Origin of the sequence: Serratia sp. OS31 (assembly GCF_014164835.1) — a bacterium.
GTDB lineage: Bacteria > Pseudomonadota > Gammaproteobacteria > Enterobacterales > Enterobacteriaceae > Serratia > Serratia liquefaciens_A.
The window spans coordinates 115344-171682 of record NZ_JACJFQ010000007.1 but is presented as its reverse complement, the minus strand read 5'-3'; the positions used below and the strand labels follow the sequence as shown (position 1 = coordinate 171682).

At 53.8% G+C, this 56339-nt stretch carries 56 protein-coding genes, 3 tRNA genes and 1 pseudogene (2 of these 60 cut by a window edge); 27 read left to right on the top strand and 33 right to left on the bottom strand.

What is annotated here, in order from left to right:
• Positions 1 to 1947, top strand: partial view of an FAD-binding and (Fe-S)-binding domain-containing protein gene (locus H5P17_RS08950; protein WP_182822433.1) — the 3' portion only. It extends 1110 nt beyond the left edge of the window; the window shows 1947 of its 3057 coding nt (coding positions 1111-3057); its start codon lies beyond the left edge, outside the window; it ends in the stop codon at positions 1945 to 1947.
• Complete coding sequence (gene menI / locus H5P17_RS08945; protein WP_081835844.1) at positions 1944 to 2360, top strand: 1,4-dihydroxy-2-naphthoyl-CoA hydrolase; 417 nt, start codon at positions 1944 to 1946, stop codon at positions 2358 to 2360. Before H5P17_RS08950 ends, menI begins: the two co-directional genes overlap by 4 nt.
• A 53-nt stretch (positions 2361 to 2413) precedes the next feature.
• Here the strand turns inward: menI and H5P17_RS08940 are convergent, their stop codons facing one another.
• Positions 2414 to 2818, bottom strand: a complete 405-nt coding sequence (locus tag H5P17_RS08940; RefSeq protein WP_004943694.1) for a hypothetical protein — start codon at positions 2816 to 2818, stop codon at positions 2414 to 2416.
• 555 nt (positions 2819 to 3373) lie between these two features.
• Here H5P17_RS08940 and sufA point away from each other — a divergent pair.
• The 7 genes from sufA to H5P17_RS08905 all read left to right on the top strand — a co-directional run bounded on the left by sufA (position 3374) and on the right by H5P17_RS08905 (position 10342).
• A complete protein-coding gene (sufA, locus tag H5P17_RS08935) occupies positions 3374 to 3745 on the top strand; it encodes a Fe-S cluster assembly scaffold SufA (protein WP_020826654.1) in 372 nt (123 codons plus the stop codon).
• Between the two features lie 14 nt (positions 3746 to 3759).
• Positions 3760 to 5256 carry a Fe-S cluster assembly protein SufB gene (gene sufB / locus H5P17_RS08930; protein ID WP_182822432.1) on the top strand — a complete coding sequence of 499 codons (1497 nt, stop codon included), beginning with the start codon at positions 3760 to 3762 and terminating at the stop codon, positions 5254 to 5256.
• Between the two features lie 42 nt (positions 5257 to 5298).
• Positions 5299 to 6045 carry a Fe-S cluster assembly ATPase SufC gene (gene sufC / locus H5P17_RS08925; RefSeq protein ID WP_044550535.1) on the top strand — a complete coding sequence of 249 codons (747 nt, stop codon included), beginning with the start codon at positions 5299 to 5301 and terminating at the stop codon, positions 6043 to 6045.
• Positions 6020 to 7312 carry a Fe-S cluster assembly protein SufD gene (gene sufD, locus H5P17_RS08920; RefSeq protein WP_044550538.1) on the top strand — a complete coding sequence of 431 codons (1293 nt, stop codon included), beginning with the start codon at positions 6020 to 6022 and terminating at the stop codon, positions 7310 to 7312. Before sufC ends, sufD begins: the two co-directional genes overlap by 26 nt.
• On the top strand, positions 7309 to 8529 hold the full coding sequence (gene sufS / locus H5P17_RS08915) for a cysteine desulfurase SufS (RefSeq protein ID WP_044550541.1): 1221 nt from the start codon (positions 7309 to 7311) through the stop codon (positions 8527 to 8529). Before sufD ends, sufS begins: the two co-directional genes overlap by 4 nt.
• A 93-nt stretch (positions 8530 to 8622) precedes the next feature.
• Positions 8623 to 9036: a cysteine desulfuration protein SufE gene (gene sufE / locus H5P17_RS08910; RefSeq protein ID WP_182822430.1), complete on the top strand. Its 414-nt coding sequence runs from the start codon at positions 8623 to 8625 to the stop codon at positions 9034 to 9036.
• A 292-nt stretch (positions 9037 to 9328) separates the two neighbouring features.
• Positions 9329 to 10342, top strand: a complete 1014-nt coding sequence (locus H5P17_RS08905; protein WP_182822428.1) for a L,D-transpeptidase family protein — start codon at positions 9329 to 9331, stop codon at positions 10340 to 10342.
• Positions 10343 to 10483: 141 nt separating this feature from the next.
• Here the strand turns inward: H5P17_RS08905 and H5P17_RS08900 are convergent, their stop codons facing one another.
• The 7 genes from H5P17_RS08900 to H5P17_RS08870 all read right to left on the bottom strand — a co-directional run bounded on the left by H5P17_RS08900 (position 10484) and on the right by H5P17_RS08870 (position 15112).
• On the bottom strand, positions 10484 to 10720 hold the full coding sequence (locus tag H5P17_RS08900; RefSeq protein WP_005165631.1) for a major outer membrane lipoprotein: 237 nt from the start codon (positions 10718 to 10720) through the stop codon (positions 10484 to 10486).
• A 308-nt stretch (positions 10721 to 11028) separates the two neighbouring features.
• The gene (pykF, locus tag H5P17_RS08895; protein WP_182822426.1) at positions 11029 to 12441 is read right to left on the bottom strand and encodes a pyruvate kinase PykF; all 1413 of its coding nucleotides are present in this window, start codon (positions 12439 to 12441) and stop codon (positions 11029 to 11031) included.
• Positions 12442 to 12845: 404 nt separating this feature from the next.
• A complete protein-coding gene (locus tag H5P17_RS08890; RefSeq protein ID WP_182822424.1) occupies positions 12846 to 13151 on the bottom strand; it encodes a cupin in 306 nt (101 codons plus the stop codon).
• A gap of 124 nt (positions 13152 to 13275) precedes the next feature.
• Positions 13276 to 13352 (bottom strand) — tRNA-Val (locus H5P17_RS08885).
• Between the two features lie 20 nt (positions 13353 to 13372).
• Positions 13373 to 13449: transfer RNA gene (locus tag H5P17_RS08880), tRNA-Val, on the bottom strand.
• 20 nt (positions 13450 to 13469) lie between these two features.
• Positions 13470 to 13546 (bottom strand) — tRNA-Val (locus H5P17_RS08875).
• A gap of 189 nt (positions 13547 to 13735) precedes the next feature.
• Positions 13736 to 15112, bottom strand: a complete 1377-nt coding sequence (locus tag H5P17_RS08870) for an MATE family efflux transporter (protein WP_044550583.1) — start codon at positions 15110 to 15112, stop codon at positions 13736 to 13738.
• Positions 15113 to 15355: 243 nt separating this feature from the next.
• Between H5P17_RS08870 and H5P17_RS08865 the strand changes: the two genes are divergently transcribed.
• Positions 15356 to 16006: a riboflavin synthase gene (locus H5P17_RS08865; RefSeq protein ID WP_044550585.1), complete on the top strand. Its 651-nt coding sequence runs from the start codon at positions 15356 to 15358 to the stop codon at positions 16004 to 16006.
• 29 nt (positions 16007 to 16035) lie between these two features.
• Entirely contained in the window at positions 16036 to 16332 is a 297-nt protein-coding gene (locus H5P17_RS08860) for an I78 family peptidase inhibitor (protein ID WP_182822422.1), read from the top strand.
• A gap of 65 nt (positions 16333 to 16397) precedes the next feature.
• Here the strand turns inward: H5P17_RS08860 and cfa are convergent, their stop codons facing one another.
• Together cfa and punC are read right to left on the bottom strand one after the other, a co-directional pair.
• A complete protein-coding gene (cfa, locus tag H5P17_RS08855) occupies positions 16398 to 17549 on the bottom strand; it encodes a cyclopropane fatty acyl phospholipid synthase (protein ID WP_182822420.1) in 1152 nt (383 codons plus the stop codon).
• 342 nt (positions 17550 to 17891) lie between these two features.
• On the bottom strand, positions 17892 to 19103 hold the full coding sequence (gene punC, locus H5P17_RS08850) for a purine nucleoside transporter PunC (protein ID WP_182822418.1): 1212 nt from the start codon (positions 19101 to 19103) through the stop codon (positions 17892 to 17894).
• A gap of 123 nt (positions 19104 to 19226) precedes the next feature.
• Between punC and punR the strand changes: the two genes are divergently transcribed.
• On the top strand, positions 19227 to 20135 hold the full coding sequence (gene punR / locus H5P17_RS08845; RefSeq protein ID WP_182822417.1) for a DNA-binding transcriptional activator PunR: 909 nt from the start codon (positions 19227 to 19229) through the stop codon (positions 20133 to 20135).
• 34 nt (positions 20136 to 20169) lie between these two features.
• On the opposite strand, the gene purR is transcribed toward punR, so the two are convergent.
• Positions 20170 to 21195 carry an HTH-type transcriptional repressor PurR gene (gene purR, locus H5P17_RS08840; RefSeq protein ID WP_020826669.1) on the bottom strand — a complete coding sequence of 342 codons (1026 nt, stop codon included), beginning with the start codon at positions 21193 to 21195 and terminating at the stop codon, positions 20170 to 20172.
• Positions 21196 to 21518: 323 nt separating this feature from the next.
• Here purR and H5P17_RS08835 point away from each other — a divergent pair, with 323 nt between their 5' ends.
• Positions 21519 to 21608, top strand: coding sequence for a YnhF family membrane protein (locus tag H5P17_RS08835; protein WP_020826670.1), 90 nt, complete (start codon positions 21519 to 21521; stop codon positions 21606 to 21608).
• A 53-nt stretch (positions 21609 to 21661) separates the two neighbouring features.
• On the opposite strand, the gene sodB is transcribed toward H5P17_RS08835, so the two are convergent.
• Both sodB and H5P17_RS08825 read right to left on the bottom strand, forming a co-directional pair.
• Complete coding sequence (gene sodB, locus H5P17_RS08830) at positions 21662 to 22240, bottom strand: superoxide dismutase [Fe] (RefSeq protein WP_182822415.1); 579 nt, start codon at positions 22238 to 22240, stop codon at positions 21662 to 21664.
• Between the two features lie 193 nt (positions 22241 to 22433).
• Complete coding sequence (locus tag H5P17_RS08825; RefSeq protein ID WP_182822413.1) at positions 22434 to 23252, bottom strand: C40 family peptidase; 819 nt, start codon at positions 23250 to 23252, stop codon at positions 22434 to 22436.
• Between the two features lie 415 nt (positions 23253 to 23667).
• Here H5P17_RS08825 and H5P17_RS08820 point away from each other — a divergent pair, with 415 nt between their 5' ends.
• Complete coding sequence (locus H5P17_RS08820) at positions 23668 to 24015, top strand: Grx4 family monothiol glutaredoxin (protein ID WP_182822411.1); 348 nt, start codon at positions 23668 to 23670, stop codon at positions 24013 to 24015.
• A 70-nt stretch (positions 24016 to 24085) separates the two neighbouring features.
• Here the strand turns inward: H5P17_RS08820 and rnt are convergent, their stop codons facing one another.
• On the bottom strand, positions 24086 to 24766 hold the full coding sequence (rnt, locus tag H5P17_RS08815; protein ID WP_044550607.1) for a ribonuclease T: 681 nt from the start codon (positions 24764 to 24766) through the stop codon (positions 24086 to 24088).
• 79 nt (positions 24767 to 24845) lie between these two features.
• Positions 24846 to 25253, bottom strand: a complete 408-nt coding sequence (gene gloA / locus H5P17_RS08810; RefSeq protein WP_041414525.1) for a lactoylglutathione lyase — start codon at positions 25251 to 25253, stop codon at positions 24846 to 24848.
• 326 nt (positions 25254 to 25579) lie between these two features.
• On the opposite strand from gloA, the gene idi reads away from it, so the two are divergent.
• Entirely contained in the window at positions 25580 to 26119 is a 540-nt protein-coding gene (gene idi, locus H5P17_RS08805; protein WP_044550614.1) for an isopentenyl-diphosphate Delta-isomerase, read from the top strand.
• Between the two features lie 80 nt (positions 26120 to 26199).
• Here the strand turns inward: idi and H5P17_RS08800 are convergent, their stop codons facing one another.
• The 4 genes from H5P17_RS08800 to H5P17_RS08785 all read right to left on the bottom strand — a co-directional run bounded on the left by H5P17_RS08800 (position 26200) and on the right by H5P17_RS08785 (position 30537).
• A complete protein-coding gene (locus H5P17_RS08800; protein WP_044550617.1) occupies positions 26200 to 27297 on the bottom strand; it encodes an alkene reductase in 1098 nt (365 codons plus the stop codon).
• Between the two features lie 88 nt (positions 27298 to 27385).
• A complete protein-coding gene (locus tag H5P17_RS08795) occupies positions 27386 to 28006 on the bottom strand; it encodes a TetR/AcrR family transcriptional regulator (protein ID WP_044550621.1) in 621 nt (206 codons plus the stop codon).
• 102 nt (positions 28007 to 28108) lie between these two features.
• Complete coding sequence (eptA, locus tag H5P17_RS08790) at positions 28109 to 29746, bottom strand: phosphoethanolamine transferase EptA (RefSeq protein ID WP_182822409.1); 1638 nt, start codon at positions 29744 to 29746, stop codon at positions 28109 to 28111.
• Between the two features lie 149 nt (positions 29747 to 29895).
• A complete protein-coding gene (locus H5P17_RS08785) occupies positions 29896 to 30537 on the bottom strand; it encodes an NAD(P)-dependent oxidoreductase (protein WP_182822406.1) in 642 nt (213 codons plus the stop codon).
• A 141-nt stretch (positions 30538 to 30678) separates the two neighbouring features.
• On the opposite strand from H5P17_RS08785, the gene H5P17_RS08780 reads away from it, so the two are divergent.
• The 3 genes from H5P17_RS08780 (at position 30679) to H5P17_RS08770 (ending at position 32865) form a co-directional block, all read left to right on the top strand.
• Positions 30679 to 31608, top strand: coding sequence for a LysR substrate-binding domain-containing protein (locus H5P17_RS08780; protein WP_044550627.1), 930 nt, complete (start codon positions 30679 to 30681; stop codon positions 31606 to 31608).
• Positions 31609 to 31629: 21 nt separating this feature from the next.
• Positions 31630 to 31869, top strand: coding sequence for a DUF1289 domain-containing protein (locus tag H5P17_RS08775; protein WP_182822404.1), 240 nt, complete (start codon positions 31630 to 31632; stop codon positions 31867 to 31869).
• A 99-nt stretch (positions 31870 to 31968) separates the two neighbouring features.
• Complete coding sequence (locus H5P17_RS08770) at positions 31969 to 32865, top strand: aldo/keto reductase family oxidoreductase (RefSeq protein WP_044550631.1); 897 nt, start codon at positions 31969 to 31971, stop codon at positions 32863 to 32865.
• A gap of 58 nt (positions 32866 to 32923) precedes the next feature.
• On the opposite strand, the gene H5P17_RS08765 is transcribed toward H5P17_RS08770, so the two are convergent.
• Complete coding sequence (locus H5P17_RS08765) at positions 32924 to 34771, bottom strand: polyurethanase (protein ID WP_182822402.1); 1848 nt, start codon at positions 34769 to 34771, stop codon at positions 32924 to 32926.
• Positions 34772 to 35012: 241 nt separating this feature from the next.
• Here H5P17_RS08765 and sodC point away from each other — a divergent pair, with 241 nt between their 5' ends.
• Positions 35013 to 35537 carry a superoxide dismutase family protein gene (gene sodC / locus H5P17_RS08760; RefSeq protein ID WP_044550636.1) on the top strand — a complete coding sequence of 175 codons (525 nt, stop codon included), beginning with the start codon at positions 35013 to 35015 and terminating at the stop codon, positions 35535 to 35537.
• 6 nt (positions 35538 to 35543) lie between these two features.
• On the opposite strand, the gene H5P17_RS08755 is transcribed toward sodC, so the two are convergent.
• From H5P17_RS08755 to H5P17_RS08745, 3 genes are read right to left on the bottom strand one after another with little or no spacing between them, the layout of a single operon-like run.
• A complete protein-coding gene (locus H5P17_RS08755) occupies positions 35544 to 37577 on the bottom strand; it encodes an FUSC family protein (protein ID WP_182822400.1) in 2034 nt (677 codons plus the stop codon).
• Between the two features lie 9 nt (positions 37578 to 37586).
• Entirely contained in the window at positions 37587 to 38444 is an 858-nt protein-coding gene (locus tag H5P17_RS08750; RefSeq protein WP_044550641.1) for an HlyD family secretion protein, read from the bottom strand.
• Positions 38445 to 38447: 3 nt separating this feature from the next.
• Positions 38448 to 38684 carry a DUF1656 domain-containing protein gene (locus tag H5P17_RS08745; protein ID WP_104410897.1) on the bottom strand — a complete coding sequence of 79 codons (237 nt, stop codon included), beginning with the start codon at positions 38682 to 38684 and terminating at the stop codon, positions 38448 to 38450.
• Positions 38685 to 38864: 180 nt separating this feature from the next.
• Here H5P17_RS08745 and slyA point away from each other — a divergent pair, with 180 nt between their 5' ends.
• Positions 38865 to 39299: a transcriptional regulator SlyA gene (gene slyA / locus H5P17_RS08740; protein ID WP_012144945.1), complete on the top strand. Its 435-nt coding sequence runs from the start codon at positions 38865 to 38867 to the stop codon at positions 39297 to 39299.
• Positions 39300 to 39385: 86 nt separating this feature from the next.
• Here the strand turns inward: slyA and H5P17_RS08735 are convergent, their stop codons facing one another.
• Complete coding sequence (locus H5P17_RS08735; protein WP_044552917.1) at positions 39386 to 39850, bottom strand: glycine zipper 2TM domain-containing protein; 465 nt, start codon at positions 39848 to 39850, stop codon at positions 39386 to 39388.
• Positions 39851 to 40219: 369 nt separating this feature from the next.
• Here H5P17_RS08735 and anmK point away from each other — a divergent pair, with 369 nt between their 5' ends.
• The 4 genes from anmK (at position 40220) to tyrS (ending at position 43843) form a co-directional block, all read left to right on the top strand.
• Positions 40220 to 41341, top strand: coding sequence for an anhydro-N-acetylmuramic acid kinase (anmK, locus tag H5P17_RS08730; RefSeq protein ID WP_182822398.1), 1122 nt, complete (start codon positions 40220 to 40222; stop codon positions 41339 to 41341).
• A 45-nt stretch (positions 41342 to 41386) separates the two neighbouring features.
• Positions 41387 to 41689 (top strand): MliC family protein, encoded by a 303-nt coding sequence (locus H5P17_RS08725; RefSeq protein WP_044550652.1) that lies wholly within the window; start codon positions 41387 to 41389, stop codon positions 41687 to 41689.
• A gap of 86 nt (positions 41690 to 41775) precedes the next feature.
• Positions 41776 to 42429: a pyridoxamine 5'-phosphate oxidase gene (pdxH, locus tag H5P17_RS08720; protein ID WP_182822396.1), complete on the top strand. Its 654-nt coding sequence runs from the start codon at positions 41776 to 41778 to the stop codon at positions 42427 to 42429.
• A gap of 139 nt (positions 42430 to 42568) precedes the next feature.
• Complete coding sequence (gene tyrS, locus H5P17_RS08715) at positions 42569 to 43843, top strand: tyrosine--tRNA ligase (RefSeq protein WP_044550655.1); 1275 nt, start codon at positions 42569 to 42571, stop codon at positions 43841 to 43843.
• Positions 43844 to 43940: 97 nt separating this feature from the next.
• On the opposite strand, the gene H5P17_RS08710 is transcribed toward tyrS, so the two are convergent.
• From H5P17_RS08710 to H5P17_RS26625, 3 genes and pseudogenes are all read right to left on the bottom strand, one after another.
• Positions 43941 to 47027, bottom strand: a complete 3087-nt coding sequence (locus tag H5P17_RS08710; protein ID WP_182822394.1) for a DUF4214 domain-containing protein — start codon at positions 47025 to 47027, stop codon at positions 43941 to 43943.
• 140 nt (positions 47028 to 47167) lie between these two features.
• Complete coding sequence (locus tag H5P17_RS08705; RefSeq protein ID WP_255477876.1) at positions 47168 to 50272, bottom strand: DUF4214 domain-containing protein; 3105 nt, start codon at positions 50270 to 50272, stop codon at positions 47168 to 47170.
• Between the two features lie 204 nt (positions 50273 to 50476).
• Positions 50477 to 50669 (bottom strand): annotated as a pseudogene (locus H5P17_RS26625) (IS3 family transposase); the annotation flags it as partial.
• A gap of 239 nt (positions 50670 to 50908) precedes the next feature.
• Between H5P17_RS26625 and pdxY the strand changes: the two are divergent.
• Entirely contained in the window at positions 50909 to 51772 is an 864-nt protein-coding gene (gene pdxY / locus H5P17_RS08700; RefSeq protein WP_182822390.1) for a pyridoxal kinase PdxY, read from the top strand.
• 44 nt (positions 51773 to 51816) lie between these two features.
• On the opposite strand, the gene gstA is transcribed toward pdxY, so the two are convergent.
• The 4 genes from gstA to H5P17_RS08680 all read right to left on the bottom strand — a co-directional run bounded on the left by gstA (position 51817) and on the right by H5P17_RS08680 (position 54799).
• Complete coding sequence (gstA, locus tag H5P17_RS08695; protein WP_044550666.1) at positions 51817 to 52422, bottom strand: glutathione transferase GstA; 606 nt, start codon at positions 52420 to 52422, stop codon at positions 51817 to 51819.
• A 92-nt stretch (positions 52423 to 52514) separates the two neighbouring features.
• On the bottom strand, positions 52515 to 53399 hold the full coding sequence (dapA, locus tag H5P17_RS08690) for a 4-hydroxy-tetrahydrodipicolinate synthase (RefSeq protein ID WP_182822388.1): 885 nt from the start codon (positions 53397 to 53399) through the stop codon (positions 52515 to 52517).
• 364 nt (positions 53400 to 53763) lie between these two features.
• A complete protein-coding gene (locus tag H5P17_RS08685; RefSeq protein WP_020826699.1) occupies positions 53764 to 54030 on the bottom strand; it encodes a DUF3811 domain-containing protein in 267 nt (88 codons plus the stop codon).
• Between the two features lie 103 nt (positions 54031 to 54133).
• Positions 54134 to 54799: an HD domain-containing protein gene (locus tag H5P17_RS08680; protein WP_128865410.1), complete on the bottom strand. Its 666-nt coding sequence runs from the start codon at positions 54797 to 54799 to the stop codon at positions 54134 to 54136.
• Between the two features lie 234 nt (positions 54800 to 55033).
• Here H5P17_RS08680 and H5P17_RS08675 point away from each other — a divergent pair, with 234 nt between their 5' ends.
• The gene (locus H5P17_RS08675) at positions 55034 to 55429 is read left to right on the top strand and encodes a nuclear transport factor 2 family protein (RefSeq protein WP_044550677.1); all 396 of its coding nucleotides are present in this window, start codon (positions 55034 to 55036) and stop codon (positions 55427 to 55429) included.
• Here the strand turns inward: H5P17_RS08675 and H5P17_RS08670 are convergent.
• Both H5P17_RS08670 and H5P17_RS08665 read right to left on the bottom strand, forming a co-directional pair.
• The gene (locus tag H5P17_RS08670) at positions 55426 to 55695 is read right to left on the bottom strand and encodes a hypothetical protein (RefSeq protein ID WP_044550680.1); all 270 of its coding nucleotides are present in this window, start codon (positions 55693 to 55695) and stop codon (positions 55426 to 55428) included. The genes H5P17_RS08675 and H5P17_RS08670 overlap by 4 nt on opposite strands.
• 99 nt (positions 55696 to 55794) lie before the next feature.
• The gene (locus tag H5P17_RS08665) at positions 55795 to 56172 is read right to left on the bottom strand and encodes a RidA family protein (protein WP_182822387.1); all 378 of its coding nucleotides are present in this window, start codon (positions 56170 to 56172) and stop codon (positions 55795 to 55797) included.
• Between the two features lie 143 nt (positions 56173 to 56315).
• On the opposite strand from H5P17_RS08665, the gene H5P17_RS08660 reads away from it, so the two are divergent.
• Positions 56316 to 56339, top strand: partial view of an aminoglycoside phosphotransferase family protein gene (locus H5P17_RS08660; protein ID WP_044550686.1) — the 5' end (the start) only. It continues 831 nt past the right edge of the window; only the first 24 of its 855 coding nucleotides appear in the window; it begins with the start codon at positions 56316 to 56318; the stop codon falls past the right edge of the window.

Genomic DNA, 56339 nt, shown 5'->3' with positions numbered 1-56339 from the left:
CGGTTGGACGAACTGATCTCCGGAAAGCAGGGCGGCGTGATTGGCTATCAGATCTGTGGCGATCTGGTGGGCATCGAGCGCATTTATAACATGCGCAAAAAGGCGGTCGGATTATTGGGTAACGCCAAGGGGCGGGCCAAACCGATCCCCTTTGCCGAAGACACCTGCGTGCCGCCTCAGCATCTGGCCGATTACATCGTCGAATTCCGTCAGTTGCTGGACAGCCACAACCTCAGCTACGGCATGTTCGGTCACGTCGATGCCGGCGTGCTGCATGTACGCCCCGCGCTCGACATGTGCGATCCCCAGCAGGAAGTGCTGATGAAGCAGCTCTCCGATCGGGTGGTGGCACTGACCGCCAAATACGGCGGCTTGCTGTGGGGCGAACATGGCAAAGGCTTCCGCGCCGAATACAGCCCGGAGTTTTTCGGCGAGCAGCTGTATCTGGAACTGCGTCGCATCAAAGCCGCATTCGATCCGAACAACCGCCTCAACCCCGGCAAAATTTGTTCGCCGCTGGGCGTCGATGCGCCAATGATGAAAGTGGACGCCGTCAAGCGCGGTACCCTCGATCGCCGCATTCCTGTCGAAGTACGTACTTCGTTCCGGGGGGCGATGGAGTGTAACGGCAACGGCCTGTGCTTCAATTTTGACGTGCGTAGTCCGATGTGCCCGTCGATGAAAATCACCGGCAACCGTATTCATTCGCCAAAAGGCCGGGCCGCGCTGGTGCGTGAATGGCTGCGTCTGTTGTCCGAGCAGGGTGTCGATCCCGTGGCGTTGGAAAAACAGCTGCCGCAGCAGCGGCTCAGTTTCCGAGCGCTGATCGAGAAAACCCGTAACAGCTGGTACGCCGGCAAAGGCGAATATGATTTCTCGCACGAGGTGAAAGAGGCGATGTCCGGCTGTCTGGCCTGCAAAGCCTGTTCCACCCAATGCCCGATCAAGATTGACGTGCCGGGCTTCCGTTCGCGTTTCCTGCAGCTTTACCACACCCGTTATCTGCGGCCGGCGCGTGACTATATGGTCGCCGGGGTAGAAAGCTATACGCCGCTGATGGCGAAAGCGCCCAAGGTGTTCAACTTCTTCTTCCGTCAGCCCTGGGTGCGTGAGCTCAGCCGCAATACTGTCGGCATGGTTGATTTACCGATGCTCTCCAGCCCGACGCTGCGTCAGCAACTTTCCGGCCATGGCGCCATGACCATGACGCTGGAGCAGCTTGAAGCGCTAAATGCTGAACAACGCGAGCAGCACGTTTTGATCGTGCAGGATCCCTTCACCAGCTATTACGATGCCAAAGTGGTGGCAGACTTTGTGCGGCTGGTGGAAAAGCTCGGCTATCGGCCGGTGCTGCTGCCGTTCTCACCGAATGGCAAGGCGCAGCACATTAAAGGTTTCCTGGCGCGTTTTGCCCGTACCGCGCGCAAAACCGCCGATTTCCTCAATCGGGTGGCAAAACTCGGTATGCCGCTGGTGGGGGTCGATCCGGCGCTGGTGCTGTGTTATCGCGATGAATATAACGAGATCCTGGGGGAAACCCGCGGGGATTTCCAGGTGCAGCTGGTGCACGAATGGTTGCAGCAACTGCTGGCCGAGCGTGCTGAACAGCCTGCCACCGGTGAGGCCTGGTATCTGTTTGGTCACTGTACTGAAACCACCGCCTTGCCGGCCAGCGGCCAGCATTGGACGTCGATCTTTGCTCGTTTCGGCGCCAGGCTGGAAAATGTCAGCGTGGGCTGCTGTGGTATGGCGGGCACTTACGGGCACGAAGTGAAGAACCTGCAGAATTCGCTCGGCATTTATGAGCTATCATGGCACCAGGCATTGCAGCGTCTGCCTCGGCAACGTTGTCTGGCGACCGGTTATTCCTGTCGCAGCCAGGTCAAACGCATTGAGGGTAACGGTGTACGGCACCCATTACAGGCACTTCTGGAGATGATTGAGTGAAACTGTGGAAACGAGAAACGACGCTGGAACAATTAAACCAGGCCGGCGAAGGATGTATGGTCAGCCATGTGGGGATCCACTTTACCCGAATGGAAGAGGATTACCTTGAGGCGACCATGCCGGTAGATCAGCGTACGCGGCAGCCGTTTGGCCTGTTGCACGGTGGCGCCTCGGTGGTGCTGGCGGAGTCGATGGGATCGATGGCCGGTTATCTGTGCAGCGAAGGCGATCAGAAAGTGGTAGGGCTGGAAATCAATGCCAACCACCTGCGGGCGGTGTTTGAAGGGCAGGTGCGCGGGGTTTGTCGTGCGCTGCACGTTGGCCGTCGGCACCAGGTCTGGCAGATCGAGATTTTCGATTCACGCGATCGCCTTTGCTGCACTTCGCGTTTAACCACCGCAGTGATCGATTAAGTTTCCTTCCCCGCAGGCATTCCGACCTGCGGGTTTCTTGTCAGTCGGCGGGGTTACAGCTGAAATGGCACCCGCTTGACGAAGTCCTTCTGGAAGGCGTTGGCCTTCTCCCAGGTTCCTTCCATCGCGTATTTCTGGCAGATCAGGGTCAGAGTATGGCGGGCAAAATGGTAGCTCTGAACCCGAAACAGCTGGCAGCGCTGCGGGTTGTTAATCTCCACGATCAGCCGGTTATGCAGTTTGCTCAACGCGTGCAGATAGCTTTCATCATCGCCGTTTTCCAGGCACAGATTGGCCATGTTGAGGCTGACGTTGTTGTAGCGCTTCAGGTGGTTGATATTGCATTCCGGCCGCCTGAGCGACGCCTCCGCCATATAGAAATCTACCGTGGCGTCACGCACGCTGAACTTATAGTCATCAATTTTGCCCAGCAGCCACGCATTCATCGAGATATTCATTTGCCCGCGCTCAATTTGTAATTGAATGATAATCATTATCATATTTACTGGCGCGTTTACGATCAATCATTCTGTTGAAATTTTTATCGCGACAGGGGGATGCATTGAGCGGGCGGCGACCCAATATGGTCAGTAACGACTAAACTTTAGTCATAGAGCCTGCGAATTGTCTGCCTGCACTGAAGCGCGAAACGGGGAGAAAAGTCCCTAATTGTCGATAAACGCATTTTTAAGACAGACAAAATTCAGAAATAGGTATTTTCTATGAATGTTTAAAGCGAAATAAAAATCCGGATCTGTAAAGCGTTCGAGCCAATAGGCAAGCGCGAAGGTAGTACAGGATGTGCTGTAAATTCATAGGGATAAATTGATCCCCTTGCCGACCTGCAGCGATTGTCTCGCTGACTGTCCCGCGCGCTTGCCGCATACCGAAACGTAAATCCGGGTTTTTGGCGGATACCCCCGCAAAACAAACGGTTGAAGTGATAATTGTTATCACTAACATAGTAGCAACCCAGATTGGCTGTGGAAAAACACGAGTGTGAGGTAGGCCATATGCAAACGGAAAATGTCGGCACCTTTTCTCTGGACGAAAATGTCTGGCAAGGCATTTTGCTCAGTGATAATGCCGTACAACAAATTACTAAATTAATGCAGCAGGATCCGCAGGTGAAGGGGCTGCAGCTCGGGGTGAAGCAGTCAGGCTGCGCCGGGTTTGCCTATGTGCTGGATCTCACCCGTGAACCCGCTGACGACGACCTGCTGTTTGAGCGCGATGGCGCCAAACTGTATGTGCCGTTAAAAGCCATGCCGTTTATCGATGGCACCACGGTGGATTTTGTCCGTGAAGGGCTGAATCAGATATTCAAATTTAATAACCCTAAAGCTCAGCATGCCTGCGGGTGCGGCGAGAGTTTTGGCGTTTGAGCGATGCAATCAACATGACACGAAGCAATGTAGAAATGCCTAATGAAGTGCAGGCTTGGGTCAGCGAAGGTCGCTATAAAGAAGGCTTTTTTACCCAACTGGCCACCGACGAGTTAGCGAAAGGCATCAACGAAGACGTGGTGCGCGCCATCTCGGCCAAGCGTAACGAACCTGAGTGGATGCTGGAGTTCCGCCTGGAGGCTTATCGCGCCTGGCTGCAAATGGAAGAGCCGCACTGGTTGAAAGCCAACTACGACCGGCTGAATTACCAGGACTACAGCTATTATTCGGCGCCCTCCTGCGGCAGCTGTGATGATGCCTGCGGTTCGCAGCCCGGCGCAGAACAGCAACCCGGGGCGATCACGGACAACAATTACCTGACCAGCGAGGTTGAACTGGCGTTTAACCAGCTCGGCGTGCCGGTGCGTGAAGGCAGTGAAGTGGCGGTGGACGCGATCTTTGACTCCGTCTCGGTCTCCACCACCTATCGCGAGAAGTTGGCCGAGAGCGGAGTGATTTTCTGTTCGTTCGGTGAAGCGATCCACGAATACCCGGATCTGGTGCGCAAATACCTTGGCCGCGTCGTGCCCTCAAACGACAACTTTTTCGCCGCGCTGAACGCCGCGGTCGCCTCCGACGGGACCTTTGTCTATGTGCCGAAGGGCGTGCGCTGCCCCATGGAGCTGTCGACCTATTTCCGTATTAACGCCGCCAAAACCGGTCAGTTCGAACGCACCATCCTGATCGCCGACGAAGGCAGCTATGTCAGCTACATCGAAGGCTGCTCGGCCCCGGTTCGCGACAGCTATCAGCTGCATGCGGCGGTGGTAGAAGTGATCCTGCACAAAGACGCCGAAGTGAAATACTCGACCGTACAGAACTGGTTCTCCGGCGGTGACAGCAAGGGCGGGATCCTGAACTTTGTGACCAAGCGCGCACTGTGCGAAGGCGCCGGGTCGAAAATGTCCTGGACCCAGTCGGAAACCGGCTCGGCCATCACCTGGAAATACCCGAGCGTGATCCTGCAGGGCGACAACTCTATCGGTGAGTTCTTCTCTGTGGCGCTGACCAGCGGCCATCAGCAGGCCGACACCGGTACCAAGATGATCCACATCGGCAAGAACACCCGTTCGACCATTATCGCCAAGGGTATTTCTGCCGGGCACAGCGAGAACACCTATCGCGGCCTGGTGAAGATCCTGCCGGGGGCGGAAAACGCGCGTAACTTTACCCAGTGCGACTCGATGCTGATCGGACCGGACAGTGGCGCCCATACGTTCCCCTATGTTGAGGCTCGCAACAACAGCGCGCAGCTGGAGCATGAAGCCACTACCTCAAAAATTGGCGATGACCAACTGTTCTACTGCCTGCAACGCGGCATCAGTGAAGACAATGCCATTTCGATGATCGTCAACGGATTCTGTAAGGACGTGTTCTCTGAGCTGCCGCTGGAGTTCGCCGTCGAGGCGCAGAAGTTATTGGCCATCAGCCTGGAACACAGCGTGGGCTAACCGCCGGATTTACAGCGCGAAAGCGCGACCTAAGGACACTGCATGTTAAGTATCAAGAATTTAAAAGTCAGCGCGGAAGGCAACGAGATCCTCAAGGGTCTGGATTTGGAGATCAAACCCGGTGAAGTGCATGCCATCATGGGGCCGAACGGCTCGGGCAAAAGCACGCTTTCGGCGACTCTCGCAGGGCGCGAAGAGTATGAAGTCACTGCGGGCGAGGTGACCTTTAAAGGTAAGGACCTGCTCGAGTTGGATCCGGAAGATCGTGCCGGTGAAGGCGTGTTTCTGGCGTTCCAGTATCCGGTGGAAATTCCCGGCGTCAGCAACCACTTCTTCCTGCAGACTTCGGTGAATGCGGTGCGAAAATACCGCCAGCAGGAGGCGCTCGATCGCTTCGACTTCGCTGATTTTATCGAAGAGAAGATTGAACTGCTGAACATGCCGCCCGATCTGTTGACCCGTTCGGTCAACGTCGGTTTCTCCGGTGGGGAGAAAAAGCGTAATGATATTCTGCAGATGGCGGCGTTGGAGCCGGATCTGTGCATTCTGGATGAAACCGACTCCGGTTTGGATATCGATGCGCTGAAGATCGTCGCCAACGGCGTAAACTCGCTGCGCGACGGCAAGCGCTCGTTCATTATCGTCACGCACTACCAGCGTATTCTGGATTACATCAAACCGGATTACGTCCATGTTCTTTCTCAGGGGCGCATCGTCAAATCCGGCGATTTCTCCCTGGTGAAACAGTTGGAGGAGCAGGGCTATGGCTGGCTTACCGACGAACAATAATTCACGCGCGCTGCAGCAGCTTTATAGCCTGTTCGAAGAGCGCGGTGGCGAGCATTCCGCTCATGCGCTGGCGCACTGGCAGCAGGCTTTGCGCCTGGGCTGGCCGACCCGCAAGCATGAGAACTGGAAATACACGCCGCTGGAAGGCCTGCTGGAGCAGCAGTTCCTGGAACCGCCTGTAGAGCAGATCAGCGCCGCTCAGGTCGATGCGTTGGCGTTGGCCCTCGATGCTTATCGCTTGGTGTTTATCGACGGCCGCTACAGTGCGGCGCTGAGTGACACTGAACTGGGTGATTACCAGTTTGATGTGGCCTCCTACGGCACGCCGCAGGCACTGCCTGAGCCGGTTCAGCCCGAGATATTTCTGCACCTGACCGAAAGTCTGGCGCAGGAAACCAGCATTATCCGCGTGGCGGCCGGCAAAAGCGTGGCGCGCCCCTTATACCTGTTGCATATCAGCAGCGGACGCGGTGCTGCGGGCGAAGTGAATACCGTGCATCATCGTCATCACCTTGAGATTGGGCGCAGCGCACAGGCCGAAGTGATTGAGCATTACGTCAGTTTGAACGATGCCGCGCATTTTACCGGCGCACGCCTGACCGCCAACGTGGCTGACAATGCCCAGCTGCATCACTGCAAACTGGCGTTTGAAAGCCAGCCAAGTTACCACTTTGCCCATAACGATTTGGTGATTGGCCGCGACGCGCAGGTGAAAAGTGACAGCTTCCTGCTAGGCGCGGGCCTGACGCGCCACAACACCAGCGCGCAGCTGAACGGCGAAGGATCTAATTTGGTGATCAACAGCCTGGTGCTGCCGGTCGGCAAAGAAGTATGCGATACCCGAACTTATCTGGAGCACAACAAGGGTTACTGCGAAAGCCGCCAACTGCACAAAGTGGTGGTTAGCGACCGCGCCAAGGCCGTGTTCAATGGCATGATCAAAGTGGCCAAGCACGCGATTAAAACCGATGGGCAGATGACCAACCACAATCTGCTGTTGGGCAAGGTGGCGGAGGTCGATACCAAACCGCAGCTGGAAATCTATGCCGATGACGTGAAGTGCAGCCATGGTGCCACCGTCGGGCGTATCGATGAAGAGCAGCTGTTCTATCTGCAATCGCGGGGCATCGACAAGCACGCGGCGCAGCAGATGATTATTTTTGCCTTTGCCGCTGAGCTTACTGAGGGGATCGGCAACGAAACCATCCGTGAATCGGTGTTGGCGCGCATTGCACGGCGCTTGCCGGAGCCGGGGGAGGCCGCATGAGTTTTCCCATCGAACGTGTACGCGGCGATTTCCCGATCCTGTCGCGTGAGGTCAACGGCCAGCCTCTGGCTTACCTCGACAGCGCGGCCAGTGCACAAAAGCCGCAGGCAGTAATCGATCGCGAGTTGGATTTTTATCGTCACGGTTATGCGGCGGTGCATCGCGGCATCCACACCATGAGCGCCGAGGCGACTCAGGAAATGGAAGCGGTGCGTGAAAAGGTGGCGGCGTTTATCAATGCCGGCTCGGCGGAAGAGATCGTATTCGTTAAAGGCACCACCGAAGGCATCAATCTGGTGGCCAACAGCTTTGGCCGCCACTTCCTGCAGCCCGGTGACAGCATCATCATCACCGAGATGGAGCACCATGCCAACATCGTGCCCTGGCAGATGCTGGCGCAAGAGCGTGGGCTGAACCTGCGCGTCTGGCCGCTACAGCAAGATGGCACGCTGGATTTGGCACAGCTGCCTGGATTGATCGACGCCTCTACCAAACTGCTGGCGCTGACCCAGGTTTCCAACGTGCTGGGCACGGTCAACCCGGTGCAGGAAATTACGGCGCAGGCTAAAGCTGCCGGTCTGAAGGTGCTGATTGACGGTGCGCAGGCGGTCATGCATCAACGGGTTGATGTGCAGGCGCTGGATTGTGATTTCTACGTGTTTTCCGGCCACAAGCTGTATGGGCCTTCCGGTATCGGTGTTCTCTACGGTCGTCAGGCGCTGTTGCAGCAGATGCCACCGTGGGAAGGGGGCGGCTCGATGATTCAGCAGGTGAGCCTGACCCTCGGCACCACCTATGCCGAGCCACCGTGGCGTTTTGAAGCCGGTTCCCCCAATACTGCGGGCATGATGGGACTGGGGGCGGCGATTGACTATGTGAACGCGCTGGGGCTGGAGGCGATTGCTGACTATGAGCATTCGCTGATGCATTATGCGCTGGAAGCGCTGCAGCAGGTGCCGACGCTGAAGATCTATGGTCCGGCGGATCGCGCTGGAGTGATCGCCTTTAATCTGGGCGAACACCATGCCTATGACGTCGGCAGCTTCCTCGATCAGTACGGCATCGCCATTCGCACCGGACACCATTGCGCGATGCCGCTGATGGCGTTCTATAATGTGCCGAGCATGTGCCGCGCCTCGTTGGCGTTGTATAACACCCGCGAAGAAGTTGACCGGCTGGTGGCCGGGCTGCAGCGAATTCAAAAACTGCTGGGATAGGGTAGACTGTCGGGCATGGCGCTATTGGCTGAACGCCGGTGGCCAGTGACATGGGGTCGGCATGCCGGCCCCTGAATTATTGAAAGGAACCTCATGGCGAACTTGCCGGATAAAGAAAAGTTGGCGCGTAATTTTTCCCGTTGCCTGAACTGGGAAGACAAGTACCTGTATGTCATCGAACTGGGTGCGAAGCTGCTGGCGCTTGACGATAGCGAACGTCAGGCGAGCAATCTGATTTCCGGTTGTCAGAGCCAGGTGTGGATTGTGATGCGGCTAGATGAACAAGGCCAGGTCGAGTTTCACGGGGATAGCGACGCCGCTATCGTCAAAGGGCTGCTGGCGGTGGTGTTTATTCTTTATCATCAAATGACGCCACAGCAGATTGTCGAGCTGGATGTGCGGCCGTTTTTCGCCGAACTGGCATTGAGTCAGCACCTGACGCCTTCGCGTTCTCAGGGGCTGGAAGCGATGATCCGCGCTATCCGCAGTCAGGCCGCCAAACTCTGATATTCCCGAGGCTCATTGATACGGCACCCGTATTTGCTATGTCAATGAGTCTTTACAAAACCCGCCCAGCCCTGTCATTCACCCCGCAAATCAGTGACATATCAGCAGCTTATCCCTTGACGTTATACTGACAAATGGAGAAAGCGATTACGTTATAACATGTTGATTTTTAGAGGACTTATTGCCTTTGACGTCAGCATTGCTAGTATTAATCAGGTCTTGTCTGATTTACCGGTCGCCAAGTGCCAGATAGCCTTGTGGCCGAACCGTAATAAGCATAATAGGGATGATAATGAAACGTGCGTTGAGTTTAATGGGCATGCTATTTGCCACCGTACTGACTGGCACGCAAGCCGCCAGTGCGAGCGAATACCCGCTGCCGCCGCCGGACAGCCGTCTGATTGGCGAGAACACCACCTATACCGTACCGAACGATGGGCGTCCGCTGGAGGCCATTGCTGCCGACTATAAAATTGGTCTGCTGGGCATGCTTGAGGCCAACCCGGGTACCGATCCCTTCTTACCGAAGCCGGGTTCGGTGTTGACCATCCCGACCCAAATGCTGTTGCCGGACACCAAGCGCGAGGGGATTGTAGTCAACCTGGCTGAACTGCGTCTGTACTACTATCCGAAAGGTGAGAACAAGGTTATCGTTTATCCTATTGGCATCGGCCAGACCGGGATGCACACCCCGCTGCAGGTGACCTCCGTTAGCCAAAAGATCCCGAATCCGACATGGACGCCTACGGCCAATATCCGCAAGCGCTATCTGGAGAAAGGCGTGAAGCTGCCAGGGGTGGTGCCGGCAGGTCCGGATAACCCTATGGGCCTGTTCGCCATGCGCCTGGCTATGGGGCACGGTGAGTATCTGATCCACGGCACCAACGCCAACTTCGGTATCGGCATGCGCGTCAGCTCCGGCTGTATCCGCCTGCGTCCAACGGATATCGAGGCGTTGTTCAACATGGTACCGCGCGGTACCCGCGTTCAGGTCATTAACGACCCGGTGAAAATCTCCGTTGAGCCAGACGGTAAACGTTACGTAGAAGTGCATCAACCGCTGTCGAGAGTGGAAAGCGACGATCCGCAGACCATGCCGATTACGTTGTCCAAAGCCGAGAAGGCTTTTGTTGGTGATGCACAGACCGACAAGGCCGTGTTCGATAGCGCGGTTGTACGCCGCTCTGGCATGCCGGTGCTGGTTAACGTGGGGCAGAACCCCTCTGACGTCAGTTTGGCGCCTGTAGCCTCACAGGAAGCGAATAAGGGCCCATTCAAGGGTGCACCTATCAGTTCGGTGAATTAAAACGGGTCGTAATGGATGATCCTGAGGGGGTTCAGCGTGCTGAGCCCTTTTTTTTCGCCTGGTGGCAGGGGGTAATCTGGGGGATTTGCAGACAAAAAAAACGGCGCACATTGTGCGCCGTTTTCAATAACCGAAGCTAACTTACTTTTTGTAAGCGTGTGCTTGGTTGTCCAGGCGCTGGTTAGCACGTGCTGCGTCGTCTTTAGCTGCTTGAACGTCAGAACGGATTGCGTTCACGTCGTTGCTCAGCTGGTCAACTTTAGCGTTCAGAGTCTGAACGTCAGAAGACAGTTGATCGATTTTAGCATTGCTTGAACAGCCAGCCAGCATAGTGGAAGCCAGGATTACCGCGCCCAGTACCAGTTTAGTACGATTCATTATAACACCCTCTAGATTGAGTTAATCTCCATGTAGCGTTACAAGTATTACACAAACTTTTTTCGAAAGAGAATAATTTTTTTGGATTGGAGTGCTTTATTTTGATCGTTCGCTCAAACTTACACCTTCTTTTGAAAAATAGTTAAAAAATGTAGGGAAAACAGCTGGATTCCATGGGACAACTCCGATTTATAATTAGCTAAATAATGAGCAATCCACGGTTGCGTTTTTGAGAAAACAGTTTACCAGTGCTAAAAAAAACGCCGCTAAGCGGCGTTTTTGTCAAAATAATTATGTCACGTTTTATATTAAAGCACGTGAACCGAGGCAGTATTGGTAGTGCCGCTTGGAACCAGTGCACCGGAAACCATCACCACAACGTCGCCTTTTTGTGCCAGACCGCTGGCCAGCGCCGCTTCTTTACCGATGCGATAGAAGTCGTCGGTAGAGGCAATTTCCTTGACCATCTGTGGGATCACGCCCTTGGTCAGAATCAGCTGATGCGCGGTGGTTTCGTTGGTGGTCAGCGCCAGGATCACGGCGTTAGGGAAGTATTTACGCACGGATTTGGCAGATTTGCCGCCGCTGGTGGCAACCACGATCAGTGGCGCATCCAGTTTCTCTGCGGTTTCAACGGCGCCACGGCATACGGCTTCGGTGATGCGCAGCTTGCGGTTGTCGTTCAGGCTGTCGATACGGCTTGGCATCACGCGATCTGTGCGCTCACAGATGGTCGCCATGATGGTAACGGCTTCAAGCGGGTACTTACCCTTGGCGCTTTCGCCTGACAGCATCACCGCGTCGGTACCGTCCAGAATGGCGTTAGCCACGTCGCCGGCTTCTGCACGGGTAGGGCGCGGGTTCTTGATCATGGAATCGAGCATCTGGGTGGCGGTGATCACCACTTTACGTGCGCGGTTACATTTTTCGATCATCATCTTCTGAGCGAAGATCACTTCTTCTACCGGGATTTCTACGCCCAGATCGCCACGAGCTACCATGATGCCGTCAGAAGCTTCGAGGATTTCATCGAAGTTGTTCAGGCCTTCCTGGTTTTCGATTTTGGAGATGATCTGGATTTGCTCGCCGCCGTGGGCTTTCAGGTGCTCACGGATTTCCAGCACGTCTGAACGCTTGCGGATAAAGGAAGCGGCAACAAAGTCCACACCCTGTTCGCAGCCGAAGATCAGATCGCGCTTGTCTTTTTCAGCCAATGCCGGCAGCTGGATGGAAACGCCCGGCAGGTTAACGCCTTTGTTTTCGCCCAGGTCGCCGCTGTTGAGCACCTTACAGACCACTTCATTTTCGGTCACGTTGGTGACTTCCATGCCGATCAGGCCGTCGTCTACCAGCACGGTGTTGCCGATTTTCAGGTCAGCACTAAAACCGGCGTAGGTGACCGCAACGCGTTCGCTGTTGCCGATAACGCTCTGATCGGTGGTGAAAGTAAAGGTCTGGCCGGCAACCAGAGAGGCATCTTTGCCGCCTTCCAGTTTCATGGTGCGGATTTCCGGGCCTTTGGTATCCAACAGGATACCGGCGTTCTGACCGGTTTTCGCCATCACGGCGCGCATGTTCTTGATGCGGTTGCCGTGCTCTTCATAATCGCCGTGGGAGAAGTTAAGGCGCATTACGTTCATGCCGGCGTTCAGCAGGTTGGTCAGCATTTCTTCCGATTCGGTTTTTGGACCGATGGTACAAACAATTTTGGTCTTTTTCATGACGGAGTTTTCTACAAGTTGTGATGGATAATAAAACGAATAAAACCAGCGGTCAGGCCACTGATAAGGGATTTGAGTCGTGCCTGGTGGTGCAAAACATAGTTAAGGATAGGTGACCGGAGTCGAAATGGGGCGGAAAAATTCAGCCCGCGCCGGGATGCGGGGATGCTGCGCAACGTGATGAGATGAAAATGTGTTGTTATTGCGTTTTCGCAGATCAAGGGCTGAAACCATTCAACTGAAAGACGTTGCGCATTATAAAGGCTAAGCGGCGGGAAACAAAATAAAAAACCGGTGCTAACGCTCGGATCCGCTAAATCAGCAGCAAATGTGGCGCAAATGCAAACTGACAGCTGCGGTTTGTTGCGCAAATAACCTTAGTGTAAACGTGCCATTGGCCGATTTTAGCCGGATACGATGATTTCCAGCAGCGTGCCGGCTGACAGGCAGAAGCAGCCGCTGGCGATGTTTGCGGGGATGGCGATAGTTTCACCGGCCACGATCACCTGAGTGTCATTACCGACGGTGAATTCAAACTCACCGGAAACCACCCGCGTCTGCAGAGCGTAAGCCCGCTTTTGCAGTTGGCCGAAGGTCCCTGCGTCGAACTTCACTTCCGTGGCGCTGGTGCCGTCGCTCATTACCCCTTGCCTGCGGGTAAGACCGGTATCCAGTTTTTCAAACGGAGTCTCTGCGGTAAATTTCAGCATGGGATCTGTCCTGATAGGGTATTGGTCTTGATAATACCTGATGTGGTTTACGGTAGCAGGAGCAAAGTTTTTAAAGATAGAGGAACTGCCGGGCCGATAGGGTAAAGCTGCGGATATTATGATTTGGTGCGTCCGAGTGGACTCGAACCACCGACCCCCACCATGTCAAGGTGGTGCTCTAACCAACTGAGCTACGAACGCACTGCACTGCTTTAGAATTTTGGTGCGTCCGAGTGGACTCGAACCACCGACCCCCACCATGTCAAGGTGGTGCTCTAACCAACTGAGCTACGGACGCACTGTACTGCTTTAGGAATTTGGTGCGTCCGAGTGGACTCGAACCACCGACCCCCACCATGTCAAGGTGGTGCTCTAACCAACTGAGCTACGGACGCATCTTTTCCTGTCTGTCATGGCTGACAGCGGGGACGAATATTAACGAGCAACCCGCGCGCTGGCAAGGAGAAAAACGTAATTTTATCCGGTATTTCACGCGATTGCTGCGCTTGTGTGCAGTGCGGCGGTTTTTTCTGCAATCCATGCCGATGAAGCCACCGGTCGACGTAGCCAACCGGTGGTGATACTTAGCGGGTAGAGCGCTGCAGGATCAGTGCGGCAGGCTGTTTTTGCAGCCAACGCATACGCAAGGCCATCATGATAGCGGCGAAGGTCAGCCCGATAATAAACCCAATCCAGAAGCCGCTTGGCCCCATCGCCGGCACGACAATGTCGGTCAATGCCAACAGATAACCGCTTGGCAGCCCCAGCACCCAATAGGCGATAAAGGTGATGAAGAAGATCGAGCGGGTGTCTTTATAGCCACGCAGAACGCCGCTGCCAATCACCTGAATAGAATCGGAGATCTGGTAAATGGCTGCCAACAGCATCAGCTGCGATGCCATGGCCACTACCGCCGGGCTGTCGTTGTACAGCAGGGCAATTGGCTCGCGGAAGGTGGCGGTGAACAACGCGGTGCAGCAGGCCATCAGAATACCGACGCCGATAGCCGAATAAGCGGCAATCCGCGCCCCTTCGACCGAGCCTTCGCCCAACCGATAACCAACGCGAATCGTCGCGCTGACGCCCAACGACATAGGTAACACGAACATCAGCGCGCTGAAGTTCAGGGCAATCTGGTGCCCGGCCACCGAAACGATGCCCAACGGGGAAACCAGCAGGGCGACGACGGCGAACAGCGTGACCTCGAAGAACAGCGCCAGCGCGACCGGCAGACCGATGCCGAACAGGCGTTTTATTGCCGGCCAGTCGGGCCGCGGGCTGCTGCCTTCGTGTGGCAAAATATCGCGCTGTGAAGGGGCGCGCTTCACATACCAGCGCATTGCCAGGAACATAAACCAGTAAACGCTGCCGGTCGCCACGCCACAACCGACGCCGCCCAATTCCGGCATGCCGAACTTACCGTAGATAAAGATGTAGTTGATCGGGATATTCACCAGCAGGCCAAGGAAGCCAATCACCATACCCGGCTTGGTTTTCGACAACCCTTCGCACTGGCCGCGCAGCACCTGGAAGAACAGATAGCCAGGCGCGCCCCACATGATGGCGTGCAGATAGCCCACGGCTTTATCCGCCAGTTGCGGGTCGATATTGTGCATCAAGTCGATGACGAACTTGCTGTTATACAGCACGATAATCACCAGCAGCGAGACCGCCGCCGCCAACCAGAAGCCCTGACGCACCTGATGAGCGATGCGATCTCGTCGGCCCGCGCCGTTAAGCTGTGCGATGACCGGCGTCAACGCCAACAACAGACCGTGACCGAACAAAATGGCCGGCAGCCAAATAGAGGTCCCGACGGCGACCGCCGCCATATCTGTGGCACTGTAGGCGCCGGCCATAATGGTATCTACCACGCCCATTGCGGTTTGTGATATTTGCGCGATGATTACCGGGATTGCGAGGGCCAATAAACTACGCGCTTCAATGAAGTACTTCTGCACGCATACACCTTTTCTATTTATTTATGATGGAGGGGAGGGTCGTCGCGAAAGGACAACAATTAAAAATAGCGGAATTTTGTCAAAAAGATTGTACCCGCTCGGCGGGGTTAAGCAAATGCTGTGATGAAATAGTTATTAAATGCGCAGGCGCAGACTTTTTGTCGCCCCGGGTTTGGATTTCCTCGCCAACTGGGGCAAACTGCCTCCAAACGTTGTAAACATTTTCAGAAAGAAGAGGCTCACATGTTCACCGGTATCGTACAAGGCACCGCGCCGCTGGTCGCCATTGATGAAAAATCCAACTTCCGTACCCACGTCATAGAAATGCCCACTGAGCTGCTGCCTGGATTGGAGCTCGGTGCGTCCGTGGCGCATAACGGCTGCTGCCTGACCGTCACCGCGGTAGAGGGTAACCGCGTAAGCTTTGATCTGATCAAAGAAACGCTGCGTTTGACCAACCTCGGCGATCTGGCGTTGGGCGATGTGGTTAACATTGAAAGAGCGGCCAAGTTTAATGATGAAATTGGCGGTCACCTGATGTCCGGCCATATTATCTGCACGGCGGAAGTGGCCAAGATTTACACCTCCGAGAATAATCGTCAGGTGTGGTTGCGTATGCCGGATGCGGAACTGATGAAATATGTCCTGCATAAAGGGTTCATCGGTATTGACGGAATTAGCCTGACCATCGGTGAAGTGGTGAATAACCGTTTTTGCGTGCACCTGATCCCGGAAACGCTGGAGCGCACCACGCTGGGCAAAAAACGCCTGGGCGATAAGGTGAATATTGAGATCGACCCGCAAACGCAGGCGGTGGTAGATACCGTCGAGCGGGTGCTGGCAAGCCGCGAAGCGGCAATGGCGGCGGCGAGCGCGCTGGCGCAGAAGATCTGACAAACGACCCACCAGAGAGGAGCAATCGCGTGAAGTTTTATGGGAAAACGTTGATGTTAGCGGCGCTGCTGGCGCTGAGTGCTTGTAGCAGTTCGCCGGACCAGGGCGCAGCCAACCCGACAGTGGATGCCGATAGCGACACCTGTGGTGCGGCGCAATACCAGAATTATGTCGGTAAACCGATGTCTTCGCTGGAAGGCGTACGAATTGAGTCGCAGGTACGTGCGATTCCGTATAACTCAGCGGTCACGATGGACTTTAACCTGCGCCGCCTGAATTTCCTGGGCGACAGCGAGGATAAAATCATCCGCGTGTATTGCGGCTGATGCTTTTGCAGGTCATGTATAAGAATAACCCCGGTTAATTGGCCGGGGTTTTTTATTGTGCGTATTTAGCGCGTCACGCGGATACCGCCTTCTACGCCTTTCGGGCTGAAGACGACCTGCCAAAGTTGAATGTCACGGGCACGAAATGCTCCGGCGCAGGCGTTCAGGTAATAACTGAACATGCGCTCGAAACGATCCGAATAACGCTGGGCCAACTGCGGCCAAGCCTGTTTGAATCTTTCGTACCACGCCATCAGGGTGCGATCGTAATCAGCGCCAATATTGTGCCAATCTTCCATCACGAAATGCCCTTCGCTGGCCTGGGCAATATGAGTAACCGACGGCAGGCAGCCATTCGGGAAGATATATTTGTTGATCCACGGGTCAACATTCATATCTGTCCGATTCGAGCCAATGGTGTGTAGCAGGAAAAGGCCGTCCGGTTTTAAATTACGTTCCACCACGTTGAAGTAGGTGCGGTAATTTTTCGGGCCGACGTGCTCAAACATGCCGACGGAAACAACGCGGTCAAACTGCAGATGCAAATCTCGGTAATCCTGCAGCAGGATCTCTACGTCCAGTCCGGCACAGCGCTCTTGCGCCAGCTTTTGCTGCTCGGCGGAAATGGTGACGCCAACCACCGAAACGCCATAGTTTTTAGCCGCATAGGCAGAAAGACCGCCCCAGCCGCAGCCGATATCCAGCAAACTCATGCCTGGCTGCAGCTGCAGTTTTTCGCAAATCATCTGCAATTTGGCTTCCTGCGCTTCTTCCAGCGTGGTCGCCTCTTTCCAGTAGGCGCAGGAATATTGCATATAAGGATCCAGCATCAGGGTAAAGAGATCGTTCCCCAGATCGTAATGTTCTTTGCCGACAATCCAGGCGCGTTTCTTCGATTGCAGATTAGTTAATCGCGCGGCGGCAATACGCAGGGTATCTTTGAGATGGCGGGGCAGTTTCTTTTCCAGACCGGCGCGGACCACGTGATGAAAGAATATATCCAGCCGTTCGCATTCCCACCAGCCGTCCATATAACTTTCGCCCAGGCCGAGAGAACCTTCCTGCAGCACGCGTTTAAAAAAATTAGGATTTTTAACCTGAATATCGAAAGGGCGCGAGCCGTTTATTTCAATACCGGCCATGCTGAGCATTTCATGAGCGATACGGTACCATTGGTTGTCCTGGATGCTCACATCTTCTATACACGATGAACTCATAGCTTCTCCATCACCTTCTTCTGACTTATGACCCGTCAAAAAAATAGCTTAGACCTATTCTGCGGGTGCATACGTTTACCTACGGTAAAAAATCCCGTGGCGTCTGATATCCGACTATGAACAGAGGAAAATTTTAAGAAGGTTCCTGCGCAAGAAACGCGGGAAAGACAATCCTTAAAAAAGTGTGACGCCATACGCGTACACAACAGTTGCTAGTGATAAAGAAATTATAAAAGTGTTATTTTTAAAGGTCGTTTTTGAGTATAGGCTTGCCGAGGCGCTTACTCAACTGTAAATCGCACTCGGCAAAAATATTCTTTAAGTGATTATTAATCCTGGTAATTATGACGCGGAGTTAGCATGCTCCTGGCGCGTCGCCTGCCGATCGTCCATCACCTTTCTCCGTTGCATCAAATAGCCCAACGCGGCCAGTACCACCGTCGAAACCATCACCGTGACCGTTGCCAACAGAGGCTGAGCAATAAAGGCCGAAACCAGCATGCTGGCGACAAAACACAGGCCTAACTGCAGCGTGTTTTGCAAGGCGGCAGCTTTACCGGTGCCCTCCGGGAACGGGGTCAACGCATTGGCTACCACGATAGGGTAAATGGCTCCGTTGACCAACGCCATCACGCAGAACGGAATTAACAACGTAGTAAGCGTGGGCTGAGTTAACGTGGCAACCAGATATAATGCAACCATACTGATGCCATAAACTACCAGCAGCCAGGGCAACAAGGTGTTGCCATTCATGCGGTTTAACGCGGTACGGCAACCATAGCCTCCCAATAAGAAAGCCAGAGTCTGCGGCACATAGCTAAGGCCGATATCATTCGGGCTGTAGCCCATCTCGCCAAGAATAAACGGCGAACCGGTCAGCCAGGCGAAGAAACCGGCAGAACAGGCGGCAAAGATCATGACGTTGCCGCTGAAAATGCGAGATTTCAGCAGTTGCATGAAGCTGAGCGCGCTCTTCTTATTGTCGGTGGAAGGCACGGTTTTGGCGCTTTCTTTCAGCATCAGCGTCGGCAGCAACAGGATCACGGTGATGCCCAGCAACACGGCAAAAATGGCGCGCCAGCCCATGTGGTTCAGCAACCAGGCACCCACCAATGGCGCCAGCGCCGGTGAAAGAGCCACCAGCGGCATAATGGTGGCGAACACTCGGTTAGCCTTGCCTTCGCGATAGCGGTCAATCACCAACGCCTGCCAGGTAACGGCGGCGGAACAAACCCCAATCGCCTGGATAAAGCGCAGCGACCAAAGTTGCACGGCATTTTGTACCCACAGCATGCCGAGGCAGCCGAGGGCAAACAGCGCCAGGCCGATCAGCAACACCGGTTTACGGCCTAGGCGATCGGAAAGCGGGCCCCACAGCAGTTGTGCAAAGGCAAACCCGGCCAGGAAGATACTCAGGCTGGCGCTGATGGCCCCGGCGGAAATCTGCAGGTCTTGCTGCATCATGCCAAAGGCGGGCAGGTACATGTCGGTGGCCAGGTAACCCAGCATGCTCAGGCCGGCAAGGTAGAACATAAAACCAAAGGAATTTCGCATGGTATTTCTCGTTAATATTTTATTGTCGCAGGTTTTTAGCGCCGGCAAGTGTATCCGGCTGGATCTCTGCTTGTGAAACGGTAATATTTGCGAGGTGCTGTTAAAAAAATTGAAGGCAAAACTATGTGGTCTGAATATTCCCTGGATGTCGTCGATGCGGTGGCCCGTACCGGCAGTTTCAGCGCTGCGGCGCAGGAACTGCATCGGGTGCCGTCGGCGGTAAGTTACACGGTGCGGCAGCTGGAGCAATGGCTGGCGGTGCCGCTGTTTGAGCGTCGTCATCGTGACGTGGAACTGACACCGGCGGGCGTGCTGTTTATTCAGGAAGCGCGTGGTGTCATCAAAAAAATGCTCGACACGCGACGACAGTGCCAGCAGGTGGCTAACGGCTGGCGGGGCCAGTTGAAAATTGCGGTAGATATCATCGTTAAACCCCAGCGTAGCCGCCAATTGGTGCTGGATTTTTACCGCCATTTCCCCGACGTCGAACTGCTGGTTCAGCCGGAGGTGTTTAATGGCGTGTGGGATGCGCTGGTGGACGGTCGTGCCGATATGGCGATCGGTGCCACAAGGGCGGTGCCCGTGGGCGGCGGTTTCGCCTTTCGCGATATGGGGGATATGTGCTGGCTGTGCGTGGCCAGTCCACAACATCCTCTGGCCGCGATAGAAGGGCTGTTGAACGACGATCAACTCCGGCCTTTTCCGTCGCTGTGCCTGGAAGATACTTCGCGCAACCTGCCCAAACGCGTGACCTGGACGTTGGACAACCAGCGACGCCTGGTGGTGCCGGACTGGGCCTCTGCGATAGATTGCCTGTGTGCCGGGTTGTGCGTTGGCATGATGCCCGCGCATCGGGTATTGCCTTTGGTGCAGCGCGGGGAACTGGTGGCGCTACAGTTGCAACAGCCATTTCCCGCCAGCCCTTGTTGCCTGACCTGGCAGCAAAATACGCCGTCACCGGCGATGGCCTGGTTACTGGATTATCTGGGAGACAGTGAAACCTTGAATCAGGAGTGGCTAAGCGAAGAATGACGCCGGAAACCGCGAGGGTTTCCGGCGCAGATAATTAGCGGCGATAATCGATGAACGGGCCGTCAGCGACCGAACGGCGCTCGACCAGCTTGGGATGAACCTCAATGACCTGCGACTCTTCACGTTTGCTGATAATGCGATCCAGCAGCATGGTGAACGCCATCTCACCCAGACGTTCTTTGGGCTGATGGATCGTGGTCAGTGCCGGGGTGAAGTAGCGGGCATTTCGTACGTTATCGTAGCCAATCACCGAAATGTCCTGCGGCACGCGCAGCCCAAGTTCATCGGCGGCGCAGATCGCCCCCATGGCCATGATATCGCCACCGCAGAATACCGCGGTAGGGCGTTGCTTCTGCGACAGTATCTGATGCATGGCCTTGTAACCGGATTCCGGCTCAAAGTCGCCCTGAACAATCCACTCTTCGCGCACGTCGATATTGGCTTCTTCCATGGCTTTTAAAAAGCCCTGATGGCGGCCGCCGCCGGTATTGCGTGCCAGCTGGCCCGGAATGGCTCCGATATCGCGGTGGCCGCGTTCAATCAGGTAGCGCCCGGCCAGATAGCCGCCTTCGAAGGCGTTATCGATAATGGTGTCGGTAAAGTCACCGCGTGCAGCGCCCCAATCCATGACGACCATCGGGATATTGCGATAATCTTCCAGCATGCCGAGCAGTTGGTCCGGGTATTCCGAACACATGACTAACAGACCATCGACGCGCTTTTGCGCCAACATCGCCAGATAGGCGCGTTGTTTGTCCAGATTGTTATGCGAGTTGCACAGGATCAGCGTATAGCCTTTGCTGTAGCAGCTGTTTTCCACCGCCTCGATCACTTCGGCAAAGTAAGGTGCTTCGCTCGACGTGGCCAGCAGACCAATAGATTTGGTGTGGTTGACCTTGAGGCTGCGCGCCACGGCGCTGGGTGAATAGTGCAGCTCTTTGATCGCGGCGCCAACGGCCGCTTTTGTCTCTTCGGCGACGAAACGAGTCTTATTGATGACGTGCGAAACGGTGGTGGTGGAAACGCCAGCGCGTTTGGCCACATCTTTAATCGTTGCCATGTAAAGAATGACTCCTGAACTCACATGTTGCAGTATGTAAGTGTGATGTTAATCGTTTGCCTGCGTAGATCCTTCTCCAAAGAAGCGAAAACTGAGTTTTTAGTGTGTTGAAGTCGTCAGCGCTTGGTCAGGAGGGGCATTTTGCCGGTACACAGTTGTGAACTGCGAATTTTGTCCCATATTGAGCAAAAGGGGAAGAGGTAATCGGTATTATAAACTGGGAAATGATAACAAGATTTTATCGGCCAACTGTGGGAAAATGGTTTAACACATTAATTGTGTGCCTTTTACCCTTGGGAAACCCAATCTGAAAAGGAGTTGTAATGGATACCGATTTGAAAATGTCACTGTTCACCACCCTGGGTGCGCTGGCTGTGATTATCGCTTTTAGCTTCACCGCTGCATTGAACTGATACTCTTCAGTCAACCAGGCGCAGTTCGCTACGCCTGGTTGTATTTCCCCGCTTTACGCCAGATTTTCCTCCACAAATGTCCAGTTAACCAGCGCCCAGAAGTTTTCCAGGTAGGCCGGTCGTGCGTTGCGATAATCGATGTAGTAGGCGTGTTCCCAAATGTCGACGGTCAGCAGCGGTTTGTCTTCACCGGTCAGCGGCGTGGCCGCGTTCGAGGTATTAACAATCGCCAGCGAGCCATCCGGTTTTTTCACTAACCAGGTCCAGCCTGCGCCGAAGTTTTTCACCGCGGCGTCGCTGAATTGTTCCCGGAAGGCGGTAAAAGAACCAAAAGCCTGATTGATCGCCGCGGCCAGTTTGCCCTGGGGCTCTCCGCCGCCCTGAGGTGACAGGCAGTGCCAATAGAAGGTGTGATTCCATACCTGGGCCGCATTGTTGAAGATGCCGCCGCTGGAAGCCTTGATGATAGCTTCAAGGGAGGAGCCTGCAAACTCGCTGCCTTTCAGCAGATTGTTCAGGTTGACCACGTAGGCGTTGTGATGCTTGCCATAGTGGTATTCCAGGGTTTCTGCCGAAATGTGCGGTTCGAGGGCGTTTTTTTCATAAGGTAGTGCGGGCAGTTCAAACGACATTGCTTCCTCCTTGTACAGTGCCAATTTTCCGTCAGAGCAACGGAAACGCAATTGGCCTGTTTTTATTGTGGATATTTAGCTTAGCAATTTTCGCGATGAAATACAGTGGGGCGGGCTAAAGGATTGGGTGCTTTAGGGACAGCAGGAAAATCAGTCAGGGGAGAGCGGCTGGGCAAGCCAGCCGCCAAAGAAATTATCGAATGGTTTTCGGTGTTACTACACGGCGAGCGCCGATGTAATGGTTTTGCCAGTAGTCATTGTCGAGCTGGCTGATCCGAATTTCTTCACCGGTACGCGGTGACTGAATGAATTTGCCGTTGCCCAGATAAACGCCAACATGGTCTGCTACGCCGCGGTTATTAATGCGGAAGAACACCAGGTCACCGCTTTCCAGCTCGCTTCTCTTGATCGGCGCGGCGTCGCGCAGGTGGTACATCTCGTTGGCGGTGCGCGGCATTTTGATTTTCACCACGTCTTTATACGCGTAGTAAATCAGGCCGCTGCAGTCGAAGCCGGTTCTTGGTGAAGTACCGCCCCAACGGTAAGGCTTGCCCATTTGGTCCATCAGCTTGGCCATCGCGGTTTGCTTGGCATGCTGGTAGCGTTTTTTGTGCGCTGGAGTCAGCTTCAAGGGTTTATCATCACGCACCAACTTCGCAGTAGCCATACCGGCTTCGCGGTGGCGACCATAGCCTTTTTTGTAACCCTTCTTCGGCGGGGTAACTTTGATTTTGGCTATTTTCTGAGTTTTGCCTTTCGATTTGGCGCTGACGATCTTTTTAGCGGTTTTCTCCGTTTTGGCTTTGGAAAGCTTAGCGGTTTTCTGCGGGGTGGTGGTTTTGGCTTTTTTGCTGGCTTTTACCGCTTTCTTTTTCTTGCGGTCATCGGGCCGGGCTTCGTTGACATGGCTTTTGCGTTGCTCGGCGGCAATACGCGCCTGCGGCGCAGCATGCGCCAGATTGAAGAATAGCTGCGTAAACAACAGCACAAAAAGCGTAAGAATTAAACGCATGTCGACGTTACCAACCTTGGCCCCGGAACAGATATCGAAAGAAGGACAGTATTCCCGAATTTCGCCATATAAAACAGCGAAGAACTCATAAATGATAATCCATATTGTGAGAAAACGTTAATGGCATTTTTTTTGCCGAAAAATCAAACCGTTGATGTATAAAAAAACGACAATCACCGTCGACGGGATTATTTAGCGGCGCATTTTGATGACAAAATATATTAGTGAAATGGCCAGATTAAAAATGTTATTCTGCGCATATGTTTTGACCGGAAAGGCTTTGCCGGTAAGACGCGACTGACTACGGGGAAATGCCCTTGCAAAAGATGGCGTTTTCTTGCGACTGTTCCAGCCGCTACAATGGCCGGTGTGATGCATGTTGTAGCCATAAGACTTGGCTTGAGGAAGCAATACAATGACGACGACGATTGAAAAAATTCAGCACCAGATCGCTGAGAACCCGATTCTGTTGTACATGAAGGGTTCACCGAAATTGCCAAACTGCGGTTTCTCTGCGCAAGCCGTGCAGGCGCTGTCTGCCTGTGGCGAACGCTTTGCCTACGTTGATATTCTGCAGAACCCGGACATCCGTTCCGAGTTGCCTAAATACGCCAACTGGCCGACCTTCCCACAGCTGTGGGTCGACGGTGAGCTGGTAGGCGGCTGCGATATCATCATCGAAATGTATCAGCGCGGCGAACTGCAGCAGCTGATCAAAGAAACGGCAGAGAAGTACAAACAGCAGGAAGACCAGCAGCCATAATCGGCTCGGTTTTATTGTTGGGTTCCATCGGGCGGCACCAGTGAAGACTGGGCCGCCCGATTTTTTTGTCTTAGTCGGTGTTTTCGACCGCCAGTGGCCAGCCACCCAGGCGTTTCCAACGGTTGACCAGCTCGCAGAACAGCAAAGCGGTTTGCTCGGTGTCATACAGGGCAGAGTGCGCCTGGGAACTGTCGAACGGGATATCGGCGGCGATGCAGGCTTTGGCCAGCACCGTTTGCCCCAGCACCAGCCCGCTCAACGCCGCGGTGTCAAAGGTGGCGAAGGGATGGAACGGGTTGCGTTTCAGGCTGGCGCGCTCTGCGGCCGCCATCAGGAAGCTGTGATCAAAATTGGCATTGTGCGCCACAATGATTGCCCGGTTGCAGCCACGATCCTTGATGCCCTTGCGCACGGCTTTAAAAATAGCGTGCAACGCATCGTGCTCACTGACCGCACCGCGTAATGGGTTACTTGGGTCGATGCCGTTAAAGGCCAGCGCCTCCGGCTGCAGGTTGGCACCTTCAAAAGGCTCCACGTGGAAGTGCAGGGTCTCGTCCTGCTGCAACCAGCCGTTTTCATCCATTTTTAACGTAACGGCGGCAATCTCCAGCAGCGCGTCGGTTTTGGCATTAAATCCGGCAGTTTCTATATCTATGACTACGGGGTAAAACCCACGAAAACGGCCACTCAGGGCGTTAAGATCACTTTTTTCGGCCATCAGTTTCTTATCTTCATCGAATGCAGCGCGCATTATGGCAAATTTTGCGCCCGGTTGCAGGCGGTTATCACGCAGATAAAAATAAGGGCGCAGGAAGCGCCCTTAATCGACCTCAGTGGCCCAGACCATGCCCGGCATGTTTGTTCTCGATCAGTTCGATCTTGTAACCGTCCGGGTCTTCAACGAAGGCGATCACCGTGGTGCCGCCTTTTACCGGGCCGGCTTCGCGAGTAACCTTGCCGCCGGCGTTGCGGATGCTGTCACAGGTTGCGGCGACATCGTCGACGCCCAGCGCCAAATGGCCAAACGCGCTGCCCATTTCGTAGCTGTCGGTGCCCCAGTTATAGGTCAGTTCAATCACCGCACCTTCGCTTTCATCGGTATAGCCCACAAACGCCAGCGAGTATTTGTATTCCGGGTTCTCGCTGGTACGCAGCAAGCGCATGCCTAATACCTTGGTATAAAAGTCGATGGAACGTTGCAGGTCACCGACGCGGATCATGGTATGGAGTAAGCGCATAATTCCTCTGATTGGATGTGCCGTTGCCAATGGCGGATGGATTGAAGCGAAATTCAGTATAGCGTTGCCGCATAAGGGATTTCAATGTATGGCGGGGCGGGAGCGGCAGAGTTAGAGTGACATTGTCACCATTATTAATGGCAATCGCACAGTATGTGCCCTATGGTTGATGGAAATAGGTACTATACCCCCCGCAAGGAACAGCAGGGTCGGATAGCGATCCAGACTCAGGGTGGATTGCCTCAATTTATACATTTGGATCTGGTTAATATGTTTTTTTGTTTTTTCCCGTGCGGAATGATGGCTACTGCCGAAGGAGATCATCAATGGATGAAATGCTGATTCTGGTGGATGCCGAAGATAATTCCGTGGGGTCACAAACCAAAACGCTGGTTCACCAGCAGGGATTACTGCACCGGGCGTTTTCAATTTTTATTTTTGACGGCCAGGGCCGACTGCTACTGCAACAGCGAGCTTTCGGTAAATACCATTCTGCCGGGTTGTGGACCAACACGTGCTGTGGTCACCCGCGCTGGGGGGAAGCGACGCAGGCGGCCGCACAGCGGCGGTTGCAGGAAGAGATGGGCTTTTGCACTGAGCTACTGAAGGTATCGAGTTTTACCTACCGCGCGGAAGTGCCAGGCGATTTAATTGAGCACGAATTTGATCATATTTACGTGGGCTTGTTTGACGGTGAACCGCAAGAGGATCCTGAAGAAGCCCACAGCTGGTTGTGGGTCGATATTCGGCAATTAACCCAGGAGCTAAAAAATGACCCTGATAAATTTACCGTTTGGTTTCGCAGCATAATGAATAATATTGACGCCGCTGAGATTGACCGTTGGAGACAGTTGGTCTCCCGTTAAATTGCTTCCGAACCGATAAACGACAAAAGCCCGCCGGCATTCGCATACCGGCGGGCTTTCTTATTTTGTTTGTCGCATTCTTACAGCGTCGGGTAGTCGGTATAACCCTCAGCGCCGCCGCCATAGAAGGTTTCTGGCTGAGGTTCGTTTAGCGCAGCATTCTGCTTCAAGCGCTCTACCAGATCCGGGTTGGCGATATAGCTGCGACCGAAGGCCACCGCATCGATAAAGCCTTTGTTGATCAGCTCTTCTGCTTTCTCGGCGGTATAAGCGCCGGCGCCGACGATGACGCCTTTAAAGTGGGCGCGTACCGAGTCACGGAAGGCGTCAGAATAAGGCTTGCCGCCGGCCCAGTCGGGCTCGGAAATGTGCAGGAAAGCGATATTGCGCTTGTTCAGCTCTTCTACCAGATACAGCGCCGCTTCTTCCTGATCTTCCCCGTTATCCAGGCCGTTGAACGGACCCAGCGGTGAAATACGGATGCCAATGTGTTCTGAACCCCATTCGGCGATGCTTGCGTCAACCACTTCCAAAGTCAGGCGAGTGCGGTTTTCGATGCTGCCGCCGTATTGGTCGGTACGTTGGTTAGACGCCGGCGACATAAACTGGTGCAGCAGATAGCCGTGCGCCGCGTGCAGTTCGATAAAATCAAAGCCGGCTTCACGCGCGTTGGCGGTGGCCTGACGGAAATCATTAATGATCCCCGGGATCTCTTCGGTTTCCAGCGCTCGTGGGGTAGAGGTCGGCACTCGTACCCAGGCACCGGTTTCGTCACGTACTGTGGTGCGGGTGTCGGCATTGATCGCAGAAGGGGCGACCGGTGCCTGCTGGCCCGGTTGCAGGCTGTTGTGGGAAATACGGCCCACGTGCCACAGTTGAACGGCGATATGGCCATTCTTATCGTGTACCGCCTGGGTGATTTTTTTCCACGCGGCGATCTGCTCTGGGGTGTGCAGCCCCGGAGCGCCGGCATAGCCTTTCGCCTGGAAAGAAATCTGAGTGGCTTCAGTGACGATCAGGCCGGCACTGGCGCGCTGAGCATAATATTCGCCCATTAACGGAGTAGGGATATCGCCGGGCTCAATGCTGCGCAGCCTCGTCAGTGGGGCCATAAACACGCGGTTTGGCAGGGTGACAGCGCCAACCTTCAACGGGGAGAACAGCTTTTCAATCTTCATAGTGCATCCTATATTAATAGACCGGTCGACTAGTAATGAGATAAAACCGCCCCACAGGGCAAGTTTCGATAAAATCAGGGTGTTTCGTTTAAGGTTGCGGTGGACGCAACAGCAATTCAATACTTTCCAGCGCGCTGGTCAACGGAGCGACCGAACGGCGGATTTTGGCACGCAGCGAAGCGCCAAGCCACAGCGAATACAGCGTTTCTGCCGTTGCTGCCGGGCTCATGGCAATCGACAGGGCGCCTTCACGGATACCGCGTTCAATCGCATCCTGCAGGTGAGCAATCACCCTTGCGGTTCCGGTTTCCAACGCATGCCGCATCGGCTCTGACAAATCACTCACCTCGGCGGAAAGCTTCACTGCCAGGCAGGCATTGTGGCATTCGCTACGACAGTGGTAGCTGATTGCCTGGGCGTAATAGCTCAGCAATTGGTGACGCGCATCGCTCTTATCGTCGGCAAACAGCTGTTTCATTTCCGCATCGTAATGCTCGAAATAACGCTGCAGCATCGCTTCTCCAAAGGCTTCCTTCGAACGGAAGTAGTGGTAGAACGAGCCTTTCGGCACCCCGGCCGTATTCAACAGCTCGCTTAAGCCCATCCCGGTAAAACCAAGGCGCAGGCTGAGCGTCTCGCCGGTGGCGAGCAAATGTTCACGAGTGTCTGTCGGGCAATGCGCATGTTTAGTCATAATGGTTGTCAGCATAATAGACCGATCGGTCTAGGTCAAGAGCAATAAAAAACCGGCGTTAGGACGCCGGTTGCGATGAAGGGTATTTTGCCCGAGCAGGGTGAAGAAGTTAAGTCTTTATGCCCCGCTGCGGCAGCGTTGCAGGATGTCCAACTGCGGCTGATACTCGCGAGTTTGCACGTTCAACATACCGAGCATGGTATGGAACAGGTTGTCCTGCGACACCTCGTCTTTTTCCGCCAGGGTGTTCAGGCACTGGCGATCAACTTTGAAGTTGCGCTCATAGTCCGCAGACATCCACATCAGGAAGGGCACGTGGGTCTGCTGGCTTGGGGCGAAGACATAGGGCGTGCCGTGCAGGTACATGCCGTTTTCACCCAATGATTCGCCGTGGTCGGAAAGGTACACCAGCGCCGTGTTGAACTTGTCGCTGTACTGCCGCAGCAGCTTGATGGTGTCGTCGAGCATGGCATCGGTATACAGCAGAGAGTTGTCATAGGTATTGACCAACTGCTCGTGGGTGCAATCCTGGATCTGATTGCTGTCGCAGGTCGGCGAGAACTTCTGGAACTCTGGCGTACTGCGGCGGTAATAGGCCGGCCCGTGGCTGCCCATCTGATGCAGTACGATCACGCCGTCGTCTTTCAGGCTGTTGATGTAGTCGTTCAGCTTGTACAGCAACACATTATCCATGCACACATCGCCGTCGCAATCCTGCGGCAGTTTCAGCTTGGTCATGTCTACGTGCGGTACGCGATCGCAGGCACCTTTGCAGCCACCGTCATTTTCACGCCACAGCACGTTAACACCGGCATGGGCCAGTACGTCTAGTACGCCTTCCTGATGCGTAGCCAGAGTCGCATCGTAATCCTTGCGCGGCATGTTGGAGAACATGCAGGGGACGGATATGGCGGTTTCGGTGCCACAGGAGCTGGCGTTTTTAAAGTAGGTCACATTGTCTTGTTTCAGGCGCGGGTTGGTTTCGCGGCCATAGCCTCCGAGCGAGAAATTCTCGGCGCGCGCCGTTTCGCCCACCACCAGGATCACCAGTGTTTTCTTTTGCTGTGAGGCTATCAGCGGTCCTTTGCGAGCATCTTCACCGATTTTCACCAGCGGCAGGTTACGGGTGAAGTACCGTTGCTGGGTAAACTTGATGGTGCCGGCGACAAAGTTAGAAGGCGTCAGCATTTTCACTACGCTTTTGTTATTGCGGATCAGCGAAGCGTAGTCCTTATAAAACAGCGCGGCGATAATCAGGATCACCACCACGGAAAGCATCACGTTGGCGGCTCGCAGCCCGGCCATGTACCACCAGGGGCGGGTTTTCCGGATCTCGGTGAAGCAGACCACCACCGCCGGAACAATACCGAGCAACACCAGCCACAGCCCCATGCGAGGTGTCAGCAGTGCCGTGGCCTCCTGCGGGTTGGTCTCGAAGGCGTTCTGCATCATGTTGCCGTCGATGACCACGCCATAGCTGAACATAAAGTAGTTGGCGGCCGCGCTGCCGAGCAGGAAGAAAATCATCAGCGGTTTGCGCAGGAAGGGCACGGTCAGCACGCTGAAGATGATATTCAACGCGCAAAAAATCACGACCGGCATGGTGGCGGCGAAAATAACGCTGTGGACGTTATCGAAGCTGATATACGACCAGGCCTTATGAAGGAATAACGCGTTCTGGAACAGAGTGAAGAACAAGGCGCTGGCGAGGATAAAACCTAGGCTGTTGCACTGTAAGCGTTGACGTAACCACATTGCCAAATCTAAGTCCTGCTATTAAGTAATGCGCTGAAATTTACAGGATGAAACTTAAGAAAACCTTAGAGATTCAGAATGGTGGCGGAGTCGTTCAGTTTTGGTTTAGAAATAGGGTCGCCAGACCGGGGGTCGGTCTGGCGATGCGATCAGTAAGCGGCGGTAAATTGCGCTTTGATAAACTGCGGCTTTTCAATTTCGTCGATGATGGCGACCGACAGATCTTCCACCGAGATACCGGCTGGCGCCTGGCCGTTCATCAACAGCTGGGTGGTGCCGAGGCGGAACTGTCCGGTGCGTTTGCCGGGTTCCAGCAGGGCGGCTGGCGACAAATAGGTCCAGTCGAGGGACGACTCGTTGCGCAGTTTGTTGCGTAAATCACGCACTGCCCGAGCGCCTGGACGGATATTTTCCGGGAATTCCGGCGTGTCCACCAATTCAACGCCCGGCGCGACCTCCAGACTGCCGGCACCTCCCACCACCAACAGGCGTTTAACACCGGCTTTTTTAACCGCGTCCAGGATTTGCTGTGCGCCCCGGCTGGTTTTTTCGTAGAGGTTATCTTCCGCCCAGCCTGGGTTATAGGCGCTGATCACCGCGTCCTGCCCGGTCAGCTGTTTCGCCAGCCATTCGGTATCGGCGACGTCGCCCAACGCTATGCTCAGGTTGGCGTTCTCCGGCAGGTCTTTTTGCTGGCGGGCAATCGCCGTGACTTGCAGTCCACGCGCCAGCGCTTCGTCCAGCACGCGGCGGCCTACAAAACCTGTTGCTCCAATAATGGCTACTTTCATCTGTTTGCTCCTGTCAGGAAGGGATTCAATGTTATCTCTCTGCTCAGTCTGACCTGAGCGGCTATATACACTGTAGTACTTAACAATCGAGCTGATTAGTGCCATATTCATGCTTTCTTGATTAAGTAAAACTTCATAATCATGGATAAATTGAATCGAATGGCGGTATTTGCCACCGTAGTGGCGGAAGGTTCGCTGGCCGGTGCCGCCCGGCGGCTGGGCATGACGCCGTCGGCGGTCAGTCAGCATATGCGGTCGCTGGAGAAAGCGCTGGGGGTGCCGTTGTTGCATCGGTCCACGCGGCGACTGGCCCTCACCGAGGCGGGTGCGGCTTTCTATCCCGGTTGTGAAGCCATGCTGTTTCAGGCGCAACAAGCGGAACAGCGTCTGGCGGAACTGCGCGATACGCTGGTGGGGGAACTGCGCATCGCGACGACCATAGGTATCGGTGGTCGCCCGTTGGCGGAGGCGCTGGCGCCGCTGTTGCAGGCTCATCCCAAACTGACGCTGAAGGTGCTGGCAGACGACCGGATCGTCGATATGATCGATCAGCGTATCGATATCGCACTGCGGGTGAATCGCCAACTGGCGGATGCCAATATGATCGCCCACCCGCTGGCCGAGTGGCCAATGGTGCTGTGTGCCGCTCCTCGCTATCTCAGCCAGCATGGTGTGCCGGAGACACCGCAAGACCTGGTGCAACACCGGTGGATCTCGGGGGTTTTCAGCGGCGCGCATCTGGAGCTGCACCACCAGAGCGGCCAGCAGCTTAAATTGCGTCTGTCGGAAGGGCAAATCGTCAGCGACAACATGACCGTAATACGCGCGTTTACCCGCAGCGGTCTGGGGATCTCGAGTCAGCCTTTATACGAAATTGAAGATGAACTGCAACGCGGCGAGCTGATTCAACTGATGCCAGAATGGCGCCCGGTAGCGTCGCGGCTGCATGCGATGACGCTCGAACGGGCAATGCCGGAGAAAAATCGTCAGGCGCTACGTTACTTACGCGACTATTTTCGGCGTCATACCGAAAAGTCACTTGCCAGCGGCGCCAATGGCGTCTTCAATTAGCAAGAGACAGCAGGAGGACGCGTGCCGCAGCAGCTTGAGTTTTTTGACATCCCCAGCCCCTGTCGTGGCATCTGTCAGGCCGACGACCGAGGTTTTTGCCGTGGCTGCCTGCGCAGCCGCGAGGAACGTTTTGGCTGGATGCAAATGAGCGATGCGCAAAAGCGGGACGTATTGCGTCTGTGCCACCAACGCTTCCTGCGTCTGCAGCGAGCCAATAAACAGCCTGAAGAATCACAACCCGAACAGCCGTCGCTATTTTGACCGGTAGCCGATCCGCCGCACGTTAGCGCGGCTTTCCCCTTTCCACGTCGTTATCCGCTTGTGTATGCTGGCATCAAACACTGTCATGAGGTTTCAATAATGGTAAACCGTATTCAACTTGCGCCGCAGGGGCCTGAATTTTCCCGCATGATTTGCGGATACTGGCGTTTGATGGAGTGGGGCATGTCGCCACAACAGCTGTTGGCGTTCATTGAGCAGCATATCGAGCTGGGCGTGACCACTGCCGATCACGCGGATATTTACGGCGGCTATGCCTGCGAACAGGCTTTTGGCGAAGCGATGCGTTTGAAGCCGTCATTGCGCCAGTCGATGGAGCTGGTGTCCAAATGCGGTATCGCCACTACGGCCAAACCGGGCAACGCCATCGGCCATTACATCACCGACCGCGAACATATCGTTTACAGCGCGGAACGTTCGTTGGCACATCTTCATACCGACTATCTTGACCTGTTGTTGATCCACCGCCCGGATCCGCTGATGGATGCCGATGAGGTCGCCGAGGCCTTTGTGTCTCTGCACCAAAGTGGCAAAGTGCGCCACTTCGGTGTTTCCAACTTCACACCGGCGCAATTTACGTTGCTGCAATCGCGGCTGCCATTCTCGCTGGTGACCAATCAACTGGAGATTTCACCGATTCACCAGCCGAGTATCCTGGATGGATCGCTGGATCAGTGCCAGCAGTTGCGCATCAAGCCGATGGCCTGGTCTTGTCTGGGGGGCGGACGTCTGTTCAGCGACGCCGAGTTCCAGCCGCTGCGCGATGAGTTGCAGGCGGTGGCGCAGGAAATAGGGGCCGATACTATCGAACAGGTGGTCTACGCCTGGGTGATGCGCCTGCCGTCGGCACCGTTGCCGATTATCGGCTCCGGCAAGATTGAACGCGTTCGTTCGGCGCTGAAGGCGCAGCAATTGACGCTGGATCGTCAACAGTGGTTCCGCATCCGCAAAGCGGCGCTGGGTTACGACGTACCTTAAGCGGCACGATAAAACGGGCAGCCTCGGCCGCCCGTTTTTAACGTTAATGCCACAGTGTTCAGGCCAGTACCACTTGGCCGTCCGACAGACTATCGAATCCGATCCCGACTAAAGTGACCGTACTGCCGCCAAAGTTAAACACCAGGTTGTCGTTCACCTCGGAAACAAAATCGCGATAATTACCGCCCGAGCTGCTGCCTTCGGTACCGATAAACACCAGCTTATCCTGCGCCTGATAACCGTAAATCAGATCCTGACCGAAGTCGCCGCTGAACAGGAAGGTATTGCTGCCACCCTGGCTGTGCATGACATCGTTACCCGCACCGCCGACGAACACGTCATTGCCTTTGCCGCCAAACAGCTGGTCATTTCCCTCCAGACCGAAGAGCCAGGAGCCAGACTCTTTAGCAGTCAGAACGTCATCGGCCGCGGTGCCGTTTGCCGAACTGGCATAGGCGGTCAGCCCCTTGGTGGAAAGCAAGCCGTTGTCGGTCACCTGGTGATCAACCTCTTTGGTGAAAATCAACAGTGACGACTCTTTGCTTTTCAGCGTGCCGATCGAGTTAGCCAGGGTGATGCCACCGTCAGCATCGCGCAAATAGAGCGTATTGCCGTCGTACGCGACCTCGGTGTTTTTCAATGCATGCTGCAAATCCAGGGTGTTATGGCCTTCACCGCCGGAAATAATATTAAAACCGCCATCGTCACGGAATGTGTCATTGCCGGCACGGCCCTCGAGATAATCATTTCCAGTGCCGCCCTTGATAAGGTCATTGCCGTCGCTGCCGACAATAAAGGTTGGGCCGCTGTGTTGCTCGGCGTTGCGGTTGAGGTCTTCCACCCAGGTATTGCCGCGGGTGACGTCAGAAAGGTTGGAAACGATCACCGTCGAGTCTTTGCTGGTCAGCGAGTAGAACTCTGAATTCAATACCCGCATCAACCCGTCCTGATAAAAGAACGGCAGGTGAGATAACCAGGTTGGAATATTGAGGATCGAGAAGGGCAGAATATTCCAGGCGGCGGAGGCATAGTGGTCGTTGAAATTAACGATGTTGTTGGTGGCGGAGTCTTGCGGTGCGTCATGTACGCCCAGCGTTGCAGAGGTGCGCGTTGTACCGTCCAGCGCGCGGAATACCGGGTCATTTTCGTAACCGACGTTAGTCACTTTGCCGCCGGTTTCGTATTGGGTAGGTGAGGCGAAGGCGACATAGTTGGACTGCGCGTAGAAGCCCCCCCAATTGCCGTCGCTGAGCGCCGCCATGCTGTTCACGGCCAGGCCGCCGAGGCTGTGACCACTGATGGTAATGTCATCCCCGCTCAGCCCGTGCGCCTGGGCGAATTTGGCCACATCCCCCAGCAGGGTGCCGAAGGCTTTCAGACTGTAGTTATCGGCATAGCCATTCGGGCCGAAACCGGCCAGCAGGTCATTGACCAAATCGCCGATGGTATCGGTGATCAGAGATTCGCGCGGGCCGCTGGTGCCGCGAAAAGCAATGCCGATGCCGGTGAGGTTACCCTCGCTGTCGTATTTTCCCAGCACTTCGGCCTGTGCCGTGGTGTAGCCCAAGGTTTCACCGTAATAAGTGCCGCGGGCATCCGTTTTGCCCTGATAGCCTAGTTGGTCTACGCTTATCAATGACCAGCCGGCGTTATTTACCGCTGCCAGCGCCGCTTGTTCCGAGTCGGGATTCCAGGGAATACCGGGTAGGCCACCCTGCGATTGCGTGCTGCCTATCAGCGCGGTCACCAGCGTGAAGGGCAAGCCCAGGCCAAAACCGGAGCTGTGATAGCCCTCGTCAAAACCATTATCGATATTGTGATAGGCGTAGGTGGAAATCGCCATGGCGTCGGTAAATAACGTTTTGGATTTCGCCTCATCGAGACCTTGATAATTAAAGATTCCCATATCAGTTCCTTATGAATTTGCTGCATTGCCGGGTTAATCTTTGGGTAGCTGTTGCAGCGAGTGTAGGTGAACAGAATACGCCAAATGCCAGCTGGTCAGAGGACTGACATCGGTAGAATTATTATTAGTACTAATTATTGAGAATGCGAATTTGATCGACAAAATTGTGTGTGTTTTGAGCGGTGACGCCGCACATTCCCCTATACTTGAACACTCACAGAGACTTCAAGGAGATTGATTGATGAAACATTATTGGTATGCGGCCTTCGGTCTGATGGCCTGCGGAGTCGCTCAGGCGGCAACCGTGGATGTTGACATGAATCTGGTGACCGGACAGGGAATTGGTCAGGATATTGGCAAGGTGACGATCAGCGAAACCCCTTATGGGTTGTTGTTTACACCGCAACTTAAAGCCTTACCGGCCGGTGTGCACGGCTTTCACGTTCATGAGAACGGCAGCTGCGAACCAGGCATGAAGGACGGCAAGGCCGTCGCGGCGTTGGCGGCCGGCGGACATCTTGACCCGCAAAAAACCGGTAAGCACCTTGGACCGTATGCCGACGGCCATTTGGGCGATTTGCCGGCCATTTACGTGACCGACGACGGCATGGCCAGCTATCCGGTACTGGCGCCTCGGCTGAAGAAAATCAGTGAAATCAGCGGCAAGGCACTGATGGTGCACGCCGGTGGCGATAATCACTCCGATCATCCCAAACCCCTGGGTGGCGGAGGCGAACGCTTCGCCTGCGGCGTGATTAAGTCATAACATCAGTTAGCGGGCGGGGGATGTCGCCGCTGCGCTATCAACAGGGGCAATCGCCTGCTGTAGCTGTTGCAGCGAACAGTAAAGCCGCCAAATCAAACCTGCCAGATCGCGCGCCGCCTGTTCAGGGTGGTGCGCTAGCGTATTGCTCATTCGCTGCAGTTCTAGCAGGCTGGCGTCCAGCGAACGGTGCTGCACGCCTTTCTCCGTCATGATACCCCGCAGGCAGTGAATACAGACGTCTCGCACCGCAGAGAGTGGATCGGACCGGGTTTGCCAGTCACGCAGTTGCCAAACGATATGGCTACAATTGAGCAGCACCACGCCCCAGCGCAATAACCAGCTGCGTGCTTCTTGATCCTGACTTTGATTCAGTTGGCTGATGCGGTGGTAAATCAACGATTCAAACTGGCTCTCGCTTTGCTGCGGCTTTTTGCTTAGCTGATCGATAAAGTCGCGCCGCAGAGCGCGGATAATGCGCCGGCTTTTGCGCTTGTCCGAGCTGGGCCGCAGGATCTGGAATGCCAGGCCCGCCAGCAATACCCCGACAATTTTGCCGATGCTGTCATTGATAAAGGACTGGTAATCGTAGCTCGGTGGATTGGTAACGGAGAGAAAAGAGCCCATAAATACGATCAGTTGGCCCCAGAGTGCTGCGTAGGAGGGGTGTTGCAGCTTGAACATCTGCATTGTCACCAGCACCGGGAACAGAAAGGCGCAGAACAGCCAAAAATCATCAATTTGAATCATCAGGCCAAATTTCACCACAAAGCAGGCTATCGACAGCAAAAGCACCGCTTTCAGCAGGGTGGTGATGCTGTTGATGGGGGACGGCGTGGAAGAGTAGAGTACGCAACTGATGGCGATCAGCGTCAGGGCCGAGCTGCCTGCGTCCCATTGGGTGTTAATCCAGTAAGCACAACCGATGACAATGCATAAAAAGGTGCGCAGGCCGTTATAGGCTGCTTCGTAGCTGTCGGTGTGGCGAGCCAAAGAGGTCGCTCGGGGCGGCTGGATATTGCTGACCGGCGTGGCGCTTTCCAGGCGCTGCAACCAGCGACTGGCGCCCAGATACAGCCAGCAGAAATGGCGCAGACGCAGCCAGAAGGCGCGATGGCGGTAATCAGCAGGATCTTGCGGCGCGATTTGCTGCAAAAGACGCGCCAAACGGTACTTGTCAGTCTCGGGGTTACGCAGTTCGGTCAGCAGTTGATCCATCACGCTGGCCAGGTTGGCCGGGCGGTCCGGCCAGTTCAGCAGCATGCGGCGCAGGCTGGAGATCACGCTGGTGATACGTAGCTGCTGGTGCAGCATATAGTTAAGCAGATTATTCTGTCGACGCAGTCGGTAGTGGCTCCAGAAGGCCTGAATACGCAGCAGGTTCATGGTCAGGATTTGGCCGATAACCCCTTCGTGCGAGGTACGCATCTGCACGGTGATTTCCGGCTGCCAAAGCATCGCGGCATGTTCCAATAATCGCAGGTGCATGCGCCGCAACGAGGTTAACAAGGCTTCGCCGTCAGAGGTGCTGGGCAGGATCATCATCATCAAACCGCCGCACAGAATACCGGTGATGACCTCACAAACGCGCGCCTGGGCAATATCAAAGATCTGTTGAGTGTCCGTCACGTTGACGGTGCTGAAGGCGATGATGGCAGCGGTGTAGCCCGCCAGCGCAAAGGCGTAGGAAACGTTGTTCTGATAGTGGTTTGAAATGTAAGTGCACAGGCCGATCCAGGCGGCGATAAACAGCGTGAACAGCCAGGGATCGTTCAGGCAGTGCCCGGCGATGGCCACCGATGCCGCCGCGCCGACCAGGCTGCCGAAAACCCGGCCGATGCTTTTGCTGATCACGCCGCCGACGGTGGGGAAGCTGACGACCGCAGCCGATGTCAGCGCCCAGTAAGGCTCGTCAAGATTGAGAACGAACGCGACCCAAAGCGACAGGCACATCGCCAGCGAATTGCGCAGTGCATAACGCCATTGTCCGCCGGTGGCTTTTCCCCAAGGGGTGCGTTTCCATTCCAAAAAAGGCAGGTTCACACGTTAGCCTTACTGATGAATCGAGATGGTGCAGGTGGTGCCCGCGACCAAGGGTAAATCAGCCGGGACATTCAGCAATTTTATCCGTACCGGCACGCGTTGTGCCAAACGAACCCAGGGCACGTTGGGTTTTACGTCCATTAATAAATCGCTGCTGCTTTCGACGCTTTGATCGTAAATGGCGCGGCCGATGCTCTCAACTTCGCCCTGAAGCGGAGTGTTGCCATTATATAAAACGATGTCCGCTTTATTGCCTTCTTTTATATGTTTTAGCTTGGTTTCTTCAAAATAACCGAGCACATAAAACGAGTGCACATCAACCAGCGCAACCAGCGGTGAGCCAACGCTGGCGTAGTTACCCACGCGCGTTTGTAAATTGGTGATATAGCCATCGGTAGGGGCATAAATTTTAGTTTTACTTAAATTCCATTTTGCCTGTTCCAGATTAGCTTGCGCGGCTTTATACGCGGCTTTCATTGCCTGTGCCGCTAAATTCGATTCGTCCATATCTTCCGCTGAAATAACATTTTGCGGCAGACCACGGCGCCGAGCCGCCTCATGATCGGCCTTGGCCAGGTCAGACTGCGCTTTTGCCAACGCGGCCTCAGCATTGTCGAGCGCAATCTGGTATGGCACCGGGTCGATCGTAAAAATCAGACTTCCCGCAGGTATGAACTGATTGTCATGAACGGTTATTTTCTCTAATCTTCCAGAAACTTCTGGTGTGATATTGACGAGTTCGGCGCGCACCTTTCCATCGCGGGTCCAGGGGGATTGCATATAGTAATTCCATAACCACCAACCGGCACAGATGGCAATGGCGCAGACGATTACCGTAGAAAAATATTTTAATGTTTTATGCGTCATCAGTTACCAACTTGCTAAAAGCCACAGGGAGCCGCTGACGGCGATGACGAAAATAGACAAATCCATCAGCATGGGATGCCAAATTTCGCCGGAATAAATCCAGTCACGCAACAGGTGGTGTACCAGTAGCCATAAAATCAGGCCGAGCAAAACAGCCTTAAATAGGGGCGGAAAATAAAGCGAGGCGCCCAGCACCAAATCGGGTAGCGGGGACGAGGCATGAAGCCATGAAGTATTCACATTAACAATCCCAGTGAGTGAATATGTTGAGCGGTTGCATAGAGAATAAACAATAACTGATCAAAATGGTGGCTATTTCCACAATATACATTATATACATTTGTGTTTTTAATGTGAGTTACTCAAAATAGTCTAAGCTCTGGGAGGGTATGTTAGCATGCTAATTATAAGGAGGGGTAAGTGGAGTCAACATTAGGTTCAGATTTAGCACGATTAGTTCGTGTATGGCGCGCGCTCATCGATCATCGGCTCAAGCCGCTGGCGCTCACGCAAACGCACTGGGTGACCTTGCACAGTATCAATCGTTTGCCGCCGGAACAGTCGCAGATCCAACTGGCTAAAGCGATCGGCATTGAGCAACCGTCATTGGTTCGCACGTTGGACCAACTGGAAGAGAAGGGGTTGATTACTCGCCATACCTGCGCCAATGACCGGCGTGCAAAGCGTATCAAACTGACTGAAGCGGCCGATCCCATTATCCGGGAAGTGGACAGCGTCATCAGCTCTACGCGGGGCGAGATTTTGAGCGGTATTACTACTGATGAAGTACAACTGTTGGTTGGTTTGATTGGCAAGCTTGAACAAAACATCACTGAACTGCAAAACAAACAATAAGAATTTCTTTTTATTCGATTAGATTTCACAGCATCGGAAATGAAACCGGAGGCCTAAAGCCTCCGGTTTTACCCTACGCGTAGCGCTTACAGTGGCGATACGGTAATGGTGTCGCCGGTGCGAGCCATACGAACGCGCTGGCCTGGGCTGAACTTGGTTGCGCCTGCCTTCTGAACCACCACGATGTTCTCTTTCTGGTCGGTTTTGATTTCCAGCTCGTAGCCTGAGGTACGGCCGGCGGCTTCGCCGATGCTGTTACCCGCCACACCACCGGCTACTGCGCCAGCTGCGGTTGCCAGACTGCGACCGGTACCGCCGCCAACGGTGTTACCGAGGAAGCCACCCAGTACCGCCCCACCAATGGCACCAATGGTATTCGACGTTTCACTGCCCTGGATTTTGACCGGGCGAACAGAAACCAGCGTGCCGTAAGTCACGGTTTGAACCTGCTTGGCCTGTGAAGCGGAATAAACGTCGCCGGACATGGAATCATTGGCGCACCCTGCCAGCGTAACTGCGGCGATGGCAACGACGAGAAGACGCTTGATCATATAAAACTCCTGTTGATAGTAGTCCATAACCTGGGGAACCTTACCAGGCCAGATTCAATGAAAATGATAGACAAAGTATGGCTCAAACGCACGTACATCACCATGACCCGCTACTGCACGCAGCTTAACTTTGCGCTGTTCAACCAATAATAAACGGTGGTTTAGCTTTATAACAGCGCCGCGAGAAATTCCGTTGCACGTTGAGCGATTGTTTAGCGGTGACAGCTCAGCGGGAAAGCAGGCAAAAAAACAGGCGTATCGTTCACAGAGGTGAAAAAAAACATCAGAATTCATGGCGTTAATTTTTTAATTCTGGTTTATTTGTTGGGTCAAAAATTTGCTTCCCCGCACAGGGTAAAGGATGTTGCTATGAAGTCAGGCCGCTATATAGGTGTTATGTCCGGCACCAGTCTGGATGGCGTCGACGTGGTGCTTGCCGCGATAGACGGACGAATGGTGGCGCAGCAGGCCAGCTACAGCCATCCGATGCCGATTCAGCTCAAGCAGGATATTCTCGGTATGTGCCAGGGGCAGCAAACCACGCTTGCTGCGGTGGGGCGACTGGATGCGCAGCTTGGCACCTTGTTCGGCGAGGCGGTGCAGGGGCTGCTGAAACAAACCGGCGTTGCGGCTCAGGATATCACCGCCATCGGTTGCCATGGTCAGACGGTATGGCACGAGCCAGAAGGCGACGCGCGTTTTTCTATGCAACTGGGTGACAATAACCGCATTGCGGCGCTGACCAACATCACCACCGTGGGGGATTTCCGTCGGCGTGATATGGCCTACGGCGGCCAGGGCGCACCGCTGGTACCGGCCTTCCATCAGGCATTGTTGGCGCATCCGGTGGAGCGCCGCATGGTGCTGAACATCGGCGGCATCGCCAATCTTTCGATGCTGTTGCCGGGGGCGCCGGTGCGCGGTTTCGATACCGGGCCGGGCAATATGCTGATGGATGCCTGGATCTGGCGCCATCACGCTCAGCCTTACGATAAAGACGGTGGCTGGGCAATGGAAGGGCGTGTGTGTTTGCCATTGTTGCAGCAGATGCTGGCGGATCCTTACTTCGCGCTGCCGGCGCCGAAAAGCACCGGCCGTGAGTATTTCAACGCCGCCTGGCTGGAGAACCAGCTTTCGGGGTTGCCGGCAGTCAAGGCGGTTGACGTACAAACCACGCTGGCGGAATTGACGGCGGTGACCATTTGCGAGCAGGTTCAGTTGGCGGGTGGTTGTGAGCGTTTGCTGGTCTGTGGCGGTGGGGCGCGTAACCCGTTGCTGATGGCGCGGATGTCGGCGCTGCTGCCCGGCACCGAGGTGTGCCTGACCGACGATTTTGGCATCAGCGGTGACGATATGGAGGCTTTGGCCTTCGCCTGGCTGGCGTTTCGCACCTTGTCCGGTCAGTCCGGCAACCTGCCTTCGGTCACCGGTGCCAGTCGTGAAACCCTGCTTGGTGGGATTTATCCGGTTTTGCCTTTAGGGGGCCGTTAGCTCTGTTAGGATAGAAATCGACAGATTTTCCTAAGGAGCAACAGCATGAAAAAAATCATTATTGCCGCCGGTGCGCTGGCGTTGGCCGGTTGCAGCTATGTTCTGCCGCAAAACAGCCAGACTCTGCATTATCAGTGTGGCACCACGCCGCTGACGGTGGCGCTGGACGGCAAGGAGAGCACCGTCAGCCTGCTGATGGACGGCGAACAGTTGAAACTGAAACAGGTGCTGGCCATGACCGGCGCAAAATACAGCGACGGTAAATACACCTTCTGGTCGAAAGGCCAAAATGCTTACCTCGAGCGTAATGGCAAAGTGATCATGAGCGACTGTACGCTGGCGAATTGATCCGGCGATTGCGGTGTCAGATCATTGAGATCCTGACGCCGCTGGCGCAGAATAGAATCACGATTTTTCAGTTGGTTGATCACCGAATGATTGAAAATAATGAATTTGATGTTTCGGACCTGCGCCGTGAATACACCCGTGGCGGTCTGCGTCGTAACGATTTGACCGCCAATCCACTTGAGCTGTTCGAAAAGTGGCTGAAACAGGCCTGCGACGCGCGCCTGGCCGATCCTACCGCCATGTGTGTGGCGACGGTGGATGAAAATGGCCAACCCTACCAGCGCATTGTCTTGCTCAAGCATGTGGATGACAAAGGGCTGGTGTTCTTCACCAACCTCGGTAGCCGCAAAGCGCAGCAGTTGGCGAATAACCCGCATATCAGCCTGTTGTTCCCGTGGCACATGCTTGACCGCCAGGTGATTTTCCTGGGCAAGGCGGAGCGTTTGTCGACTTTCGAAGTGATGAAGTACTTCGCCAGTCGGCCGAAAGACAGCCAAATCGGTGCCTGGGTGTCACAACAGTCATCGCGCATTTCCGCACGCGGCGTGCTGGAGAGCAAATTCCTCGAGCTTAAGCAAAAATTCCAACAGGGCGAAGTGCCGCTGCCGAGTTTCTGGGGCGGATTCCGGGTCAATTTCGATTCCGTCGAGTTCTGGCAGGGCGGTGCCAACCGTCTGCATGACCGTTTCCTGTATCAACGGGACGGGAATGACTGGAAAATTGACCGACTGGCGCCCTGAAGACCGAAAATCCCCCTTAAGCGCTGGCACTGATGTCGCCGGCGCTTTATTCTATGCGTTATTCTGATTTTTATATTTCGCCAGTGGGCGAAAGGTCGTGTACCGACAAAGGTGCATTCGTTTATACATGGAGTCATTGATGGCAAGCAGCAACTTGATTAAACAACTGCAAGAGCGGGGCCTCGTTGCCCAGGTTACGGATGAGGAAGCGTTAGCAGAGCGACTGGCGCAAGGGCCAATTGCACTGTATTGCGGTTTCGATCCGACCGCTGACAGCTTGCATTTGGGCCATCTGGTTCCTCTGCTGTGCCTGAAGCGTTTCCAGCTTGCCGGCCACAAACCGGTCGCGCTGGTGGGGGGCGCCACTGGGCTTATCGGCGACCCGAGCTTCAAAGCGGCTGAACGTAAGCTGAACACCACCGATACCGTGAACGAGTGGGTGGAAAAAATCCGCAAACAGGTTTCTCCGTTCCTGGATTTCGACTGTGGCAGCAACAGCGCGGTAGCCGCCAACAACTACGACTGGTTCGGCGGCATGAACGTGCTGACCTTCCTGCGTGATATCGGCAAGCACTTCTCCGTCAACCAGATGATCAACAAGGAAGCGGTGAAGCAGCGTTTGAACCGTGACGATTCCGGCATCTCGTTCACCGAGTTTTCCTACAACCTGCTGCAGGGTTTCGACTTCGCTGAGCTCTACAACCGTCATCAGGTTGAGCTGCAGATCGGCGGCTCCGACCAGTGGGGCAATATCACCTCTGGTATCGATTTGACCCGCCGCATGCATCAGCAGCAGGTGTTCGGCCTGACCGTACCTTTGATCACCAAGGCCGACGGCACCAAATTCGGCAAGACCGAAGGCGGCGCAGTCTGGTTGGCACCTGAAAAAACCAGCCCGTACAAGTTCTACCAGTTCTGGATCAACACCGCCGACGCCGACGTGTACCGCTTCCTGAAGTTCTTCACCTTTATGGATCTGGCCGAAATCAACGCGCTGGAAGAAGAAGACAAGAACAGCGGCAAGGCACCGCGTGCCCAGTATGTGTTGGCAGAAGAAGTGACCGGCATGGTGCATGGGGCAGAAGGTTTGGCTGCGGCCAAGCGCATCACCCAGAGCCTGTTCTCCGGTGCGCTGCACGACATGACTGAAGCAGACTTCGCTCAGTTGGCGCAGGACGGCATGCCGACCATCAAGCTCGATGGCGACGCCGATCTGCAACAGGCGCTGGTGAATGCCGAGCTGGTACCTTCACGCGGCCAGGCTCGCACCATGATTGGCTCCAACGCGGTGACCATCAACGGTGAGAAGCAGTCTAACGCCGAATACACCTTCAGCGACGCCGATCGCCTGTTCGGCCGTTACACGCTGCTGCGTCGCGGCAAAAAACATTACTGCCTGGTAGATTGGCAGTAATCTCTTTGGATTGAAAAAAAGCCCGGGGTGCAGTCCAGACCTCCGGGCTTTTTACTTCATCAGACTGTGGACCTGGTTAGCGGAGATTAGCCAATTATTATGCTATCGCCTCAGCTAAGTGGCTCTCAGCAGCACCGTTAACAGTGATTGCCGGCGCTTTGTAGTGCAGGCTCACCGCAGCCAAGTAAGGGTCCTGATTGCCAATCGAAAATACAATGTCATCCGCATCAAACGTCTGGTTATGGTTTTTGTCCACAATGACATAAACCGACTTGTCCAGCTTCAGCAAACCAACTTCGGACAGGTTATTGGTACTGGCTCCATGGGTCATATTAGCCAGTACCTGTGAGAACAGGTCGTGGGCGTTGTCGGTTGCTGTCAGACCGGTAAATGCATTCTTGATCTCAGCTTCCGTAGTAGCGCTGCCATACAGCGTGGCGCTTTTGTCACCTGTCTTGGAGAAAATCCATTGATTGCCGGTATCACCGGCGGTAATGATGCTGTTTTGATAACCGCTATTCAAGGTGACCATGCTATCGATAGTACTGTCGGTAAAGGTTAGCGCTCGTGTAGTGTCCAGAGTGGTATTGCCTTTGACGTTGGCCGAATGTACGGTCAAGCCGGTGTTGGCGACCTTGAGCTGGTATCCGGTCAGATCGTCGATGATATGGCTAAAATCACTTTTGTTGGCAAGAGCGTTAAGCGTGTTGTAAAAGCTGCCACCGCCAGTACCACTTTTTTCCGAGACCAGGTTGAGATCTATTTCGGAGTATACGGGCCCCATAGAGGCATCGATACCGGTAATGGTTTGCAGATTATCCCCGAAATCCGATTTGATTGTCAGATTTAGCAGCATATCCGGCCTGGTCGTCAGGCCTGAGAGCATCAGCGTTGATATATGGTTTTCTCCTCCGCTCAACGTTAAAGTACGCTCTACTGAGTGGGTTGATGCGTGAGTCATGGAGATTTGCAGTGTGTCTTTATGTGTTGACGTCAGGCTGAATGTACCCATGTCGATGTTGCGTATTTCAGTCGCGGCCTCTGACAACGCAAGAGAAAATGATTTGTCACTTTGAAGCGAGTCATACACGTGTACGCGGCTTTGATTGGTCAAATCACCGTTAACATACAGATAAGAATTGCTGACGTTGATAAGGGTCAGTTCGCCGGAATAGGCGGAAATGATCGCGCCTTGGGAGCCTGTATAGTTACCAAAATGCGTTTGTGCGCGGTCAGATTGTTGAAGCATACTGACATTGCTGTAGGTTTGGTTAAAGATCGTGGCCTGTTGGTCAATCACGCCAAAATCAAAAACTTTGTTGCCTTCCGTCGCCACTAACTGTCCGTTCATATAAATATTGCCGGTGCCGCTATAGTGGGTGAGGTCGATAAGGGAAAAGTACAGGAACTGGTTGATATTACTTACGATACTTCCATCGACCCCCCCCGTACTATTGCTGGTTAAATAAATCGACTTGGTAATGAAATTTGCCGATATCATTGAGTTTGTGTTGTTGTCTTGGAGATCGCTCTGGGCCAGGAAACTGTCGCTGATATGATTGGCTCCCCCGTTTATGCTATTTCCTTCCCAGTATAATTGGTTGTTTAATAAAAGATTGATTTTTGCGTTACTGAGGTCGGTTCCTGCCTCAATCATTGCATTTGTGGACTTTATCTGCTGCGTTGCATCAGCATTAGCGATGTTTGTTTCATTAAGCAACAGATCAACCGCGTACTTGCTACCTAATGAATCAAGAACTTTTGCGCTGGTGGCATAGTCGCCGGAAAGTACGATTTTATTGGTATTCATTGGTGGTAACCGGTTTAAATCCACCGCAATATTCATATTGGCGTTGATATTCAACTGGTTCAATGAGGTCAGTGAAGCCATTTCTGCATAGGTAACTTCATGGAGCGTGCGGGTGTTGATATCCGCCATCAGCTTACCGCTGTCGGAAAGCGTGAAACTACCGTTAAACATCTTTTGATAGCCTAATGCAGTTCCTAAATTCACCTCATATTCATGCAGCAGGTTAGCGGGAGGGGGGCTGGGGTGATTGTCCAGAGGATATTTCCCTTCACGGAAGGCATCGATGATAAGTGAGGTAGCCTTGATCTTGTCGTTACCTGCCTTCAGCAGGATTGCCTGCGCGGAAATGCTGTCGAGCGGACTGCCATAGAGCTTCATATAAATGGACTGATAGTCCCCGGCATTACGGAATAGGTCTGTTTTGGATAAGATATTGAGTACTTCTGCTTGCGTTTTGCCCCCTACGAGCAGTCGGCTAAAAGAATCAATCGCAGTGGCATCGGCAGAGACTCCGGCGACCGTCAGGTAAAGTGACATGACGACTTCGGCATATTTAGCCGGAGGAAACTCGCCAGAAGCATAAACATGGGTTGCGGCAGTAAAGTTCTGTCTTGCTACATCGTGGCTGGTGTCATTTCTGATGTCGTTCATCATGCGCATCATGACGTCGCCCCGTGTTTCACTCCCGTCGTTCAAGCTGGTGACATATTTTTGCAGTTCACTGTTGCTGGCGAAGGTGCCAAAGGCTTGTGAAAAAATCTTCTGCACAAAATCTTCGTTATTGAGTGAACTGATGTAACCTTTGAGGGAGACGAAATAGTTGGCCATTTCTACGGCGTTTTTTTTACCACTGTCTAAAACTCCACTCCAGTAATCGATGGCGGCGGAGTTGATCATACTACCGAGCAAGTAAAACATGCCTTGCACATTTTCTGCAGCTGAAAGCTGAGAGGGCAGTTCTATTTGTGATGGGTACAGAGTAGTGCTGATGATGATTTCGAGATGCTTCTGTTGGTTCAGGGATGTTACATCTTGACCGTCATAATTTTTAGTTTCGTTAATTAACGTTGTGGTCAGACTGCCCAATGTTTTGCCTGCATCGACTTGTGCGGCCAGAGAGCTTAAGGTTACAGCATCCGGCGGCGCGCCATTGGTATTTTGATAGATGTACTGCACCTTTTGGCTGGTTGACAGACCATCGTAACGATGTTGGCCATCTTGAGAGTTGATAAACTTGGCAGCCAATTCACTCTGAGTATAAGTGCCTTTTTCAAGCTGTCTGGCGAAATAGGTCAATGCTTTTTCATCTGCTTTTTTTCCGAGTGTGGAATAAAAAAGAATGGCGACATCTTGTTGTAACGTCAATAAGCTCATGAGGTAACCTTGCGTGTAAAGGAAATATCCAGCAACAAGTACAGCTTAAAATAGGCAGATTACAAGGCGATAACACATAAGGAAATTCTGGTTTTCCAAGGGCGGTGTCATGGTGACAGCCGCCCCATAATGAAGCTAAATCAAACTAATTCAACACTGTGCTGGCTCAGACCGTTAACCGCGATAGGTGGCGCCTGATAGTGGACATCGTTAGCAATCTGATATACATCCTTGTCTCCCAGAGCAAATACCATATCGTCCTTATCAAATTGCTGATTATGATTTTTATCAATTACCACATACACGTTACCAGCCAGTTTTACGGCTCCTGCCTCGGCCAGACTTCCGTTACTGGCACCGTGAGTTATTTTTTCCAACGCTTTGGCAAATATATCCTGTCCGTTGTCTTCACTTCCTACAGTGATTGAGTTAAAGAGCGCATTAACATCCGACGGTTTACTTACACTGCCGTAAACGGCCATTGTCTGACTGGTGCCAGAGCCAAATAACCACTGCTCGGCACCCTTGCCGACGAAGATGGTATCGCTTTTCTCAAGGACTTCTATAGTAACCATGCTGTCGATATTGCTGTTACCAAAGCTGATTTTATTGCCGCCACTATAAGGGTCACCATCCCGATAGCGCGTCAGAGTCGTGTTGCCCTGGATCTCAAAACTGTTAGTTGCTGTGTAGGCGATGGTTAGTTGATTGCCAGACAGATCGTTAATGAGCCCATCATAAGCACGGTGATCATTCAGGGATTGCAACAGCTTATAAAACGTTCCCCCGCCGGTACCGCCTTTTTCCAGAATCAGGTTTGCCTTGATAATCGGTGGTTGGCTCCAGGGATCTTCTATCACAGGGATGGTGATGTCTTTCAGTGAGTCACTAAAATCGGCTTTAATCGTCAGGTTTAGGTCGGTAGAACCACTTATCACCATTGTTTCAATATGATTGCTGCCGCCTGCCAGAGTGAGTGAATTGTTCGAAGTGCCGGAAGAGCTAACATATAATAATTCACCGGAGACGGCAGTCGAGTGACTGGTAAGGCTTACTGTGCCGCCATCCACCATGGATGTTTTAGTGTTGCCTACCACGATGCTCCAGGTGGGCGTTTCACTGCCGGTGGCAGTCTCGAGGTGCACTTTGCTTTTACTGGTGGCATTTTCCGTGATACGTAATAACGCAGGTTTCGCCAAAGAAACGTTTATGACATGAACATTGTCGGCAAAACCTGACAGATTAAAACCCATTGAGCCGGTCCAGATTTTGCCGGTACTGTCTTTTTGAGCTGCATCGGCCTGGGTAAGGCGAGTTACTCCTGAGTACTTGCTATTGTAGATGCTGGCCGTTTGATTCAATAAGCCTGCATCAAACAGGTTTGCGCCCTCAGTCGCTATCTGTTGCCCATCCAGATAAATATTTCCTGCACCTCGATAATTTGCCAAATCGATAAATTGAAAATGTAGGAACTGATTCAGATTGCTTTGAAGAAATCCGCTGATACCGCCGTCTGACTCCGTGGTCAACAACACATCTTTAGTTATGAAGTTCGCCGAAATGACGCTGAAGTTATTGTATTGCCCAGTGGATGTAGACGTAGCGGTAAAGTCGTTGCTGATCTTATTGACTCCGCCGGGGATGGCATTGCCTTTCCATAGCAGCCGGATTTCGTCCGCGCCGTCTATGTTTATATGTGTGTGCGCGGTGCTGACATTGAGTTGATCGGCCACGATGCGACTGCTTAGATTGTTGAAATCAATCAAGCCCGCAGCGTTGGTTACGTTGTTATCGTTGAGGTAAAGCGTAACATTCTTGTTTCTCAGTGAGTCGAGTGTAGCTTGGTTGGCCGCAAAATCACCTTGCAAAGAGACCTGTTGCAATGATTTGGCAAAGCTGAGATCGACAGCTGTTTCGACATCCACGTTGAGGGTAATTTGGAGGAGTTGCGCGATTTCGGCATGGCTTAATTGGTGTTCGACACCGGTGTTAATACTCCCGCTGAGGATGCCATCGGTATTCGATAATGTCACATTGCCGCGGATCTGATAACCCAGTTTGCTGCCGATCTTGTACTCGAGGTTGACCATACTCTCGGCACCAGGTACGGGGCCACTGTCCAGCGGGGCTTCGCCATTGCGGAATGTATCGATAATATTCAACGTTGCCTGCAGTGGATTATTCCCTGCTTGCTGGAGAATAGCCTGTTTCTGCAATTCATTGAGGGCAGTACCGTAGAGTTTAAGATACACGGCACCGAAGTCCGCGGCACCCTGGAAATGGGGCGATTTTGCTAGAAAAGTCAGCAGATCCAGATTGGTCTTCCCACTGGCTAGCATTTTGCTGTAATAGTCCAACCCGGCAGCATTCAGGGTGGTTTTGCTCGCTAACTGCAGAAAAAGTAATGCTACAGTTTCTTGGTAATTCAGTGCAGGAAGCTCACCCGCGGCATAAACATGGGTGGCATTAAGGAAGTTTTGTTTGGCCGTATCGTGTGAGTTATCGTTGCGAATATCAGTAATCAAACGAATAAGGACATCGCCACGAGTTGCTGTATTGTTATTTAACCCAGCGACATAATCGGTGATTTCACTTTCATCAGCCTCTACACCAAAAGTATTCTTATATACGGTTTTTACAAAGTCTTCGTTACTCATTTCTTTCAACCAAATGCGCGTATCTACAAATCGCCCTGCGATATAACTGGCACTGGCTTTCCCTTCGGCAAGAACACTGCTCCAATAATTAATACCGTCTGCAACCATGAGGCTTCCAACTACATAAAACATAGCCTGAATGTCGGCGGCTGCGTCAGCATTGGCTGGATAGGGCGTCAACGCCGGATATAACGTAGTATCGATAACGTCGAACAAATGCTGTTGTTGTCCAACCTGAGCGGCATCGCTGCCAGTATAACTCTTTACTCCGCTAACTAAATCTTTAGTGAGTTGTCCCAGAGATTGGCCACCGTTGACCTGCGCGACTAATGTTCCCAGCAGGCTCGGCGCCGGAGCTTCGCCTGTGATGTTTTTATAAATATATTGAATTTTTTGCGCGGTGGTTAAACCGTCATATCGCTGATGTCCATCCAGAGATTGGATAAATTTTTCGGCTAGTTGGTCTTTAGCATACAGCCCCAAATCCAGTTGCCTGGCGAAAAAATCCAGTGTTTTGGCATCGGCCTTTTTACCGAGCGTCGCATAAAAAAGAATGGCTACGTCCTGTTGTAAGGAAAGGAAGCTCATTGGGTGCTCCATGAAAGTATGAGATGAAATTAAGCTTTAAGTACAGTCGAAAATCCTTAAAACACAACATACTTGTCAGTAAGGAAACTCTGGTTTTACGAAGTGTGCGGGCCCGTTGCTGCCGCCGCACGGTTGGGGAGGAGATTATGCTAATTCAGCGCTCGAGGCGGATAACCCCGAATCGCTCTGTCCGCGTATGGATCACGGTTCTTCACGTCGCGTAATCAGTTGACAATCATGGTTGCTGCTCAGCGATAGCGCCCTACATGCCTGGCGTATACTCTTCGTAAACTGCACGGTCAGATAACTGACAGGCTAACGTTTTATCGATGGTTTTAAAGTTTTTTTCGATGATATCTTTCAGCGTTCGACATTCCAGGGTGAGATCGGCAAACACCATTGGTATTTTTATACATGTACTTCACCTTTTGTCCGGTGAACAGTCCATCGTAATGATGTTCTGGTTATTCTATTTTTTTGCTGCTGGGCTTTCGCTATAATATGACGCCGCCAAAAAATAAAAAGGTCCTCCAGTTTCTTGTTTTTAGACGCGCCGGCATAACGTTTGTACGTTATTTATCCACTCTATTTCGCCGCGGGCAGATGCACACGGTATGGCGAGGTCAGGTTGTTCCAATGAAAAACATTCTTTCTATTCAGTCCCATGTGGTGTTTGGCCACGCGGGCAACAGTGCGGCAGAATTTCCGATGCGTCGCATGGGCGTTAACGTCTGGTCGTTGAACACCGTCCAGTTCTCCAATCACACCCAGTACGGCAAGTGGACCGGTTGCGTAATGCCGGCCAGCCACCTGACGGAAATTGCCCAGGGTATTGCGGATATCGATCAACTCAAGCATTGCGATGCCGTGCTGAGTGGCTACATCGGTTCGCCGGAGCAGGGTAGCCATATTCTGGAGATCGTTCGTCAGGTCAAACAGGCCAATCCACACGCCTGGTATTTTTGCGATCCGGTTATGGGGCACCCTGAAAAAGGCTGCATCGTGGCACCGGGCGTGGCGGAGTTTCATTGTCAGCAGGCATTGCCGTGCAGTGACATGATCGCGCCAAACCTGCTGGAACTGGAGTTGTTGAGCCAGCGCACCGTCGCGGACGTTGATCAGGCGGTAAGCGCTGCGCGTGAGCTAATTGCCAAGGGGCCGAAAGTGGTGCTGGTCAAGCATCTGAGCCGCGCCGGTTACCATCCGGACTGTTTCGAAATGCTGTTGGTCACGGCTGACGAAGCCTGGCACATCAGCCGTCCGCTGGTGGATTTTGGCAGCCGTCAACCGGTAGGCGTGGGCGATCTGACCAGCGGCCTGTTGCTGGTTAACCTGCTTAAGGGCGAGGCGCTGGATAAGGCGCTGGAGCACGTGACGGCGGCGGTTTATGAAGTGATGCTGACCACCCAGGCAATGGGACAGTATGAATTACAAGTGGTGGCGGCTCAGGATCGTATCGTGCAGCCAAACTGTGATTTTAAAGCGGTAAAACTGCAATAAGCTGACGCTGTGCCCCGGCGGATTATCGCGCCGGGGCTCGGGCGTTATTTCAACCCTTCCGCGTTCAAGGTGGCATCTACTGCCGGCCGAGCGGCCACGCGATCAAAATAGGCCGAAAGGTGAGCGTGCTTTTTGAGATCAAACTGCATGGCGATAGCCCAGCGCAGAACGGTAAACAAATAGGCATCCGCCACGCTAAACCGGTTCCCCAGCAAGAAATGCTGCTTCGCCAGCACCGAATCCAGATAGCTGAACTGCTTCTCCAGTTTTTCCCGCGAGAAGGCTTTGTATTCTTCAGGCGCTTTCGGGTTAAACAGCGGGCTAAAGCCCTTGTGCAGCTCGGTGGCAATATAGTTTAGCCACTCAATCGCATGGTAGCGCGACAGCGTGCCCGCCGCGGGGATCAGGCCGCGATCCGGCACGCGATCGGCCAGGTATTGCACAATCGCGACGCCTTCGGTCAGCAGACTGCCGTCATCGAGCAGCAGCGCAGGCACTTGTCCTTTTGGGTTGATGGTCAGATAGTCGGCACCGCTTTCCGTTTTCTTCAGCGCCAGATCGACCTTTTCCGCCGTGAAATCCAGGCCCGCCTCACGCAGTACAATGTGTGGAGACAGAGAACAGGCACCGGCTTTATAGAACAGTTTCATCGAAAGCTCCTTGATAATGATGAGTGACAGGCATGCTTAACTTCTGATCCTAGCTCTATAACGCCAAAATTACAGCGGGTTAAACGACAAATTTAACTTATCAACGCGGCTTCGGGCTGCAACTGCGCCAGGGTGACGGCAATTTGCTGTTGCAAGGCCTGCGGTGCGATTTGCATTGGCGAACGCAGCTCGTTACGGATCAGACCCTGCTGCGCCAATGCGGCTTTGACCGGGGCCGGGTTCGGGAAGCTGAACATCTGCTGGATCATCGGCAGCAGGCCGTAGAAGTTAGCGCGGGCGGCAACCAAATCGCCGTCGGCGACCTGTTGCACCAGTTGCACAAAGCGCTGCGGCTGAATATGCGCGGAAGCGGAAATCGCGCCGGTGCCGCCCAGGCACAGCGTCGTCAGGATCAGGTTATCTTCCCCGGTCAGTACGTCGATTTCACCGTCGTTAATCAGCGCCATGGTGGTGTCCGGGTTACCGACGCAATCCTTGATGCCTTTCACCTGCGGATGACGTGCAATCTGGCGCAGGGTGGCCAGCTCCATCACCACGCCGGTGCGTTGCGGAATGTTGTACAGGATCACCGGTACGCTTGAGGCGTCGGCCAACTGGGTGAAATAGTCCACCAGACCGCATTGCGACGGGCGAATGTAGTAGGGCGCGGGGATCAGCACGCCGGCAACGTCGCGCAGCTGGATCGCCTGTTGCATTTGCAATGTGTCGACCAGGTTATTGCCGGCCAGCCCCATCACCACCTGATGGGCTGGCGTCACGGCCAGTACGGCATCGAGCACCGCCAGCTGTTCTTCCTTGCTTAACGCGGCAGCCTCACCGGTAGTACCGCAAACCACCAACCCATCGACGCCAGAGGCGATCAGGTGTTGGGCCAGCCGTTGGGTGGCGGGCAGGTCAACGGCGTTGTGATTAAATGGGGTCACCAGCGCAACCCAGATACCGGAAAATGAGGCCATAGTAATTTCCTTCAATGCGAACAATAAGAAGCCAGATGAGATAACAAGAGGGGAAACGAGTCGTACACCGCCCAGTCAGCTCATCTGACGGGACAGCGCGCCCCGATCAAATGAGCGTCTGTTTCTTCGAGTAAACCGCCACCACACCTTCAAGGGGCAATGCCGATATTTGCGCAGCGTCATTGTGGTTGAGGTGAGTCATGGCGGTCTCTTGAAAAGGGGTATGCGGTGATAATGAATATTCTGCATGATGCTGTCAATTTACAACAGGTTGATAACACGGTTATTCATGATTAAACCGCGCTGATGAGTTTGGCTAATAAACCGGGAAAAGGAAAACCCCGCCTTGGCGGGGCGAAATTGATTAGCGGGGACGGCGTGCGCCGTTGATCGAAGCCGACCAACTGAACGTTTCTCCGGTGGGTTGAACGCGATTGGCTTTGCGTTCGGCCCGGGTGGCTTTTTCAATTTTCTCGCGGGCGGCAGTGATGCGAGCCACCACCTCATCCTTGATCTTGTTATTCTCGCCATTGGTCAAGGCGCGCCCGAGGCTTTTACGTGCCTTGTCCAACTCGGTTTTTACTTCACGTTGCTCGCTTTCCGTCATGTCTTTCAGCGTCAGTTTTTTCATTTTTGCAGCCTGGTCAGTGAAGTTGGCATCCAGTGTACAGCAATTAGCGGTGTGAAGATGCTGCTGCCGTAACGGAAATGCCAGTTTGCAGGGCGCTGGCGGGTTACATCTCTTCCAGCAGTTCGCTGAGGAAACGCCTCATGCGTTCGGTACGTTCCAGCGCCATTTTCTTGCCGGTGGCGGTTTGAAAACCTTCCTGCAGTTTGAACAACTTGGTTTCGAAGTGATCCAGAGAAAAACGCTTGTCATCATATTGGCGCTGTTCCGCCAGCGGATCGGCGGCATCGTACAGCGCGCTGCGCATGCGTCCACCAATATAGAAACAGCGCGCTACGCCAATCATGCCGATAGCGTCCAGACGGTCTGCGTCCTGAATAATTTTTGCTTCCAGACTCTCCGGGGTAATAGCGGCGGAGAAGCTGTGGGCCTCGATGGCATGGGCGGTTTCGGCAATGTCCTGCGGCTCCCAGCCCAGCTGTTTGAGCATCAGGGCGCCTTTCTCCGCCGCCATGCGTGAAGCCAGATGGCGCTGTGGCGAGTTTTTTTCCACTGCCACACAGTCATGCAACAGCACGGCGGCACACAGGATGCGACGGTTGCCGCCTTCCTGTTGACTGATTTTGCGGGTGTTTTTCCACACGCGATGCAGATGTGCCACGTCATGAGAGCCATCATCGGAATCGAGAGTCAGCGGCAACAACGCCTGAGCCAGTTCCTGATGGGGGGCGAAAGGCTGCAGCAAGGCTTGCGCCAGGGGTGAAGAATGCACGTTTTGCTCCTTTGTGGTCGGAAAACCTCAATCATAACCCCCTTTGATGCGGCGGTGATGACAGCGCAATATTCTCATTGTTTACTACAATGCAACAGACTATTGCCGCAATCGCAGTTTTTATACCGGAATAAGCAACTTACAATGGCCCCATTCCGGTCATCTCCGCTTGGTGTATACCTGTGTCTGTGGGGTATGGCCGGAATATCCTGCAGACGCCACCGGAGAAAAATCATGCCTACGAATCTTGAAATTGTACGCGCCACCTATCAGGGCGGCAGTGCCGAAGAGAATGGCCGCAACCTGCTGGCGGCACTGGCGCCAGACGCAGAGTGGACCGAAGCAGCGGGGTTTCCTTATGCCGGCACCTATATCGGCCCGCAGGCGATATTCAAAAACGTTCACCAGCGTTTAGGGACGGAATGGCAGGGCTATCGCGCCGATGTCGACCATTTCTATGATGCCGGCGAAACCGTGATCGCGCAGGGGTTCTACCATGGCACCTACGGGGCCACCGGAAAGTCCTTCACCGCCTCCTTTGCGCATATTTACCAACTGCGTGCGGGAAAAATCGTCAAGTTCGTGCAAATCGTCGACAGCGCAAAAGTACTTGAGGCGATGCGGGACTAAAGGCCGCTGTGTTTACCAAACTTGCGATCGTACTCTCGTCGATAACCGCGCGCTTTGTTGCGATCGCGGATCCACAAATACCCGCACACCAGCGCAACGGCGCCTGAAAAGGTAATGTTGCGCATGTCCCGGTCATAAAAAAATACCAGTATGGCGTCCAGCGCCGCGATAAAGGCAATCCACTTGTACATATGGGATTGCCGACGCGTGGCGGCGTTGAGGCGCTTTAATTGTCTGGCTTCGTGCATAACCGGCTTTTGCTGCATTAACGTCTCGGCGGTAATAAATTTCCTAGCTGTAAATTAGCAGAATAGTCCCAATGGCGGCAAAGGGTAACGCACGCTATGCCTACCCGCGCCCTAATGTCACAACGCCAGGACGGCTTCGATCTCAACGCTGACCTGTGGCGAGAACAATGCGCTGACCGTGACCAGTGAGCAGGCCGGGAGCGCACCATCACAATAGTCAAACAGCACCGGTCGGATGGCCGGTAAATCGCCGATATCGGTCAGAAACACGGTTATTTTAATCAGCGCCTTGAGGTTCGTACCCTCTGCGGCGGCGATGGTCGCCAGCTGCTCCAGAACCGCCTGCGTCTGTTGCTGAGTCGTTAGCCCCTGAGCCTCGGTGGCAAATGCCGTCAGGCCGGAAACATACAGCGTATCTCCGTGGCGTACGGCATGAACATAGGGGCCCCCCGGCGTAGGCAGATGCGGATAATTAATGCGCTTTAATGATGTCATGGTAAAAACCCCGAGAGATAAATTAAAAAAGTAAACAAACTTGGTTAGGATAGTGCGATGAACATCGGAAGTACGCTGAGATATATTGATTTTTAATAATATCACTACCATTCATTTATAACTGTGAAGGACGTTTCAGGGTAATGAATTCGGCCTTAATTCCTTAC

Excerpts from the sequence above, each read along its gene's own strand:
- idi (WP_044550614.1), top strand. The coding sequence starts at position 25,580 with ATGGATGAAATGCTGATTCTGGTGGATGCCGAAGATAATTCCGTGGGG.
- eptA (WP_182822409.1), bottom strand. The coding sequence starts at position 29,746 with ATGTGGTTACGTCAACGCTTACAGTGCAACAGCCTAGGTTTTATCCTC.
- H5P17_RS08770 (WP_044550631.1), top strand. The coding sequence starts at position 31,969 with ATGGTAAACCGTATTCAACTTGCGCCGCAGGGGCCTGAATTTTCCCGC.
- sufD (WP_044550538.1), top strand. The coding sequence starts at position 6,020 with ATGGCTGGCTTACCGACGAACAATAATTCACGCGCGCTGCAGCAGCTT.
- H5P17_RS08940 (WP_004943694.1), bottom strand. The coding sequence starts at position 2,818 with ATGAATATCTCGATGAATGCGTGGCTGCTGGGCAAAATTGATGACTAT.
- H5P17_RS08710 (WP_182822394.1), bottom strand. The coding sequence starts at position 47,027 with ATGAGCTTATTGACGTTACAACAAGATGTCGCCATTCTTTTTTATTCC.
- H5P17_RS08835 (WP_020826670.1), top strand. The coding sequence starts at position 21,519 with ATGGATACCGATTTGAAAATGTCACTGTTCACCACCCTGGGTGCGCTG.
- pykF (WP_182822426.1), bottom strand. The coding sequence starts at position 12,441 with ATGAAAAAGACCAAAATTGTTTGTACCATCGGTCCAAAAACCGAATCG.
- anmK (WP_182822398.1), top strand. The coding sequence starts at position 40,220 with ATGAAGTCAGGCCGCTATATAGGTGTTATGTCCGGCACCAGTCTGGAT.
- purR (WP_020826669.1), bottom strand. The coding sequence starts at position 21,195 with ATGGCAACGATTAAAGATGTGGCCAAACGCGCTGGCGTTTCCACCACC.
- H5P17_RS08820 (WP_182822411.1), top strand. The coding sequence starts at position 23,668 with ATGACGACGACGATTGAAAAAATTCAGCACCAGATCGCTGAGAACCCG.
- H5P17_RS08735 (WP_044552917.1), bottom strand. The coding sequence starts at position 39,850 with ATGATCAAGCGTCTTCTCGTCGTTGCCATCGCCGCAGTTACGCTGGCA.
- sodB (WP_182822415.1), bottom strand. The coding sequence starts at position 22,240 with ATGTCGTTTGAACTGCCCGCACTACCTTATGAAAAAAACGCCCTCGAA.
- sufB (WP_182822432.1), top strand. The coding sequence starts at position 3,760 with ATGACACGAAGCAATGTAGAAATGCCTAATGAAGTGCAGGCTTGGGTC.
- H5P17_RS08725 (WP_044550652.1), top strand. The coding sequence starts at position 41,387 with ATGAAAAAAATCATTATTGCCGCCGGTGCGCTGGCGTTGGCCGGTTGC.
- H5P17_RS08780 (WP_044550627.1), top strand. The coding sequence starts at position 30,679 with ATGGATAAATTGAATCGAATGGCGGTATTTGCCACCGTAGTGGCGGAA.
- H5P17_RS08890 (WP_182822424.1), bottom strand. The coding sequence starts at position 13,151 with ATGCTGAAATTTACCGCAGAGACTCCGTTTGAAAAACTGGATACCGGT.
- H5P17_RS08675 (WP_044550677.1), top strand. The coding sequence starts at position 55,034 with ATGCCTACGAATCTTGAAATTGTACGCGCCACCTATCAGGGCGGCAGT.
- H5P17_RS08705 (WP_255477876.1), bottom strand. The coding sequence starts at position 50,272 with ATGAGCTTCCTTTCCTTACAACAGGACGTAGCCATTCTTTTTTATGCG.
- sufA (WP_020826654.1), top strand. The coding sequence starts at position 3,374 with ATGCAAACGGAAAATGTCGGCACCTTTTCTCTGGACGAAAATGTCTGG.
- cfa (WP_182822420.1), bottom strand. The coding sequence starts at position 17,549 with ATGAGTTCATCGTGTATAGAAGATGTGAGCATCCAGGACAACCAATGG.
- H5P17_RS08800 (WP_044550617.1), bottom strand. The coding sequence starts at position 27,297 with ATGAAGATTGAAAAGCTGTTCTCCCCGTTGAAGGTTGGCGCTGTCACC.
- gstA (WP_044550666.1), bottom strand. The coding sequence starts at position 52,422 with ATGAAACTGTTCTATAAAGCCGGTGCCTGTTCTCTGTCTCCACACATT.
- sodC (WP_044550636.1), top strand. The coding sequence starts at position 35,013 with ATGAAACATTATTGGTATGCGGCCTTCGGTCTGATGGCCTGCGGAGTC.
- rnt (WP_044550607.1), bottom strand. The coding sequence starts at position 24,766 with ATGCGCGCTGCATTCGATGAAGATAAGAAACTGATGGCCGAAAAAAGT.
- H5P17_RS08825 (WP_182822413.1), bottom strand. The coding sequence starts at position 23,252 with ATGCGTTTAATTCTTACGCTTTTTGTGCTGTTGTTTACGCAGCTATTC.
- punC (WP_182822418.1), bottom strand. The coding sequence starts at position 19,103 with ATGCGAAATTCCTTTGGTTTTATGTTCTACCTTGCCGGCCTGAGCATG.
- H5P17_RS08905 (WP_182822428.1), top strand. The coding sequence starts at position 9,329 with ATGAAACGTGCGTTGAGTTTAATGGGCATGCTATTTGCCACCGTACTG.
- sufC (WP_044550535.1), top strand. The coding sequence starts at position 5,299 with ATGTTAAGTATCAAGAATTTAAAAGTCAGCGCGGAAGGCAACGAGATC.
- gloA (WP_041414525.1), bottom strand. The coding sequence starts at position 25,253 with ATGCGCTTACTCCATACCATGATCCGCGTCGGTGACCTGCAACGTTCC.
- H5P17_RS08750 (WP_044550641.1), bottom strand. The coding sequence starts at position 38,444 with ATGACGCATAAAACATTAAAATATTTTTCTACGGTAATCGTCTGCGCC.
- H5P17_RS08900 (WP_005165631.1), bottom strand. The coding sequence starts at position 10,720 with ATGAATCGTACTAAACTGGTACTGGGCGCGGTAATCCTGGCTTCCACT.
- tyrS (WP_044550655.1), top strand. The coding sequence starts at position 42,569 with ATGGCAAGCAGCAACTTGATTAAACAACTGCAAGAGCGGGGCCTCGTT.
- H5P17_RS08785 (WP_182822406.1), bottom strand. The coding sequence starts at position 30,537 with ATGAAAGTAGCCATTATTGGAGCAACAGGTTTTGTAGGCCGCCGCGTG.
- punR (WP_182822417.1), top strand. The coding sequence starts at position 19,227 with ATGTGGTCTGAATATTCCCTGGATGTCGTCGATGCGGTGGCCCGTACC.
- H5P17_RS08865 (WP_044550585.1), top strand. The coding sequence starts at position 15,356 with ATGTTCACCGGTATCGTACAAGGCACCGCGCCGCTGGTCGCCATTGAT.
- H5P17_RS08665 (WP_182822387.1), bottom strand. The coding sequence starts at position 56,172 with ATGACATCATTAAAGCGCATTAATTATCCGCATCTGCCTACGCCGGGG.
- sufS (WP_044550541.1), top strand. The coding sequence starts at position 7,309 with ATGAGTTTTCCCATCGAACGTGTACGCGGCGATTTCCCGATCCTGTCG.
- pdxY (WP_182822390.1), top strand. The coding sequence starts at position 50,909 with ATGAAAAACATTCTTTCTATTCAGTCCCATGTGGTGTTTGGCCACGCG.
- H5P17_RS08795 (WP_044550621.1), bottom strand. The coding sequence starts at position 28,006 with ATGCTGACAACCATTATGACTAAACATGCGCATTGCCCGACAGACACT.
- H5P17_RS08670 (WP_044550680.1), bottom strand. The coding sequence starts at position 55,695 with ATGCAGCAAAAGCCGGTTATGCACGAAGCCAGACAATTAAAGCGCCTC.
- H5P17_RS08685 (WP_020826699.1), bottom strand. The coding sequence starts at position 54,030 with ATGAAAAAACTGACGCTGAAAGACATGACGGAAAGCGAGCAACGTGAA.
- H5P17_RS08765 (WP_182822402.1), bottom strand. The coding sequence starts at position 34,771 with ATGGGAATCTTTAATTATCAAGGTCTCGATGAGGCGAAATCCAAAACG.
- dapA (WP_182822388.1), bottom strand. The coding sequence starts at position 53,399 with ATGGCCTCATTTTCCGGTATCTGGGTTGCGCTGGTGACCCCATTTAAT.
- pdxH (WP_182822396.1), top strand. The coding sequence starts at position 41,776 with ATGATTGAAAATAATGAATTTGATGTTTCGGACCTGCGCCGTGAATAC.
- sufE (WP_182822430.1), top strand. The coding sequence starts at position 8,623 with ATGGCGAACTTGCCGGATAAAGAAAAGTTGGCGCGTAATTTTTCCCGT.